Annotated in this window: 57 protein-coding genes and 1 tRNA gene (2 of these 58 cut by a window edge); 22 read left to right on the forward strand and 36 right to left on the reverse strand. The window is 31.1% G+C overall.

Annotated elements, in window-relative coordinates; all coding sequences use genetic code 11:
* Together purU and HNV10_RS06945 are read left to right on the forward strand one after the other, a co-directional pair.
* Positions 1-664, forward strand: the 3' portion of a protein-coding gene (purU, locus tag HNV10_RS06940) for a formyltetrahydrofolate deformylase (RefSeq protein ID WP_173300615.1). The gene continues 191 nt to the left of window position 1, outside the view; only the last 664 of its 855 coding nucleotides appear in the window; its start codon lies off the left edge, out of view; the stop codon is at positions 662-664.
* Between the two features lie 244 nt (positions 665-908).
* Positions 909-2,009 carry an OmpA family protein gene (locus HNV10_RS06945; RefSeq protein ID WP_173300616.1) on the forward strand — a complete coding sequence of 367 codons (1,101 nt, stop codon included), beginning with the start codon at positions 909-911 and terminating at the stop codon, positions 2,007-2,009.
* Between the two features lie 379 nt (positions 2,010-2,388).
* Here the strand turns inward: HNV10_RS06945 and HNV10_RS06950 are convergent, their stop codons facing one another.
* On the reverse strand, positions 2,389-3,483 hold the full coding sequence (locus HNV10_RS06950) for a TlpA family protein disulfide reductase (RefSeq protein WP_173300617.1): 1,095 nt from the start codon (positions 3,481-3,483) through the stop codon (positions 2,389-2,391).
* 199 nt (positions 3,484-3,682) lie between these two features.
* Between HNV10_RS06950 and HNV10_RS06955 the strand changes: the two genes are divergently transcribed.
* Complete coding sequence (locus tag HNV10_RS06955) at positions 3,683-4,390, forward strand: DUF4197 domain-containing protein (protein ID WP_173300618.1); 708 nt, start codon at positions 3,683-3,685, stop codon at positions 4,388-4,390.
* A gap of 168 nt (positions 4,391-4,558) precedes the next feature.
* Here the strand turns inward: HNV10_RS06955 and HNV10_RS06960 are convergent, their stop codons facing one another.
* From HNV10_RS06960 to prfA, 3 genes are all read right to left on the reverse strand, one after another.
* Positions 4,559-5,338: an ABC transporter substrate-binding protein gene (locus HNV10_RS06960; RefSeq protein WP_173300619.1), complete on the reverse strand. Its 780-nt coding sequence runs from the start codon at positions 5,336-5,338 to the stop codon at positions 4,559-4,561.
* A gap of 86 nt (positions 5,339-5,424) precedes the next feature.
* The gene (gene pyrF, locus HNV10_RS06965) at positions 5,425-6,237 is read right to left on the reverse strand and encodes an orotidine-5'-phosphate decarboxylase (protein WP_173300620.1); all 813 of its coding nucleotides are present in this window, start codon (positions 6,235-6,237) and stop codon (positions 5,425-5,427) included.
* Positions 6,238-6,270: 33 nt separating this feature from the next.
* Positions 6,271-7,347 carry a peptide chain release factor 1 gene (gene prfA / locus HNV10_RS06970; RefSeq protein ID WP_173300621.1) on the reverse strand — a complete coding sequence of 359 codons (1,077 nt, stop codon included), beginning with the start codon at positions 7,345-7,347 and terminating at the stop codon, positions 6,271-6,273.
* A 118-nt stretch (positions 7,348-7,465) separates the two neighbouring features.
* Between prfA and HNV10_RS06975 the strand changes: the two genes are divergently transcribed.
* On the forward strand, positions 7,466-7,753 hold the full coding sequence (locus tag HNV10_RS06975; protein WP_173300622.1) for a hypothetical protein: 288 nt from the start codon (positions 7,466-7,468) through the stop codon (positions 7,751-7,753).
* Between the two features lie 12 nt (positions 7,754-7,765).
* Positions 7,766-8,425 (forward strand): ATP-binding cassette domain-containing protein, encoded by a 660-nt coding sequence (locus tag HNV10_RS06980; RefSeq protein WP_173300623.1) that lies wholly within the window; start codon positions 7,766-7,768, stop codon positions 8,423-8,425.
* Here HNV10_RS06980 and HNV10_RS06985 read toward each other — a convergent pair whose 3' ends face one another.
* The 5 genes from HNV10_RS06985 to HNV10_RS07005 form a co-directional block, all read right to left on the reverse strand.
* Positions 8,426-9,430 (reverse strand): DUF3078 domain-containing protein, encoded by a 1,005-nt coding sequence (locus HNV10_RS06985; protein WP_173300624.1) that lies wholly within the window; start codon positions 9,428-9,430, stop codon positions 8,426-8,428.
* Between the two features lie 11 nt (positions 9,431-9,441).
* Positions 9,442-10,620, reverse strand: a complete 1,179-nt coding sequence (locus HNV10_RS06990; RefSeq protein ID WP_173300625.1) for an AIR synthase related protein — start codon at positions 10,618-10,620, stop codon at positions 9,442-9,444.
* A gap of 44 nt (positions 10,621-10,664) precedes the next feature.
* Positions 10,665-11,336 carry a Curli production assembly/transport component CsgG gene (locus HNV10_RS06995; protein ID WP_241695470.1) on the reverse strand — a complete coding sequence of 224 codons (672 nt, stop codon included), beginning with the start codon at positions 11,334-11,336 and terminating at the stop codon, positions 10,665-10,667.
* A 143-nt stretch (positions 11,337-11,479) separates the two neighbouring features.
* Entirely contained in the window at positions 11,480-11,617 is a 138-nt protein-coding gene (locus HNV10_RS07000; protein WP_173300626.1) for a hypothetical protein, read from the reverse strand.
* A gap of 216 nt (positions 11,618-11,833) precedes the next feature.
* A complete protein-coding gene (locus HNV10_RS07005; RefSeq protein WP_173300627.1) occupies positions 11,834-14,020 on the reverse strand; it encodes a glutamine synthetase III family protein in 2,187 nt (728 codons plus the stop codon).
* 179 nt (positions 14,021-14,199) lie between these two features.
* Between HNV10_RS07005 and HNV10_RS07010 the strand changes: the two genes are divergently transcribed.
* Positions 14,200-15,225 carry a glutamine synthetase beta-grasp domain-containing protein gene (locus HNV10_RS07010; RefSeq protein WP_173300628.1) on the forward strand — a complete coding sequence of 342 codons (1,026 nt, stop codon included), beginning with the start codon at positions 14,200-14,202 and terminating at the stop codon, positions 15,223-15,225.
* A 64-nt stretch (positions 15,226-15,289) separates the two neighbouring features.
* Here the strand turns inward: HNV10_RS07010 and HNV10_RS07015 are convergent, their stop codons facing one another.
* Both HNV10_RS07015 and HNV10_RS07020 read right to left on the reverse strand, forming a co-directional pair.
* Positions 15,290-16,246 carry a calcium/sodium antiporter gene (locus HNV10_RS07015; RefSeq protein ID WP_241695471.1) on the reverse strand — a complete coding sequence of 319 codons (957 nt, stop codon included), beginning with the start codon at positions 16,244-16,246 and terminating at the stop codon, positions 15,290-15,292.
* A 196-nt stretch (positions 16,247-16,442) separates the two neighbouring features.
* On the reverse strand, positions 16,443-18,401 hold the full coding sequence (locus HNV10_RS07020; protein ID WP_173300629.1) for an endonuclease: 1,959 nt from the start codon (positions 18,399-18,401) through the stop codon (positions 16,443-16,445).
* 591 nt (positions 18,402-18,992) lie between these two features.
* On the opposite strand from HNV10_RS07020, the gene HNV10_RS07025 reads away from it, so the two are divergent.
* Positions 18,993-19,145, forward strand: a complete 153-nt coding sequence (locus HNV10_RS07025; protein ID WP_173300630.1) for an SsrA-binding protein — start codon at positions 18,993-18,995, stop codon at positions 19,143-19,145.
* A gap of 205 nt (positions 19,146-19,350) precedes the next feature.
* On the opposite strand, the gene HNV10_RS07030 is transcribed toward HNV10_RS07025, so the two are convergent.
* Positions 19,351-19,424: transfer RNA gene (locus HNV10_RS07030), tRNA-Arg, on the reverse strand.
* A gap of 85 nt (positions 19,425-19,509) precedes the next feature.
* On the opposite strand from HNV10_RS07030, the gene HNV10_RS07035 reads away from it, so the two are divergent.
* The 6 genes from HNV10_RS07035 to HNV10_RS07060 all read left to right on the forward strand — a co-directional run bounded on the left by HNV10_RS07035 (position 19,510) and on the right by HNV10_RS07060 (position 23,799).
* Positions 19,510-20,145, forward strand: a complete 636-nt coding sequence (locus HNV10_RS07035; protein WP_173300631.1) for a Crp/Fnr family transcriptional regulator — start codon at positions 19,510-19,512, stop codon at positions 20,143-20,145.
* Between the two features lie 58 nt (positions 20,146-20,203).
* On the forward strand, positions 20,204-20,761 hold the full coding sequence (locus tag HNV10_RS07040; RefSeq protein WP_173300632.1) for a YeeE/YedE family protein: 558 nt from the start codon (positions 20,204-20,206) through the stop codon (positions 20,759-20,761).
* 2 nt (positions 20,762-20,763) lie between these two features.
* Positions 20,764-21,180 (forward strand): DUF6691 family protein, encoded by a 417-nt coding sequence (locus HNV10_RS07045; RefSeq protein ID WP_173300633.1) that lies wholly within the window; start codon positions 20,764-20,766, stop codon positions 21,178-21,180.
* Positions 21,181-21,984 carry a sulfite exporter TauE/SafE family protein gene (locus tag HNV10_RS07050; RefSeq protein ID WP_173300634.1) on the forward strand — a complete coding sequence of 268 codons (804 nt, stop codon included), beginning with the start codon at positions 21,181-21,183 and terminating at the stop codon, positions 21,982-21,984.
* Positions 21,985-22,055: 71 nt separating this feature from the next.
* Entirely contained in the window at positions 22,056-23,462 is a 1,407-nt protein-coding gene (locus HNV10_RS07055) for an MBL fold metallo-hydrolase (protein ID WP_173300635.1), read from the forward strand.
* A 67-nt stretch (positions 23,463-23,529) separates the two neighbouring features.
* Positions 23,530-23,799, forward strand: coding sequence for a heavy-metal-associated domain-containing protein (locus HNV10_RS07060; RefSeq protein WP_173300636.1), 270 nt, complete (start codon positions 23,530-23,532; stop codon positions 23,797-23,799).
* 60 nt (positions 23,800-23,859) lie between these two features.
* Here the strand turns inward: HNV10_RS07060 and HNV10_RS07065 are convergent, their stop codons facing one another.
* From HNV10_RS07065 to HNV10_RS07090, 6 genes are all read right to left on the reverse strand, one after another.
* A complete protein-coding gene (locus HNV10_RS07065) occupies positions 23,860-24,135 on the reverse strand; it encodes an ATP-dependent Clp protease adaptor ClpS (RefSeq protein ID WP_173301000.1) in 276 nt (91 codons plus the stop codon).
* 75 nt (positions 24,136-24,210) lie between these two features.
* Positions 24,211-25,047, reverse strand: a complete 837-nt coding sequence (gene prmA / locus HNV10_RS07070) for a 50S ribosomal protein L11 methyltransferase (RefSeq protein ID WP_173300637.1) — start codon at positions 25,045-25,047, stop codon at positions 24,211-24,213.
* Between the two features lie 171 nt (positions 25,048-25,218).
* On the reverse strand, positions 25,219-25,977 hold the full coding sequence (tpiA, locus tag HNV10_RS07075) for a triose-phosphate isomerase (protein WP_173300638.1): 759 nt from the start codon (positions 25,975-25,977) through the stop codon (positions 25,219-25,221).
* Between the two features lie 187 nt (positions 25,978-26,164).
* A complete protein-coding gene (locus tag HNV10_RS07080) occupies positions 26,165-27,241 on the reverse strand; it encodes an ABC transporter permease (RefSeq protein WP_173300639.1) in 1,077 nt (358 codons plus the stop codon).
* 1 nt (position 27,242) lies between these two features.
* Positions 27,243-28,337, reverse strand: coding sequence for a BT_3928 family protein (locus tag HNV10_RS07085; RefSeq protein ID WP_173300640.1), 1,095 nt, complete (start codon positions 28,335-28,337; stop codon positions 27,243-27,245).
* 60 nt (positions 28,338-28,397) lie between these two features.
* On the reverse strand, positions 28,398-28,937 hold the full coding sequence (locus tag HNV10_RS07090; RefSeq protein WP_173300641.1) for a DUF1599 domain-containing protein: 540 nt from the start codon (positions 28,935-28,937) through the stop codon (positions 28,398-28,400).
* 185 nt (positions 28,938-29,122) lie between these two features.
* Between HNV10_RS07090 and folP the strand changes: the two genes are divergently transcribed.
* The 4 genes from folP (at position 29,123) to HNV10_RS07110 (ending at position 32,329) form a co-directional block, all read left to right on the forward strand.
* On the forward strand, positions 29,123-29,950 hold the full coding sequence (gene folP, locus HNV10_RS07095; RefSeq protein WP_173300642.1) for a dihydropteroate synthase: 828 nt from the start codon (positions 29,123-29,125) through the stop codon (positions 29,948-29,950).
* A 69-nt stretch (positions 29,951-30,019) separates the two neighbouring features.
* Complete coding sequence (locus HNV10_RS07100; protein ID WP_173300643.1) at positions 30,020-30,670, forward strand: hypothetical protein; 651 nt, start codon at positions 30,020-30,022, stop codon at positions 30,668-30,670.
* 97 nt (positions 30,671-30,767) lie between these two features.
* Entirely contained in the window at positions 30,768-31,550 is a 783-nt protein-coding gene (gene cdaA / locus HNV10_RS07105) for a diadenylate cyclase CdaA (protein WP_173300644.1), read from the forward strand.
* On the forward strand, positions 31,550-32,329 hold the full coding sequence (locus HNV10_RS07110) for a DUF3667 domain-containing protein (protein ID WP_173300645.1): 780 nt from the start codon (positions 31,550-31,552) through the stop codon (positions 32,327-32,329). The genes cdaA and HNV10_RS07110 overlap by 1 nt, the downstream gene beginning before the upstream one ends.
* 81 nt (positions 32,330-32,410) lie before the next feature.
* On the opposite strand, the gene HNV10_RS07115 is transcribed toward HNV10_RS07110, so the two are convergent.
* Entirely contained in the window at positions 32,411-34,180 is a 1,770-nt protein-coding gene (locus HNV10_RS07115; RefSeq protein WP_173300646.1) for an ABC transporter ATP-binding protein, read from the reverse strand.
* Between the two features lie 55 nt (positions 34,181-34,235).
* Complete coding sequence (gene truA / locus HNV10_RS07120; protein ID WP_173300647.1) at positions 34,236-34,985, reverse strand: tRNA pseudouridine(38-40) synthase TruA; 750 nt, start codon at positions 34,983-34,985, stop codon at positions 34,236-34,238.
* 100 nt (positions 34,986-35,085) lie between these two features.
* On the opposite strand from truA, the gene HNV10_RS07125 reads away from it, so the two are divergent.
* Positions 35,086-35,580, forward strand: coding sequence for a metallophosphoesterase family protein (locus tag HNV10_RS07125; protein ID WP_173300648.1), 495 nt, complete (start codon positions 35,086-35,088; stop codon positions 35,578-35,580).
* Positions 35,581-35,638: 58 nt separating this feature from the next.
* On the opposite strand, the gene HNV10_RS07130 is transcribed toward HNV10_RS07125, so the two are convergent.
* The gene (locus HNV10_RS07130; RefSeq protein WP_173300649.1) at positions 35,639-36,049 is read right to left on the reverse strand and encodes a DUF4293 domain-containing protein; all 411 of its coding nucleotides are present in this window, start codon (positions 36,047-36,049) and stop codon (positions 35,639-35,641) included.
* Between the two features lie 215 nt (positions 36,050-36,264).
* Here HNV10_RS07130 and rho point away from each other — a divergent pair, with 215 nt between their 5' ends.
* Entirely contained in the window at positions 36,265-37,947 is a 1,683-nt protein-coding gene (gene rho / locus HNV10_RS07135; protein ID WP_173300650.1) for a transcription termination factor Rho, read from the forward strand.
* Between the two features lie 93 nt (positions 37,948-38,040).
* On the opposite strand, the gene HNV10_RS07140 is transcribed toward rho, so the two are convergent.
* The 12 genes from HNV10_RS07140 to HNV10_RS07195 form a co-directional block, all read right to left on the reverse strand.
* Positions 38,041-38,499, reverse strand: a complete 459-nt coding sequence (locus HNV10_RS07140) for an RNA methyltransferase (protein WP_173300651.1) — start codon at positions 38,497-38,499, stop codon at positions 38,041-38,043.
* Between the two features lie 58 nt (positions 38,500-38,557).
* A complete protein-coding gene (locus HNV10_RS07145; protein ID WP_173300652.1) occupies positions 38,558-39,340 on the reverse strand; it encodes a hydroxypyruvate isomerase family protein in 783 nt (260 codons plus the stop codon).
* 179 nt (positions 39,341-39,519) lie between these two features.
* Positions 39,520-40,182 (reverse strand): LbetaH domain-containing protein, encoded by a 663-nt coding sequence (locus HNV10_RS07150; RefSeq protein ID WP_173300653.1) that lies wholly within the window; start codon positions 40,180-40,182, stop codon positions 39,520-39,522.
* 79 nt (positions 40,183-40,261) lie between these two features.
* Positions 40,262-40,477, reverse strand: a complete 216-nt coding sequence (locus HNV10_RS07155) for an acyl carrier protein (RefSeq protein ID WP_173300654.1) — start codon at positions 40,475-40,477, stop codon at positions 40,262-40,264.
* A gap of 1 nt (position 40,478) precedes the next feature.
* Complete coding sequence (locus tag HNV10_RS07160; RefSeq protein ID WP_173300655.1) at positions 40,479-41,549, reverse strand: 3-oxoacyl-ACP synthase III family protein; 1,071 nt, start codon at positions 41,547-41,549, stop codon at positions 40,479-40,481.
* 133 nt (positions 41,550-41,682) lie between these two features.
* Complete coding sequence (locus HNV10_RS07165; RefSeq protein WP_173300656.1) at positions 41,683-44,166, reverse strand: LuxE/PaaK family acyltransferase; 2,484 nt, start codon at positions 44,164-44,166, stop codon at positions 41,683-41,685.
* Positions 44,163-45,281 (reverse strand): iron-containing alcohol dehydrogenase, encoded by a 1,119-nt coding sequence (locus HNV10_RS07170; RefSeq protein WP_173300657.1) that lies wholly within the window; start codon positions 45,279-45,281, stop codon positions 44,163-44,165. Before HNV10_RS07170 ends, HNV10_RS07165 begins: the two co-directional genes overlap by 4 nt.
* A gap of 21 nt (positions 45,282-45,302) precedes the next feature.
* Complete coding sequence (locus tag HNV10_RS07175; RefSeq protein WP_173300658.1) at positions 45,303-46,754, reverse strand: class I adenylate-forming enzyme family protein; 1,452 nt, start codon at positions 46,752-46,754, stop codon at positions 45,303-45,305.
* Between the two features lie 8 nt (positions 46,755-46,762).
* A complete protein-coding gene (locus HNV10_RS07180) occupies positions 46,763-46,999 on the reverse strand; it encodes an acyl carrier protein (protein ID WP_173300659.1) in 237 nt (78 codons plus the stop codon).
* A 295-nt stretch (positions 47,000-47,294) separates the two neighbouring features.
* Positions 47,295-48,302 (reverse strand): endonuclease/exonuclease/phosphatase family protein, encoded by a 1,008-nt coding sequence (locus HNV10_RS07185; protein ID WP_173300660.1) that lies wholly within the window; start codon positions 48,300-48,302, stop codon positions 47,295-47,297.
* A 126-nt stretch (positions 48,303-48,428) separates the two neighbouring features.
* Entirely contained in the window at positions 48,429-49,409 is a 981-nt protein-coding gene (locus HNV10_RS07190) for a type I phosphomannose isomerase catalytic subunit (RefSeq protein WP_173300661.1), read from the reverse strand.
* A 132-nt stretch (positions 49,410-49,541) separates the two neighbouring features.
* The gene (locus HNV10_RS07195) at positions 49,542-51,356 is read right to left on the reverse strand and encodes a sodium:solute symporter family protein (protein ID WP_173300662.1); all 1,815 of its coding nucleotides are present in this window, start codon (positions 51,354-51,356) and stop codon (positions 49,542-49,544) included.
* Positions 51,357-51,760: 404 nt separating this feature from the next.
* Between HNV10_RS07195 and HNV10_RS07200 the strand changes: the two genes are divergently transcribed.
* Genes HNV10_RS07200 through HNV10_RS07210 form a run of 3 tightly spaced genes read left to right on the forward strand, consistent with a single transcriptional unit; the run spans position 51,761 to position 54,439 of the window.
* A complete protein-coding gene (locus tag HNV10_RS07200) occupies positions 51,761-52,504 on the forward strand; it encodes a (Fe-S)-binding protein (RefSeq protein ID WP_173300663.1) in 744 nt (247 codons plus the stop codon).
* Positions 52,501-53,868, forward strand: coding sequence for a LutB/LldF family L-lactate oxidation iron-sulfur protein (locus HNV10_RS07205; protein ID WP_173300664.1), 1,368 nt, complete (start codon positions 52,501-52,503; stop codon positions 53,866-53,868). The genes HNV10_RS07200 and HNV10_RS07205 overlap by 4 nt, the downstream gene beginning before the upstream one ends.
* Complete coding sequence (locus tag HNV10_RS07210; RefSeq protein WP_173300665.1) at positions 53,822-54,439, forward strand: LutC/YkgG family protein; 618 nt, start codon at positions 53,822-53,824, stop codon at positions 54,437-54,439. Before HNV10_RS07205 ends, HNV10_RS07210 begins: the two co-directional genes overlap by 47 nt.
* A 64-nt stretch (positions 54,440-54,503) precedes the next feature.
* On the opposite strand, the gene aldA is transcribed toward HNV10_RS07210, so the two are convergent.
* From aldA to HNV10_RS07225, 3 genes are all read right to left on the reverse strand, one after another.
* Positions 54,504-55,943 carry an aldehyde dehydrogenase gene (gene aldA, locus HNV10_RS07215; RefSeq protein ID WP_173300666.1) on the reverse strand — a complete coding sequence of 480 codons (1,440 nt, stop codon included), beginning with the start codon at positions 55,941-55,943 and terminating at the stop codon, positions 54,504-54,506.
* Between the two features lie 45 nt (positions 55,944-55,988).
* The gene (locus HNV10_RS07220) at positions 55,989-57,278 is read right to left on the reverse strand and encodes a class II aldolase/adducin family protein (RefSeq protein ID WP_173300667.1); all 1,290 of its coding nucleotides are present in this window, start codon (positions 57,276-57,278) and stop codon (positions 55,989-55,991) included.
* A gap of 66 nt (positions 57,279-57,344) precedes the next feature.
* Positions 57,345-57,671 carry the 3' end of an FGGY-family carbohydrate kinase gene (locus HNV10_RS07225; protein WP_173300668.1) on the reverse strand. 1,050 nt of this gene lie beyond the right edge of the window, so 327 of the gene's 1,377 nt are visible here — the last part of the coding sequence; its start codon lies beyond the right edge, outside the window — the gene reads right to left on this strand; its stop codon occupies positions 57,345-57,347.

Genomic DNA, 57,671 nt, shown 5'->3' on the forward strand with positions numbered 1-57,671 from the left:
AACCTTATTTAATTCTACATTAGCAGAACAATTTAAACTTGATTGGAAGATTTTTTCGGCTGAAAGAAAGCCTAAAATGGCATTATTTATTTCTAAATATGATCATTGTTTGTATGATATATTAGGACGATATAATTCTGGAGAATTACACCTTGAAATTCCTTTTATATTAAGTAATCATCTCGATTTAAAACCTATAGCTGATAGTTTTAATATTCCTTTTTATCATGTTCCTGTCACAAAAACAACAAAACAAGAGGCCGAACAAGAACAATTAAAGTTACTAGAATCTCATAATATAGATTTTATTGTTTTAGCACGATACATGCAGATTGTATCTGAAACGTTAATTGATAAATATCCAAATAAGATTATTAATATTCATCACTCATTCTTACCTGCCTTTGTTGGAGCAAAACCTTATCACTCTGCCTATAAGCGTGGTGTAAAAATTATTGGTGCTACTAGTCATTATATTACTGAAGAATTAGATGCTGGACCAATAATTGAGCAAGATGTTGCACATGTATCGCATACCCACTCTATTAAAGACTTAATTGCTAAAGGACGTGACTTAGAAAAAATAGTATTATCTAATGCTATAAAGTTACATGCAGATAGAAAAGTTATGGTATTTAACAATAAGACTGTTATTTTCTCTTAATAATTTATTTTTAAATAATTACAAAAAATTTAGTTAAAATTATCTATATTTTTCATAAATTACATCCCCTTTTATTGTTATCAATAACAAATCTTCCAAATATTTAGTTTTATTCGATAAAATTATAGCCTAACTAAAAATTAATGTGACCAATATTATTTTTATGCTTCTAATAAGGTGTAGGAGATTAAATTTTCTTATTTAAACAAAAATATAAACTATTAACTATTTAATTATTTTAACCATGAAACAAAAACTATTATTATTGGTTTGCTTTATTGCTGGAATTGGATTTTCACAAGCACAAGGCTTACCAACAAACCCGGAACCAGGAAAGTGCTACGTAAAATGTATCACTAAAGATTCTTTTAAAGAAGTAGAAGAAACAATTCAAACATATCCTGCTTACACAACTTTAAAAGTGATTCCTGCAACTTACAAAACTGTAGAAGAGCGTGTATTAGTAAAAGAAGCTTCTAAGAAGTTTGTTTACGTACCTGCTACATATGAAACTGTTGAAGTACCTTACGTTAACCAAGAAGGACGTACAGATTTAAAAGTTATACCAGCGAGTTTTGGTAATGACTCAAGAACGTTTGAAGTTTACCCTCAAACTTCAGGATGGGAATATAAAGTATTAGAAGATTGTCCGTCTGTAAACAAGGATGACTGTGTTGCTGCATGTTACGTACAGTATCCTGCTCAATCTAGAGACGTAAGCTTTACTACTTTATCTACAGATGCAAGTACAAACGCTGTACCTGTGCCAGAAACAACTACAACTTACAAAAAGCGTGTAGTTAAAACTCCAGCTAGAATGGATGAAATTGAAATTCCTGCTGAATACAAAACTATTAAAAGAAGAGTTATTGAAACTCCTGCTTCTACTACTACAAATACAATTGCTGCTCAGTACCAAACTGTAACTAGAACTGTATTAGATAAAAAAGGTGGAATTACTACTTGGGAAGAAGTTGATTGTGAATTATTAGATCCTAATGTATTACCAGTATTTTATGAATTAGGTAGCGCAAGATTAACTCCTGCTTCTAAAAAGACTATTGATAGTACTTTATTACCAATCTTAACAGATTCTAATGTAAGTATAGAAATTATGTCACATACAGATTCTAGAGGTAATGATGATTTTAACCAATCTTTATCTCAACAAAGAGCTAACTCTGTAGTAAATTATTTAGTATCTAAAGGTATCTCAAGAAGCAGATTATCTGCAAAAGGATATGGTGAAACTAGATTAACAAACAGATGTTCTAATGGTTCTGATTGTTCAGAAGCACAACACCAAAGAAACAGACGTACTGAATTTAGAGTTTTAAGTAACTAAGATTTAGACATTAGTCTCAACAATAAGAAAGCTCCTTTTTAAAGGAGCTTTTTTTATGCCTTTACATCTTAAAGAAGCACTGTGCTTTGCGTTAATTCTAATTAAATTCTATTGCATCTAAGGTTAGCTCAAAATTTAATTTATTCAACTTTATTTTCAGTTTAAAACTTAAACTTACAACTGTTCTATTAGTTATCTCTACCTAATATTAAATATTAAGAAAGAATTATATAAATAATTTGTTATCTATTTAAGAAGTTAAATTCTAGTTACAAAAAAAGACCTCTTAATAAAGAGGCCTTTTTTTTATAACAAATTATAATATTTACGACTCAATAATTAAACAACTAAGATTTAAATTACAACTATTGAAACAATTTTATTTCGATGATTTTTTTTCAATATGATATACTGGATAAGACACTATTTTCTTTTCTATTGTTATTCCATAATTATCTTCTAAATCAGACTGCATAAGCTGAAAGAACTTGTAATGAAAATCCCAATCATGCAAAGACAAACTAATGTCATTATCATCTGGCACTATAATAGGCATATCTAAAACATAAGCTAATTGATATGCTACATCTCTTAAAGACACATTATCTGCCTTAATCTGAGAATCACCTACTAAAAATTTTGCATTATTATTTCCCCAATCAATCTGCTTTGTATCCCAAAATTTAGATGCATCGGTAACAAAACTAATTCCTTCGCCTTCAGCATATTTTCTTACCACACCAAGTTTCATTTCTGTTATTAATTTTACTGCAAGATTTTCGGTTAAATTCAATGGTTTTTTAAAATACACTTCATAATTTGAATCTAAACTTTGATCTAATACAATTTGGTTTTTATATATTTTAGCCAAATAACCAACGACCTGCTTTAGAGAGCCTTTTAGTCTTAAATAATCTTTAGCATCTGCAACCTCTAATTCCTCTACATTATAAGTTAAGGGTTTTATTTCTAAACTTTTTGTTGGTATGTAATCAATAATTTCATCTTCCTTATAAGATTCTACTTTAAAAAAAGAATTTAAAGATGATTTATTAGACTGTTGTCTTAAAAACTTAGCAATAACCTCCTTTTTTAAATCTGGCGCACCACCTCGCCATAACACTTTTCCTTGACTATTAAAAAGCACACCATCTGGTAAAACAGCGACTTTAAAATCCTTAAAAGTTTCTTTATTATAATCAATTGCAATTGCTAAATCTGCTGGTTTTCTTTCTAAAAAGCGCTCTACAATTAAAGGATTTTCTGAGGTGAGAGACACTATATATAAATCGTCTGGAAACTGTTTTTGTAAAACTCCCAAATGTTCTTTTGCAGTAATACATGGACCACACCATGTTGCCCAAAAATCTACAAAATAAAGTTTGTTGTTTTCTGCAGACGCTATTTTAGACTCTTGAAGAAATTCTGAAACCTTAATCTGATTTTGCGCTAAACAACCAATTGATGCAAGCATAAAAAAAACAAGTATTTTAACTCTGTATAATTCCATTAACGTTTAAAATTTTATTTAATATCAATCAAATATGATGCTAAAGTAATAATTTGACAATTAATTTTCATTTTTAAAAAACAACTATTAACAATTAATTGGCTTATAATTATAACACTATGGCTATAGTTTTATTTTATATTTGCCAAAAATATATAAAATTATGAAACGATTTATTATCGCATTTTTATGTCTAACGCTTTTTTTCTCTTGTGATGAGTTAAAAGAAGTTGTAAATCAATTACCTCAAACAGGAGGCGTACTTAGTAATACCGATATTGCAGCTGGTTTAAGAGAAGCTTTAGATTTAGGTATAGACAAGCAGGTTACAAAATTGACACAAGAAGACGGTTTTTTTAAAAACGAACTAGTTAAAATAGTATTACCGGAAGAGTTACAGAAAGTAGATACGGCTTTACGAAAAATAGGATTAAGTAGTTTAGCTGATGAAGGCTTAAAAGTTTTAAATAGAGCTGCAGAAGATGCTGTGAAAGAGGCAACTCCTATTTTTGTTAGCGCAGTGAGTGAAATAACTTTTGATGATGCTAAAAATATTTTATTAGGTGAAGATAACGCTGCAACTTCATATTTAACAACAAAAACTGAGACTGCCCTTTACGACAAGTTTAAACCAGTTATTGAAAACTCATTTAGCAAAGTAGGTGCAGACCAGATTTGGACAAATCTTATAACTAAATACAACAACATACCTTTAACAAACAATGTTAATCCTGATTTAACGGATTATGTAACTGGAGAAGCATTGAAAGGCGTTTATACTATGATTGCTGTTGAAGAAAAAGAAATTAGAACTAAAGTTTCTTCTAGAGGAACAGAATTATTACAAAAAGTTTTTGCATTGCAAGATTAAAAATAATAATTACACTTTTTTAATCATCTGCTAATATTTAGTTAACCTATAACTCATAGATTATAAACATCTTTGTAGAGCAAAAGACATTATTAGTTAGTTTTAAGAAAGAATTGCAACAAGTTAGTTAAAAGTCGGTATTTAATGGAGTATCGACTTTTTTTCTGTTTATACATGAAGTGTTTTAAAGTACTCATAAGATTTTAACAAACGACTTCCATACCAAGAAAACAATTCGCCATCCACTATTTTCACAGTCTTCTCTGGGAATTTTTCTTTTAAATCTAGAACATGCTCTTCTTTAAACGGAAACGGTTCACTAGATAAAAATATCAAATCTGTTTCTTGTAATATAGAATGATTTAAATCAATTTCAGGGTACCGTTTCTCACTCGCAAAAACGTTAAGAAAACCCGCTTCATTAATCATAACATTTATAAAGTTATCTGAAGCGACAACCATCCATGGCTTCTTCCAAATGAAGTATGCCACCTTTAATGGTCTACTTTTATTTTGTCCTTGAAAAACTTCGCGTTCTATTTTAATATTAGAGATTAAAGTTGATGTCGTCCTTTTAATATTAAAAATTTCACCATACATATTAATTAACTCAAAACAATCTTCAAGATTATTAATATCACTAATATGTAAAGGAGTTATTTCTTCTAATTCAGAAATTATTTCCTTTGTATTTTCTTCTTTGTTACAAAGTATAATGTCTGGCTGAAGCGCCTTTATTTTATCAATATTTATTTGTTTTGTACCACCAACTACAGCTTTAGAAATTCTTAGATGCTTAGGGTGGACACAGAATTTAGTCACTCCTACAATTAAAGACTCTAAGCCAAAATCTACAAGTAGTTCGGTTTGAGAAGGTACCAAAGAAATAATTCTCTTCGGTTGCTTACTTAATTCAACAGTTCTATTGAGTTGATCCGTATACATCATTCTGAAGAAAATTTATGTCTTGGAGCAATCTCCACTTCTTAAAAAGCTAGACTTTACATCCTTGAGATTAGAAATAATGAAATAACTTAGCTTAATTCTAAAGCCATTTGCAATTGCAACTCCTTAGCTTTTTTAGCAGCCGCTTCTGCGAAGTCTTCTTCTGTTGAAGCATAAATAATACCTCTAGAAGAATTAATTAACAAACCAACAGTATCATTCATTCCATATTTACAAACGTCTTGAAGGTTTCCGCCTTGTGCGCCAACACCAGGAACTAACAAAAAGCTATCTGGTATAATTTTTCTGATATCGCCTAAAAATTCAGCTTTTGTTGCACCTACAACGTACATTAAGTTTTCTGAATTTTTCCAAGATTTAGAAGTCTCCAAAACTTGTTTATACAGTTCTAGACCATCAATAGTTTTAGTTTGAAAATCAAAAGCACCTTGGTTAGAGGTTAGTGCTAAAAGTATTGTGTGCTTATCTTTAAATGCTAAAAAAGGTTCTACAGAATCTTTTCCCATATATGGTGCAACCGTAACACTATCAAAACCTAGGTCTTCTAAAAACGCTTTAGCATACATGGTACTTGTATTACCTATATCACCTCGTTTTGCATCTGCAATGGTGTAAATTTCTGGGTAATTTTTGTTAAGATAATTGATGGTTTTTTCTAATGCTTGCCAACCTTTAATTCCGTAAGCTTCGTAAAAAGCAGTATTAGGTTTATATGCTACACATAACTGGTGTGTCGCATCTATTATAGCTTTATTAAAAGCAAAAATAGGGTCATCCTCTTGTAGTAAATGGTTTGGAATTTTATTTAAATCTACATCTAAACCTATGCAAAGAAAGGATTTCTTTTTTTTTATTTGGGTAATAAGTTCGGTTGTTGTCATAGTATAAAAAAAGCCTCAACAAGAGGCTTAAATTTAGATTACATCATCGCTAGCCTTCAATAACTCAGTATTTTCGGCCAACATTAATTCGTCTATTATTTTTTGAATATCACCATTAATGATATTAGTTAAATCGTAAAGCGTTAAACCAATTCTATGATCGGTTACTCGTCCTTGTGGATAGTTATATGTTCTAATCTTAGCAGATCTATCACCAGAACTCACCATACTTTTACGTTTTTCAGAATCTGCAGCTTGTTGTTTAGCTAATTCTAAATCGTATAAACGCGAACGTAATACTTTTAAAGCTTTCTCTAAGTTTTTATGAGATGACTTTTGATCTTGGCAACTTACTATCATTCCTGTTGGCTCATGATGTAACTTAATGGCTGAATAGGTTGTATTTACCGACTGACCTCCAGGACCTGTAGAAGTTGTACGCTCAATACGAATTTCCGTCATATCCAATTCATAATCAAACTCTTCAGCTTCTGGCAATACCATAACTGTTGCTGCACTTGTATGCACACGACCTTGAGTTTCTGTTTGCGGTACACGTTGTACACGATGAACACCAGCTTCAAATTTTAAAGTTCCATATACATCTTCACCAGAAACTTCAAAAATAATTTCTTTAAAACCACCAGATGTTCCGTCACTCTGACTTACTACATCAACTCTCCAGCCTTTATCACTGCAGTATTTAGAATACATTCTGTATAAATCTCCTGCAAAAATACTTGCTTCATCACCACCTGTACCAGCTCTTACTTCAACAACTACATTTTTGGCATCATCTGGATCTTTAGGAATTAACATAAAGCGAATTTCTTCCTCTAGCTTTCCTATGGTTTCTTTTGCTTCTTCTAATTGCATTTTTGCCATATCTACCATTTCATCATCAGAACCATCAGCAATGATTTCTTCAGCTTCAGTAACATTATCTATAGCCTCTTTATAAATTACACCCTTATCTACAATTAATTTAAGATCCTTATATTCTTTCATCAGCTTTGTATAGCGTTGCTGATCCGATATAATATCTGGCTGTATGATAAGATCATTAACCTCATCAAAGCGTTGTTTTATAATTTGTATTTTCTCTAACATCTCTCTTCAAAAATTGGATTCCAAAAATACGATATTTTATGAATTTTGATGCTTGCATCGTTAGGACATTTTAATAATGAAAAAATAAAATGTATAAAACCAACGTTTAATAATTAATATGTATCGTTTCCTAGCTATACTTTCTTTTTACAAACCGTTTGTAGTTTGGTCGTTTATTGCAACTGTTATTGTCGCTTTTTTTAATGCACATATAGCTCCAGCTTTAGCAACCAAATTATTTCTTACGGTTTTTGCATGGTATTATGTAAGTGAAACACCCAATAAGCGTAAATTAACTTTTTATAAAAATTTAGGAATTTCTCCGTTAAAACTTTTTTTTACCATGTTTATCGTAGATTGTATTTTAACCATTATTTTCCTTACCCTTTTTAAAGAATTTACTTAAAAACAACTTGTATTGATATTTGAATTAGACAATGTAGAACTTTACTTTAAAAATAAGCGTATTTTAAATGGTATTTACCTAAAGGCAGAAACAGGAAAAGTGACGGCTATTTTGGGTAGAAATGGCTGTGGAAAAAGCAGTTTACTTAGTATTGCTTTTGGTACTTTACAACCCAAATACAAATTGGTAAGATTAAATAGCAAACCGCTATTAAAACCATTGTATAAAACAGAAATAGCTAAATATCTTCCTCAATATAATTTTCTTCCTAATGATTTAAAACTTTCATTTATTTTTAAATTATTTCAATTAGACTGGTCGCTTTTTATTCAAAAATTCAAAGTGTTTTCAAGCTTTAAACATTATAAAATCAAAACATTATCTGGTGGAGAAAGACGAATTATTGAAACTTACATAATTTTAAAAACTAAAAGTAGCATCATTTTTTTAGATGAGCCATTTTCTCATTTATCACCTTTACATATTGAATTAGTAAAACAATTAATTGCCGAAGAAAAAAAAGATAAAATCATTATTATTTCGGATCATATGTACCAACACATTATTGAAGTTTCTGATACTATTTACTTATTAAAAAATGGGACAACTAAAAAAATTGAACAACTTACAGAGCTAGAAGATTATAAATACTTAAGTGAAGGCAGTCTGTAATTACGGATTAGCTGAAGGTTTTATAACTTTATCTAAATCCACAACCACACCAACTCCCAAGATTTGTTTCCATTGTAATTTTGGTCCATCGATAACAATTTCTTCATTAGTCATCTCATTGGTTTCAACTTCAACTTTAATATCATTATCATACCTTAGATGCGAGCCTAGGTTGGCTTTCACAAATTTATTTACCTTCATTCCAATATTTAGCTCCCACTCTAAATCTATATTCCCAAAACTGTTAATATAATCTGTATATAGCCGCAATAGACTGGTTACTTTTATATTTTCTAATACTTCTTGCTCATATTGGTTGGTTAGCAAAATACCTAATTCTTGCTTTACCTTTCTGCCATCTCTCACAATATTCCCTTCTAAATCATAAATAGCAGGATCAACACCAAAAGCACCTTTATTGGCTAAATCCTCATCTAAAACAAAGGTTGTTTTTAATGTGAATGGAGACCCATAAAAAGACAAACGCTCAATAAATCTACCATATTCCATTCCTAATCCAAAAAACATATAACCAGGTGCTAATAATCTCGAAATAGGTTCATCTCTATTAGGGTAATTATAACCATTAGCTAACTGTGTATTAAAACTAAATTTTGAAGAGTAAAACCAATTACTTTTTGCGTCTTTTTCTAAACCTACGTTAGATATAATCTCAATAACGTCATCGGTTTTCCTAATATCTTTGTCTGCTTGTTTATTTAAACCGTATCTAATATTGAAGTTAGAATTCCAAAACCATTTCTTTTGTTTGTATTTAGCTTCTGCTTTACCAGTAATAATTCCAGATATGGAATTTGTTCCTCCAGAGTTCCAATTGGTAAAAGATACTTGGTTAAGTAATAACCCAATTTCTTTTTTTGTTCTCCAACCTAGTTGAATATTTTCGTTTTTTTTCTTTTTAAAAAACAAAGAATCAGGTTGCGCAAAAAGCACACTTGAACATAAAACAAACACACTAAAAATTAACCAAGAATAGGATTTCATACCTTTAAATTTTAATATTTAAATGTACCATATTCACTTTTTATGGTCAGTTTCTTTTGATCAGAAGCTTCTACCCTACCAACAATTTTAGCCTCTACATTAAAAGATTTTGAAATTTCAATTATAGCATCGGCAACTTCTGGTTTAACGTATAGTTCCATTCTATGACCACAGTTAAATACTTGATACATTTCTTTCCAATCTGTTTTAGATTGTTCTTGAATGAGTTTGAATAACGGAGGAATTTCAAACATATTATCTTTTATAATATGAAGATTATCTACAAAATGTAGAATTTTTGTTTGTGCTCCACCACTACAATGAACCATTCCGTGCACATCATCGCTATTAAATTTATTTAAAATAGCTTTAATAATTGGCGCATAAGTTCTAGTTGGTGACAAAACCAATTTACCCGCATCTATTGGCGAATTCTCAACAGCATCTGTTAGTTTTGTTTGCCCTGAATACACTAAATCTTCTGGTACTGCAGCGTCAAAACTTTCAGGATATTTTTGGGCTAAATATTTAGAAAAAACATCGTGCCGAGCAGACGTTAATCCATTACTTCCCATGCCTCCATTATATTCCGTTTCGTATGTTGCTTGCCCAAAGGACTCTAAGCCAACAATAACATCACCTTCTTGTATATTAGCATTATCAATAACATCACTACGTTTTATACGCGCAGTTACTGTAGAATCTACAATAATAGTTCTTACTAAATCACCAACATCTGCAGTTTCTCCACCTGTAGAATGTATGGTAACGCCAAAAGATTTTAAATCTTCTATTAACTCCTCAGTTCCATTTATGATTGCGGAAATGACTTCGCCAGGAATTAAGTTTTTATTTCTCCCAATAGTTGAAGAGAGCATAATATTATCGGTTGCTCCCACACAAAGAAGATCATCAATATTCATAATTAAAGCATCTTGCGCTATACCCTTCCAAACAGAAACATCTCCCGTTTCTTTCCAATACATATAGGCTAAAGATGACTTTGTACCTGCACCATCAGCATGCATTATTAAACAATAATCATCGTCATTAGTTAAATAATCTGGTACTATTTTGCAAAATGCTTTTGGAAACAAACCTTTGTCTATATTCTTAATAGCATTATGCACATCTTCTTTTGAAGCCGAAACACCTCTTTGTGCATATCTTTTACTCACCGAATTACTCATAGTAGTTTTTATTTGGAATGGTGGTACAAAAGTAAGAATTGCGTTTAATTATAAGGAATGATTTGATTGGAATTAATTACTGTTTTTAATTTTTTCTGATACATTTCTTTTTTCTTTTTACCTCCAAAATAAAAATTAAACCCTATACCCACTCTAATTAAAGCATCATCTGTATCACCTTCAATAAGGCCATCTAATTCATCACTTAATAAATAATTATATTCTCCAAAAAGCTTAAAACCTACATGGTTTGACATAATTAATTCAAACCCAAAACCTGCTTGAGCTTTGGTGGCCGTGGATTCAAAATAATTAGCTGCATTATAACCACCTCCTGCAAATATAAATGGACTAAATTTAGTAAATGGAGAAAAGAGATATTCTAAATTTATATCAAAAGACATAAACCCTTCATTAGACACATCTTTAATTAAAATATTATACTTATTAAAACTAATATTTGTATTAAGATGACTAGTCAGTTGACGTTTGTAACCTATTCTAAAATAAACATCGTACTCAGATTCTTGATCTCCCTGTAAGGATAAAGATCCTATTGCAACATCAATTGCATTGGTTCCTCTATAATTTAAAAAAGTATACTTACGAGTATTAAATCTTTCACTTTTAGATATAGAATCTTGCGAAAAAACTAAATTAAAACAACCAATAAACAGTATAATGCATAATAACTTTGCATTCAATTTTATAATCATAAACTATTTGTTAGGAAATAAGTCTACGTTCTTATGGAAATTTGGGTGCAAATAAATATTTACTAATAAAAAAAGGATAACTTCGAAAAACGAACTCATCCTCTATGTCAATGTCAATAAACTTTTGACAAAATCTTAGATAATTAAGATTCTGCTTGTAGTGTAGATTGAACGTTTACAACGTTGTCTTCAGTCACCGAATTTAAATCATTAGATTTATCCTGTGACAGTATTAATGTTGCTCCAACTAGAATTGCTACACTAAGTAGTAATTTTTTCATTTTTATAAATATTGATTAATAGCACGTCAAAAATACGAATTAAACGTATTGCTAAATCAACTAATTCCAATTATTTAACACTCTAACATCACCTTTTCGACAACTAGTTTGAAGTCATCGACAAACGACATGTTTTTTAAAAAACGCATACGTATAATTACGTATACATGCATAATAAATCAATTGAAAAACAACCTTTTAGAGGGCTTAATCATTCTATTTTGTAAATAAAAGCTCCCTATATTTAGTTAATGGCCAAAGTTCATCATCAATCATTAACTCAAGTTTATCGCAGTGATATCTTATTTCTTCAAAGAACGGTTTTACTTTATTACAATAGCCTTTGGCTTTCTTTTCTATATCTATTTGTTTATTATATAATTTTCTTGCTTCAGTCATTTTAGTTACTAAAGAATTTATGGCTTCAATATGATGTGAAATTTGCTCAATCAGTGATAATTGTTCTTTTGCAAAAGCAGTAAACTTATCTCCATAAATAGTTTTGAGACCTGTTACATTTTCTATAAGAATATTTTGATACCTAACCGCTGTTGGTACAACATGGTTTCTGGCGATATCTCCAATGACACGGCTTTCTATTTGAATATGAAGAATGTATTCTTCCATTTCAATTTCGTAACGAGCCTCGGACTCTATTTTATTCATTACACCTAAGCTTTCAAAAAGATCAATTGTTGATTTTGCTATTTTTACTTTTAATGCTTCTGGTGTAGTTTTGTTATTACTTAATCCTCGTTTTTTTGCTTCTTTTTCCCAAGCAGTACTATAACCATTACCTTCAAACAAGATTGCTTTTGAGGTTTTGATATATTCCCTTAAAACATTAAAAATAGCATCATCCTTTTTCATTTCTTTTTTATCGATTAGTTGATCAACTTCAACTTTAAAATCAATTAATTGTTTTGCTACAATAGTATTTAAAACTGTCATAGGATTTGCACAATTTGCCGTAGAACCAACGGCTCTAAATTCAAATTTATTTCCTGTAAAAGCAAAAGGTGATGTTCTATTTCTATCTGTATTGTCTAATAAAATTTCAGGAATTTTTCCAACAACATTTAGTTTTAAATCGGTTTTTTCTTGAGGAGACAACTTTCCTTTAGTAACTGTTTCTAGTTCGTCTAAAACTTTGGTTAATTGCTCTCCAATAAATATAGAGATTATAGCAGGTGGTGCTTCATTTGCTCCCAAACGATGATCGTTACTAGCAGATGCAATTGCAGCTCTCAACAACTCTTCATGTGTTAGGACTGCCTTTATAGTATTAATAAAAAAGGTTAAAAACTGAAGGTTACTCATTGGTGTTTTTCCAGGCGATAATAAGTTAATGCCAGTATCAGTACTTAAACTCCAGTTATTATGTTTACCAGATCCGTTAACACCTGAAAATGGTTTTTCGTGCATGAGCACAGTAAAATTATGGCGTTTTGCAATCTTTTGCATTATATCCATTAATAATGAGTTATGATCTACAGCTAGATTTGCCTCTTCAAATATAGGTGCTAATTCAAACTGATTTGGTGCTACCTCATTATGCCTCGTTTTTACCGGAATACCCAACAACATACATTCGTTTTCTAAGTCGCGCATGTAAGACATTGCTCTATTTGGTATAGTGCCAAAATAATGATCATCTAGCTGCTGGCCTTTGGCTGGCGAGTGTCCTAAAAGTGTTCTACCTGTTAATACAATGTCTGGTCTAGATGCGGCTAAATCACTATCTATTAAAAAATATTCTTGCTCCCAACCCAAAGAAGCATTTACTTTTTTTACATTTTTATCAAAATACTTACATACAGCTACTGCGGCATTATCTACAGCATTCAATGCTCGCAAAAGTGGTGTTTTATAATCTAAAGCCTCACCAGTGTAAGACACAAATACTGTTGGAATACATAAAGTAGTTCCGTAAATAAATGCAGGTGATGTAGGATCCCAAGCCGTATATCCTCTTGCTTCAAACGTATTTCTAATTCCTCCATTTGGAAAACTTGAAGCATCAGGTTCTTGTTGTACTAACTGATTTCCTTCAAATTTTTCAATGGCTAAACCATTTCCTATTGTTTCAAAAAAGGCATCATGCTTTTCAGCGGTTGCTCCTGTTAATGGTTGAAACCAATGTGTATAATGTGTGGCTCCTTTTGAAATTGCCCATTCTTTCATTCCTGTAGAAATATGATCAGCTACCAAACGATTTATTTTAGTACCTTTTTCAATAGCCTCAATAATACTACTAAGTGCTGTTTTTGTTAAATATTGGCGCATTGCAGTTTCATTAAACACGTTTTTACCAAAAATTTCTGAACGTCTATTATTCTCTTTAATGTTAAGTGGCTTTCGCTTTAATGATGCTTTTACAGCATGAAATCTAAGTGTTGACATATTATTAATATTTGACCTCAAAAATACGAAATATTTAAAATTTATATGGTCACCCATACAAAATTAGGGTGGTTAATAATAATTAACTACTTTTCACCTAAATCACCCTGTTTTTTTTTGACTGAAAGAAAAAAAAAGCAATATTTGTAACAATTATTTTAGATAAACAAAATTTCATTATGGCAAAAATTAAATTAGAATACATTTGGCTAGATGGTTACTTCCCAACACAAAATATGAGGAGTAAAACCAAAGTAGAAGAGCACGAAAACTTTAAAGGCACCCTAGAAGAATTAGGTATGTGGTCTTTTGACGGATCATCAACTAGACAAGCTGAAGGTGGGTCTTCTGACTGTTTATTAAAACCTGTAGCTATATATCCTGATCCTGATAGAATCAATGGATACTTAGTAATGACTGAGGTTTTAAATGCAGACGGAACACCACACGTTTCTAATGGTAGAGCAACCATTGAAGATGAAGATAACGATTTCTGGTTTGGTTTTGAGCAAGAGTATTTTATTATGGATACCAAAACACAATTACCATTAGGTTTCCCTATTGGAGGATATCCTGCGCCACAAGGAATGTACTATTGTTCTGTTGGTGGAAAAAACACTCATGGTAGAGGTTTAGTTGAAGAGCACGCTAACCTTTGTATAGATGCTGGTTTAAATTTTGAAGGTATTAACCAAGAAGTTGCTTCAGGACAATGGGAATTTCAATTGTTTGCAAAAGGCGCTAAAAAAGCTGGTGATGAAATCTGGATTGCAAGATATTTACTGGACCGTTTAACTGAAAAGTATGGTTACTATATAGATTACCACCCAAAACCATTAGGTAAAGACATGGACTGGAATGGTTCTGGTATGCACGCAAACTTCTCTAACTCAGTTTTAAGAACTTGTGGATCTAAAGAAACTTACGAAAAAATATGTGAGGCATTTAGACCTGTTGTTAAAGAACATATTGAAGTGTATGGTGAATTTAACGACCAACGTCTTACAGGTTTACACGAAACTGCATCTATTAACGATTTCAGCTACGGTGTTTCTGATAGAGGTGCTTCTATTCGTATTCCAATTATTACAGTTGAAAAAGGCTGGAAAGGTTGGTTAGAAGATAGAAGACCAGCTTCTAATGGTGACCCATATAAAATTGCAGGTAGAATTATTAAGACTGTAAAAAGTGCTAATATCTCTTAATCAGCAATTATAAATATTTCAAATAAAAAAAGCTCAGATTAATTTCTGAGCTTTTTTTATATAGTTATATAAGTGATATATAAATAAAAACAATATAAAACCCAAACAAGATAAACCCTTTTAAGCGGCCAATTTCAAATCGTTTTGGTATGAGCATCAACGGAATTAAAATGGCAGCAAACCCAATCATCCAAAATATATTTGTAGACAGAATTTGTGGCGTTTGGGGATTTACAACTATTGGTTTTACAATTGCTGTTAATCCTAATACAGAAGCTATATTAAAAATATTAGAACCAATTAAGTTCCCTAAAGAAATTGCCTTTTCTTTCTTTAAAGCTGCAATAACAGAAGCTGCTAGTTCTGGCACACTAGTACCAATTGCTATTACAGTAACAGAGATAGCGTAATCGCTAATACCAACTGCTGCCGCTAATTTTTTTGCTCCTTCTACCAACCAATCGGAACCGAAGTATAATCCTGCTGCACCAATTAATAACCAAACTATTATTTTAAAATTAGAAACCACAGCTAAAGACTCATCTACTTCTTCCATGTTTGCTTTTGTAGATTTTCTAGAATTTCTAATTAGCACAATTAAGAATACAATTAAAGCAACAAATAAAATGGCACCTTCAAATGCTGTGAGTACTAAATCATTTTTTAAAAAATAATATAGCACAAAAGAGAGTAGCATCATCATTGGCCAATTTAATTTATAAAAATCTTTATCGACTGCTAAAGGCGAAATAATTGCCGTAATCCCTAAAACCAAGCCAATGTTGGCAATATTAGATCCTATAACATTTCCTAAAGCAATATCAGAAACACCATCTAGTGCTGCCTGAAGACTTACTAATAATTCTGGCGCAGAAGTTGCAAAAGATACAACCGTCATACCAATAACCAACTTAGAAAGTTTAAGTTTAAAAGACAAACCAACAGATGCTCTAACCAAAAAATCACCACCTACTACTAACAGCCCTAAACCCGCAATTACTAGAAATACACTATACATCATCTATTTTATTAAATACTATTTTTATTAAAGCCGCGAAGATAACATTTCATTCTTAGAGATACTATAAACTATATTTTTCATTAAATTGAGATTAAACAAAATTATAATTTAAAATAGTACAAATGCTAAAGAAGTGGAATAAAAAAAGCCAAACTATATTATTTATAGCTTGGCTTTTTAAATCTAAAATAGGTTACTAATTCACTATTATTTTTTTAATAGCTGTTTGGTTTCCAATATTTAATTTTAAAAGATATAACCCTGAAGCTAATTCTAAATCAATATAATCATTAACGTCATTAAAACGTTTTAATAGCTTTCCGTCAATAGAAAACACTTCAACTTTGGCACTCATATTTAACTGAGAAACAAAAAGTCTTCCGTTTGTTGGGTTAGGAAAAACCTGTACATTATCTACTTCTTTTTCGGTTATGCTTAAAGATTGCATCCAAGTATCTCCAACATTTGTTCCCCAAATATATTCTACCAACAATGGTTGATCTATAAAAGGATTCCTATTTTTTTGCCAATTATAGACTATATTATTTCTATTCATTTCAAAATCATCTGGTGGATCATTTCTATGCCAATTTAATAATGTTTCTAAATCACCTAATTGTCCTGTAATATCTGGAAAACCATTTACCACTGACAAACCATTGTACCTGATTTCCATATACAATACACTTCGTGCAACATCACCTTTAAAGCTTCCCATCGTTCCACTTGGACCATTATATTCTCCATAATGTTGATTGTTACGTGTACTATTCTCTGCTGCATCTGCTGCTCTTAAAGCATGTGCATCAGAATTTCCATGTCGCAAAGAATCTGCTTTAGTTGTCCAATATACATCTATACCATCCGCAATTTCGTCTTCTTCTATATCAAAAAAGCCTCCCAAAGATCTAGGGAAGGTATGCTCCCTATTCCATTTATTAGTATTGTCAGAACCAGTTTGAACATCTAATTTTGCTCTTCCTTCTTCTGTATATAAAAGCCATACTTGGTTACTATTTGCTGGGTTTTGATCTGCTTCATTTAAAATAGTTAATACATCTGCATATGTCTGCGCTCTTACTATTGTTGGATCTGCAATTATATCTTGTAACGCTTGTCTTAGAGCTATATCTGCTAAACCATCTAAACTATCATAATAACCATCTGGTTGTGTACTTTGCACAATTCCGGTTGTTGGATTTAGAGGTGTCCCAAAAGGTGCTATAGTAAAATCATTATCTACAATTCTAACTTCAACAAAATTGTTTGAAGCTACAACTGGCTCTACTAAATCTAAAAATTTAATTTTAGCAACCTCATCTCCTTCGTCGTTAGCATCATCAATTAGTGTAATAGTTGTTGTAACTGAATTTTGACCATTGGGTATAGTTAAAGAAGTATCACCTGTAAAATCAGCACTATTAAACCCATAGTTGTCTAAACTAATATTAAAACTTAAATCTGAAGTAGTACTTGTTTCTGAAGTAAACGTAATATCAAACACAGCATCCTCGTTATATTGTGTTTGTGCAACGGAAATACTTATTGGATTTATATTAATACCAGAACCATCATTTTCTCGTCTTGGAGTGGGTGTTGCAGACGCAAATGTCACATTATCCATATCATCAACATACCTTTGTATAGATTTAGGATTTGTATTAGTTCCATTATCATTATACTGCATAGTTTGCCCAAGTAAAGCCATTAAGCCAGTATCATCAGAATCGTTTGTATCATAAACCATGGCATCAATTAAATTAGTTTGAGTTGCCAATGTACCTTCTGGAAAATCACCAACGCTAGCCTGATAAATACCAACAGCATCAGCGCCATTCTGAATTACATTTTGAGAAATTATTAATTGAGGAAATGGAGCAACTCCCTCACTACCTACAACTAATAATCCATTTATGTCCGTTGAATACCCATTTAAATCTATAACCATATAACTTTTATCTCCACCACTACTAGAGCCATTAAAAAAAACTAGAATATAACCATCAGTTGAAAAATTGGGTGTTTGAGATTTTAATTCTATAAACTCAGCAGTATCTGTACTTGGAGAATCTGGATCTAACTCGTTAATCAATAAAACCTGAGACCAGCTTAAACTAGATATTAACAATAAGACAATAAAAGTAATTTTTTTCATTTCATGATTTTTCACAAAGATAACGGATTAATACATCTTAATGTTAAGTCTAAATTAAATACCAAAATCCTAATAATCTAAAACATGATATTTATCATAAAAGTAAATTCTAAAAAAGATGAAACATTAAATAAATGCCCAATTCAACACCAAAAGCCTCTACGTTTCTAAAAAGAGGCTAATAATCGCCCTACAATTGTAATAATATGTAACTAAAAATTGATTTTTAGTTACATATTATTACTTACATAAAGGAAAGTCACAAATTATTATAACAATTATAATTTATATAGTTACATATTAGAATTCAAATTCGTCGATTTCTTCAAAAAGGTTTGGTAAACAATGCTCTGAGTTTATATATTGAAAACTCAATCAAACAAACAAAGTATATTATTAATTTTTAAAACCAACTAACTATGATGACACTTGTAAAATTAATTATTGAAATTATCATCTCAATATTCTAAATTAGGAAATAACCAATCAAAAAAAAATGTAGAACTTAGTTCTAGAATAAGTTTTACTATTTTTGTCACTTATTGACAAAAGGCAAAAGCACTAATCATCCTTTAGCCACAACCAAAAATCATGAAGACCTCTTTTTTTAAGCTTATTGCAAAAGCCAATAAAGCAATTCTTCCAAGTTATTCTAAAAAACAATTAGACCTCAGCAAAGCTACCAGACTTCAGCTTGCTATAATAGGCTGGCGCGTTTATGTTACAAAAAATGCATTAGGCTAATATTTTTTTAATTATAAAGAAATCTAAATTCTGGAATATTTCAATTATTACATTAATCATTGTTAATAATAGAATTTCAATAACAAACTATTTTATGGAGTAATTAATATAGACAATGCTAATTGTAAAATTTATTTCTACAAAAATATCTTAAAAACAAGAAACCAACACTTTCAAAATTGCTTGAAAGCATTGGTTTTAGTAGTGACCTCGACAGGATTCAAACCTGTAACCTCTTGAGCCGTAATCAAGTGCGCTATTCAGTTGCGCCACGAGGCCTTTTTAAGTGGGTGCAAATATAATACTTTTATTAAAACTCCGCCAAACTATTTATTTCAAATTTTTAAATTAGTATTTTTGAAGTATGATAACGAAAGATTTACTTCAACCCTTTAACTATTTATTCGATACTGAAATAATCGATAATATTGCTAACGTTGCATTTCTAAAAACTTTTAAAAAAGCAGATATCATTATAGATATTGGTCAAGATTTAAATTACATACCATTATTAATTTCAGGTACTATTAAAGTCTTAAGAGAAGATCACAATGGAGATGAACTGCTTCTATATGTTTTAGAAACTGGCGATACTTGCGCGATGTCTCTAACCTGTTGTATGGTGAAGTCTGTAAGCAAAATACGTGCAATTGCAGATGAAGAAGCAACCGTAATAATGATACCAATAGACAATATGAAACTTTGGTTCAATTCTAATGAAACTTGGAGAAACTTTATTTTACATAGTTACCAAGTGCGTTTTGACGAGATGTTAGAGACCATAGACACGCTTGCATTTATGAAAATGGATGAACGCCTATTTAAATATCTTACTGATCAAGTAAAATTATCTGCTTCTACCAATTTAGAAATTACACACCAAGAAATTGCAGAAGACTTGCACACATCTCGTGTTGTTGTGTCTAGACTCTTAAAACAATTAGAGAAAGAGGGCAAAATAGAACTTGGCAGAAATAAAATTTCAGTATTAGATTTTTAGTCACTTTTGTAACACTACTTTTTTTTTAGTAACCTAATTTTGCATTTAAATTTCACCTATGGAATACATTTTACAACCTTGGCCTTGGTATATTTCTGGACCATTGATTGCTATAGTAATGTTTCTACTACTATATTTTGGAAAAACTTTTGGTATGTCCTCTAACTTAAGAACCTTATGTGCCATTGGCGGAGCAGGTAAAAGGGTAGAATTCTTTAACTACGAATGGAAAAACCATCGTTGGAATTTAGTAGTTGTCCTTGGAGCCATTTTTGGTGGTTTTATAGCGCATTATTTTTTATCGAACCCTATTAACATTAATCTTAGTGAACAAACTATAAAAGATTTAAATGCATTAGGCTTTAATAATGTTGGTAAAAGTTTATTACCTGCAGAATTATTTAGTTGGAATGCTGTACTTAGCCTTAAGGGAATTTTAATTCTTGTTATTGGAGGTTTTTTAGTTGGCTTCGGTACACGTTATGCAGGCGGTTGTACTTCTGGCCATGCGATTACTGGCTTAAGCAGTTTACAGCTTCCATCGTTAGTTGCCGTTATTGGTTTCTTTTTAGGTGGTTTAATTATGATTCATCTTATTTATCCAATATTATTTTAATTATGGGAAAGTTTTTAAAATTTTTTGCCGTTGGTCTTTTCTTCGGAATTGTTTTAGTAAAATCAGAAGCAGTTTCGTGGTTTCGTATTTTCGAAATGTTTAAGTTCCAATCATTTCATATGTATGGTATTATTGGTACTGCAGTTGGTACAGGTATAATACTACTATTGATTTCTAAAAAAATAAAATTAAAAAATACAACAGGCTCTTTTTTAAGAGTTCCTATAAAAGAGCGCGGTTTTAGGCGTTATATTATAGGAGGTACAATTTTTGGATTAGGTTGGGCTCTATGTGGCGCATGCCCTGGACCAATGTACATTTTAATTGGTACAGGTGCATTTTCAATATTAATTGTAATTGCAGCTGCATTATTAGGCACATTTGTATACGGATTGTTAAATGATAAATTACCACATTAAATGGATTTAGTTCAAATATTAGGATATTTGGGTGCTTTAATTGTTGGACTTGTACTAGGCCTCATAGGTGGAGGTGGTTCAATATTAACAGTCCCTATTTTAGTTTATTTTTTAGGCTTTAGCCCAATATTAGCTACGAGTTACTCACTTTTTGTAGTTGGCAGTACTGCATTAATAGGCACATTAAGAAATATTAAAAATAATACAATAGATTTTAAGACTGCAATTATATTTGCTATACCTTCAATTCTCACAGTATTTATGGTGAGAAGTTTGGTAATTCCTAACTTACCAGAAGTGTTTTTTTCTATAGGCAGTTTTAATCTTACAAACTCGCTATTTATAATGTTATTATTTGCAACAATTATGCTTTTAGCTGGTTGGACAATGATAAAATCTAAAGATATTATTGCAGATAATGAAATAAAAGAATACGACAACAATCATTATTTAGCTATTGGAACCCAAGCCATTGGTATAGGTGCGTTGGCTGGTTTAGTAGGTGCTGGTGGAGGATTTTTAATTGTGCCTGCATTAGTTCTATTAGTAAAACTACCTATTAAAAAAGCTATTAGTACTTCGTTGTTTATAATAGCGATTCAATCATTAATTGGATTTTTAGGCGATTTAAATACGTTAACTATAGATTGGAAATTCTTAATCACTTTTACCCTCATTTCTATTGTGGGAATTTTTATAGGATTAGCACTTGCTAAAAAAATTAGTCCAAAAGGTTTAAAAAGAGGATTTGGTTATTTTACTATTATTATGGCAATATATATTGTCTACAAAGAACTTTTTTAACACTCTTTGTGATAAATATCACATTTCAAAATAACAAGTTTAGTAAATTTGTAAAACGTTAAATTTTAAATATGAAAATCGAACAATTATATACGGGTTGTCTAGCGCAAGGTGCATATTATATTGAATCTGAAGGTGAAGTTGCTATTATAGATCCACTAAGAGAAGTTCAGCAATATATAGACAAGGCTACGGCCAATAATTCAAAGATTAAGTATATTTTAGAAACTCACTTCCATGCCGACTTTGTATCTGGCCATGTAGATTTAGCAAAAAAGACTGGTGCAACTATTGTTTTTGGACCTGGTGCTACTACTGAGTATAATATCCATACTGCAACAGATGGAGAAGAACTAAAACTTGGAAAAGTAACAATTAAAGTTTTACACACACCTGGACACACTTTAGAATCAGCCACCTATTTACTTATTGATGAAAACAGAAAAGAGCACGCTATATTTTCTGGTGATACATTGTTTTTAGGAGATGTTGGCAGACCAGATTTAGCTATAAAATCTAATTTAACAAAAGAAGATTTAGCTGGTATGTTATTCGATTCGCTAAGACATAAAATTATGCCTTTAGCAGATGATGTTATTGTATATCCTGCTCATGGCGCAGGTTCTGCTTGTGGCAAAAACCTAAGTAAAGAAACTGTAGGTGTTTTAGGTGAACAGAAAAGAACAAATTATGCTTTACGTGCTGATATGACAAAAGAAGAATTTGTAAAAGAAGTATTAGAAGGCATACCTCCTCCTCCTCAGTATTTTGCTAAAAATGCTATGATGAACAAAATGGGCTATGATACTTTTGAAACAGTTTTAAAAACCGGAAATGTAGCTCTTAACCCTGAAGATTTTGAAGCTCTGGCTAACCATGAATCTGCTTTAGTACTAGATGTAAGAACTGAATCTGAATTTCTTAAAGGCCACATTCCTAATTCAATTTTTATTGGTTTGAATGGTGGATTTGCACCATGGGTTGGTGCTTTAATTAAAGACATTAAACAACCTCTTATTTTGGTTGTTCCTGAAGGAAAATCAGAAGAAGCAGTTACAAGATTATCTAGAGTTGGATACGACAATACTTTGGGTTATCTAGAAGGTGGATTAGAAGCTTGGAAAAACGCAGGTAAAGATATAGAAACCATAGACTCAATTTCTGCAGAAGAATTTGCAGCTAAAGCAAAAGAAGGTAAGCTAAACATATTAGATGTAAGAAAAGATGGTGAATACTTATCATCTCATATTATAGATGCTCAGCATATACCCTTAGATTTTATTAATGATAAAATGAATGAAGTTGAAAAAGACAAAACATACTATGTACATTGCGCAGGTGGTTATCGATCTGTAATTGCTGAGTCTATACTTAAAGCAAGAGGATTTAACAAACTGGTTGATGTGTTAGGTGGATTTGGCGCTATCAAAGACACGGATTTACCTGTTACGGATTATGTTTGTCCTACAACGTTATAAAACACTAAATTTAAAAATCTTGACCTTTCTGGTTTTATAATCTCTATTGGTCAAAAAATAAAAACCCATGAAAAATACACTAAACATACAAAACTTAAAATGTGGTGGTTGTGCAAATACAATTGTTACACAACTATCTAAATTAGATGGTATAACTGAAGTTGAAGTAAATAATGATACTGATGAAGTTAGTTTCATTGCTATTTCTGAAAAAGAAATTGAAACTGTAAAGAATAGGTTATCAGATTTGGGTTATCCAATTGTTGGTGATGCTAATACTTTACCTAAAAAAGCAAAATCTTTTGTTAGCTGTGCTGTTGGTAGAATGACAAAATAGAGAACTATAATACTCTAAATTATAATGCATAAAAAATCCCACTCAAAGTGGGATTTTTTATTATACTATTTCTGCACTAAGACCTGCTTGTAAGAGTTTAGAACATCTTGGCTCCAAATCCTCATAAGAACCTGTTTTTACAGTACACTTGCCTTTATAATGCACCAATAAAGCACATTGCTCTGCTTGCTCTGGCATATGATCACAAGCATAAATAAGTGTATCAATGACATGATCAAAGGTATTAACCTCATCATTAAACAATACAATCTCGTTTTCCTTTAAGACCTCTTCTTCTACAAGAAGCTCTTCTGAGTATTTTTCTTTAGTCATAATTTTAAGCAATCTTATTTTACATTAAAACCGCACTTAAACAAGCTTATTACTTTAAAAATGCTCAATTAAGTTGTACTAATTTATAAATTTTAACGAAACCCAAAGCCCTTTTTGTATAGTTTTCTCTAATTTTAACATCTGTTTATTACATTCTTCCTCAATAATAGGAATATCTTCTTGATAAAAACCACTTAAAAATAAGCTACCATTTACATTTAAACATTTAGCATAACTCTTAATATCTGCTAAGAGAATATTTCTATTAATATTAGCGATAATGCTATCGTACTTTTTTCCTTCTAGTAACTTTACGTCACCTTCGTAAACAGAAATATTATGACAATCGTTACGTTCTACATTTTCTAAACTATTGAGATAACACCAATTGTCTATATCAATTGCATCTAGTTTTGCAGCTCCTACTTTTTCTGCTAAAATAGCCAAAACACCTGTTCCACATCCCATATCTAAAACCGATTTCCCTTTAAAATCATTATTTAAAATATGCTGAATCATCATGTGAGTTGTTTCGTGATGTCCTGTTCCGAAACTCATTTTTGGCTCAATGATTAAATCGTATTTGGTATCTGGTTTTTCATGAAAAGGTGCACGTACAGAAACTAAATTATCTACAATGATTGGGTTAAAATTTTTCTCCCACTCCTCATTCCAATTGGTTTGTTCTATTTCGCTGAATTCTGAGGTTATTTCAAATTCATCTGAACTTAGAATATAAATATCATCTAAAATAGTTTCATTCCATTCGTCTTTCTGAATATAAGCCGTAACGCCTTCTTCTGTTTCTACAAAACTCTCAAAACCTGCATAACCGAGTTCTGCTATTAAAATTTCGGTTGCTGGTTGTAATGGCTTTACTTTAAAATTGTAACCTATATATATTGTATTGGACATGTTGCTCTAAGATTGTTGTATAACGGACGGTAATTTGAATAAGGTAAGTTAGTTTGATGCGTTAGCGGTAGAAACGGCATCCTTTTTATTTGGTGGCTCTAAAAAAGCCACCGAATAAAAAGATATAGTGAATGACGCGACCCTTGTGGTAACGCCCAAATTATTAAAAATTTAAAAAGCTGTAATTATAGCGTGAAAATCTTCAGCGTTTAAGGCTGCTCCACCAATTAATCCACCATCTACATCTGGCTTACCAAAAATCTCTTTAGCATTGGCTGGTTTTACGCTTCCACCATAAAGGATAGATACGTTATTTGCAACGTCGTCTCCATACTTATCTGCTAAAGTTTTTCTTATAAATGCATGCATGTCTTGTGCTTGCTCTGGACTCGCAGTTTCACCTGTACCAATTGCCCAAACTGGCTCATAAGCTAATACGATATTTTTAAAGTCGTCACCTTTTAAGTGAAATAAAGCATTTTTAATTTGACCTCCAACAACAGCTTCTTCGTTACCTGCTTTTCTGTCTGCTAACTCTTCTCCGAAACAGAAAATAACTTCCATTTTATTTGCTAATGCTGCATTTACTTTTTCTGCTAAAAGTGCATCCGTTTCTCCAAAATAAGCACGTCTTTCTGAGTGACCTAAAATTACAGTCTTAACACCAATACTTTTTAACATATCTGCAGAAATCTCACCTGTAAAAGCACCATTGGTTGCTTGATGCATGTTTTGTGCAGCAACTTCTACTTTAGATTTTTTAGCACGTTTTACGGCTGCGGTAAGATTTACAAATGTTGGAGCAACAATGACTCTAGTATTTTTTAAATCATCTTTCTTGATTGACTTTTTGACTTGTTTAACCAACTTTTTAGTGGCTTTTAAATCATTGTTCATTTTCCAATTTCCGGCTACGATGTTTTTTCTCATAATGTTATATTTATACTTCTTAAAATAAGTAGTTATTGACTTGTTTTTTTACAATACAAAAATAAGATAAAAAGACGACACAAATCTTGTCTTAAGACAGTAATAATCAGCGAAAACGTTATAGAAACAATGATTTTCTTTTAATCTATACGATTGTTATAATAGCATGTTTATTTATGCCTTTTATTTAAGATAATTTTACTCTAGGATCGAGCCATGCGTAGATAATATCTACAAAAATATTTATAGTAATAAATATTATAGCTATTACTAATACAGCTCCCATTATTACTGGTAAATCTAAGGTGTTTAGTGCGTTTACTATTTCTTTCCCTAAACCATTCCAACCAAATATGTATTCTACAAAAACGGCTCCTGCCAGCATTGATGCAAACCATCCAGAAATTGCCGTAACCACTGGATTTAAAGCATTTTTTATAGCATGTTTTTTAATAACCTGATACTCACTTAAGCCTTTGGCTCTTGCTGTTCTTATGTAATCTTGATTCAGCACCTCTAGCAATGAATTTCGCATTAACTGAATAACAACTGCTAATGGACGAATGCCTAAAACAATGGCTGGAAGTATTAAATTTTTCCATTTTATAATCATTTTTTCTCCAAAGTCATCGAGCTCGTATAAACTACCTGTCATTTCTAAGTTGGTGTATTTATGTAACACATAACCAAATAACCACGCAAATAAAATGGCACTAAAAAAAGAAGGAACACTCATGCCAAATGTGCTTAACACTTGAATGGTTTTATCTATCCAAGTGTCTTTGTATAGTGCAGATATAGTACCGAAAACAATACCTAATAGTATGGCTATTACAATTGCAGAAACTGCTAAAACAAAAGTGTTTGGGATAGTTTCTCCTATAACTTGCGTTACTTTTTTACCTTGTTTGGTAAAGGATTCTCGTAAATATGGTGTTTTTAATACCATTGTTGTATTACCTATTTCAAAAAGTTCTGTTGCTGAATATTTATTAGTACTTAAATATGTATAATCCTTTGGTGAACTTGAGTGAAATGAAATGGGTGACAAATCATTGAGATAATACAAAAACTGGGTTCCTATTGGCTTATCAAATCCATATTTTTGTTTTACAGAAGCAACTTGTTCTGCCGTTTGGTTTTGACCAAGCATCATTTTTGCTGGATCACCAGGCAGAATATTGAATAAAAAGAAAATGACAGTAACAACACCTAATAAGGTGAGAAATGCGTAAAAAATTTTATTTATAAAATACCTAATCAAATTATAGCTCTATATCTTCAAAATCATTCCAATGTGCTTTATCCGTAACAGTACCCTTATTAAAAAGTATCACTCCAGGATTTGAGCGTACAATAGTTTTAACTACTTTTTCATCGGAAGAATAAAATTCAAAATTTAGATTATAATCTTGTTTTAATTGTTCTATATCGTCTGGTCCAGAAGCTGTTATTCCTATTACAGTATAACCCTTTGTGATAGCCAAATCTGTAAAAGATTTTAATTTACTTAAGCCTTGTTCTTCAGCCTTTGGAATTGCATATACTGTAACAATTAATAATTTATCTTCATTTAAAAAAAAGTCTAAATGATTTTCTCCATCAGATTCTATAGTAAAATCTTGAATTGGTGGCACATAACCTTCTTCTATAACTTTAGTTTCTACACCAATAAATTCACCGTCTACTTTTGGGTAACTTCCGTTTGTAACAAACTCTTGATTTTCGCCATTTACATTAAATGTCCATGTGTATTCTGAAACTGGTTTTGCAGCATCTTCAGGTATTGCAATTTGATCTTGTATATTTTTACCTATTGCATAGGCTCTAAAGTCTATTACTGGTAGATGCATTAAAACATGATACCCAAACCATAGTGAAACCACAAAGCTCAATAATGCAATTATAGTTGTTGGTAAATTTTTAAAAATAGGTTTAATATATTTTATACCAACAAACAAAATTAAAATAAGCACTAATAGTATTACATCTTTAGTAAAAGTTCCCCAAGGTGTTAACTTTACAGCATCACCAAAACACCCACAATCTTTAACTTTATCGAAATAAGCAGAATAGAATGTTAGGAATGTAAAAAACAGAATCATTAACAAAAGACTCCAAATAGTAAATTTTGGTTTGTACCCTATTAATAAAAATACGCCTAAAATTAATTCGTAAACTACAACTATGACAGAGATACCTAGTGCATAAGGCATTAAAAATTCTAAATTTAGCACGTCTGCACCAAAATACTCTTCTAGTTTGTATGAAAACCCTAATGGATCATCTAGTTTAATGAATCCTGAAATGATAAATAGTACTCCAACTAAAACTCTGCTAATCTGTACAATATACTTCATTTTTTATATTTTAATTCTCTTTATTTTAAAGTCATTAACCAAAAAAAATTGATTTCTGTATTAATTTGCTTCTAAATGAATCAATGCAAAAACTGCATAATTAATCATGTCTTGATAATTAGCATCAATACCTTCACTAACTATAGTTTTACCAGCATTATCCTCAATTTGCTTAACACGTAATAATTTTTGCAAAATTAAATCGGTTAACGAGCTCACACGCATATCTCTCCAAGCTTCACCATAATCATGGTTTTTGTCTAGCATTAACTGCTTTGTAATTGCTATTTTTTCATCGTAAAGTTCTGTGGCTTCTTCAGTGTTTAAATCGGGTTGCTCTACCACACCCTTATCTAACTGCACCAATGCCATAGCACAATAATTAATAATACCAATAAACTCACTAACTTCTCCTTCGTCTACTTTTCTAACATCATTTTGCTGCAAGCCTCTAATACGTTGTGCTTTTATAAAAATCTGATCAGTTAAAGATGGTAATCTTAGTATGCGCCATGCACTGCCATAATCTCTCATTTTATTTATAAAAAGTGCCCTACATTTTGCTATAACCGCATCGTATTGTTTTGAAGTATCTTGCATTTATAAAAAGTTAAATTCTAGTTTTAAGTTATTTATTTTTTTGTCTAAAAATAATTAGAACAACGACTAACCAGAAATATGTAATTCTCGATTATCGAGTAAAATTTCCGTAAATTTCGCATAAATAAATTAGAAGTTCAAAGTTTGAGGTTTAAAGTTTTCTTAACGCCTTTTTTAGATGAAACATGAAAATAAATTGTAAAGGAAAATTAATAGATTTATCGGCTCCTAAAGTAATGGGAATCCTTAATGTTACACCAGATTCGTTTTTTGATGGTGGAAAATACAAGGATGAAACTGAAATTTTAAATCAGGTGGAAACCATGCTTAAACACAAAGCTACATTTATAGATATTGGTGGTTACAGCTCTAGACCAAATGCAGATGATGTTAGTGAAACCGAAGAACTTAACCGTGTTTTACCTGTTATTGAGTTAATATTGAAGCATTTCCCTGAAACATTAATTTCTATTGATACTTTTAGAAGTGAGGTTGCCAAACAATGTATTGAAGCTGGTGCTGCTTTAGTCAACGATATTTCTGCTGGTCAACTCGACTCTAATATGCTTGCAACCGTCGGAAAACTAAGTGTTCCATACATTATGATGCACATGAAAGGCACTCCTAAAACCATGCAACAACAAACTCAATATAAAGATTTAGCTAAAGAAGTAATTTCTTATTTTGCGGAACGTATTAAAGCTGCACACCAAGAAAAAATTAATGATATCATTATAGATCCTGGATTTGGTTTTGCAAAAACAACTGAACAAAATTTTAAATTGTTGAACGAACTAGAATTACTACAAATGCTAGACAAACCAATCCTTGCTGGTATTTCTAGAAAATCTATGATTTATAAAACCTTAAACTCAACTTCAAAAGAAGCACTAAACGGAACAACAGCTTTACATATGGTGGCTCTACAAAAAGGAGCTAAACTTTTACGTGCGCACGATGTAAAAGAAGCCATGGAATGTATCATCCTTTATAATCAATTGAAATCTAATTAACTTATGCGTTTTACTTATTTACTTTTAATTTTAAGTTGCTTTTGCTTTAGCTGTAACTTTGAACGAGTTTTGATATTACCAGAAATTGAAAATGCCGAAATCACAGAGGTGTTAGACGTTTCTCCAGGATATGTTTTTTACGATGAAACACAGCCTGATTCAACTTTATTAAATCGAAAAAATCTAATTGTTAGCACCAATTGGCTAATAAATGTTGATAAGCGCTTAACGCTTAAACAAGCCATTCCGCACATTAAATTCTTACAAGACAAAAAACGAAATGCAGAAATGCATAAAAATGAAGATGCTAAAAATTATTTTTCTTGTAATGACATAAGTAAAAAAAGTTTAGGCTTTTTAGAATTTACGGATGTACATTTTGAAATAATTAATACGCATAAAGACTCCATTCCTTTTTATGCATCAAAATCCAAGCTTGTTGAAGACGAAGTAAACTCAGAATTTTCCATTTCAGAAACATACCTTATTATTAATTCTAAGAACAAAAATGAAGTTGAAAATTTAATAAAACCCGTTTTAGAACAAAAAAAACAAATCGTACTTGCTTTGCCAGATGAAAACATGAAAATTAAAGGGTTTTCTATAGATATGTATTTTGATAAAAACTTAAGTTTTCAAGATTATATTACTATAAAATATAAGTTAGATGAATTGAACGTTGATAAATTCAAAATTATAACTAATGAGTTTATCTACTAATAAAAAATCTTCTATATTTTTAATTTCAAAAATTATAGATTATAATTTTCAACTTCAAATAAACATAAATACTTAAATTAGCAAAAACACTAACCGTTTGGAAAACTTACAACTTTGGGATTTTAGATTTATAGACTTTGTGGATGTCTTCCTTGTGGCTATACTTCTTTATTACATCTATAAACTTGTAAAAGGAACGGTTGCTATCAATATTTTTATAGGAATCCTTGTTATTTATTTTGCTTGGCGATTAACTGATTTCCTTAATATGCGTATGCTTTATAGCATTTTTGACGGTTTTATGAAGGTAGGAATTATTGCCTTAATCGTTGTCTTTCAGCCTGAAATTAGAAAATTTTTATTACTCGTAGGCTCTACAAATATTGGAGGTAAAAAGGGCATTTTTAAAAACTTTAAATTCTTAAAAAACGAAGATCAAACCTCTACAGATGTTGACGCTATTATTAATGCTTGCAATAAAATGGGAGCAACAAACACAGGTGCCTTGATAGTAATAGAACGCAATAACAATTTAGATTTCTTAACTGATACTGGTGACGAGATGAATATTTTAGTCTCGCAACCCATTATAGAAAGCATATTTTTTAAAAATAGTCCATTGCATGATGGCGCTATAATTATAGATAAAAATATTGTAAAAGCAACACGTGTTATTCTCCCTGTGAATAATGAAAAAAATATTCCAGAGCGTTTTGGTTTACGCCATAGAGCTGCTATTGGTATTACTGAAAAAACAGATGCCTTAGCACTTTGTGTAAGTGAAGAAACTGGACAAATTTCTTATATAAAAAATGGCGATTTTGTAATATTTAAGGATACAGCGGAGCTTACTCAAAAAATTAAAGAAGATTTACGCTAGTGAACTGTAAAAATTGCAATAATAAGCTTAAAGCCACGCAAAAATATTGTGATGAATGTGGTGCAAAAATTATTCAAAACAGGTTAAAACCACAAGTATTAGTTGCTCAAGTTAATGAGCAATTCCTTTGTGTAGACAATAAATTTCTCCGCACTTTTATTCACCTTTTCACTAAACCAGAAATGGTAATTGTTAGTTATATAGATGGTACCAGAAAAAAATATATCGACGTCTTACAATATTTTGCTATTGCCTTGACCTTAGCTGGTATTCAATTATTTATAATGAGTACGTTTTTTAAAGAGTCTTTAGATTTTCAGAGTGGTTTTGTGGACGGCCTTAATTCTTCTACAGCACAAAAAGATAATCCTTTCAAAGGTATCGACACTGAAAGTTTTAGCAAATTCCAGAGTGTAATTTACATTTTAATTGTTCCTTTTTATGCATTAGGGACGTGGTTCACCTATTATCTTTTAAATGAAAGAGTTTATAATTTCACAGAACATATTGTTATAAACTTATATTATAATGCTCAAGTTATTATACTTACGGCTGTATTTGGTACTCTATTCGCTATAATTGGAGTTGAATATTATATAGTATCTCTGATATTATTTGTTCCGACATTTCTTTATTTATTCTATATTTTGAAACGTGTATTTAAAGATACTTTTTGGGCTGCATTTTTGCGATTCTTAATTGCAAGTTTCATCGCAATGACGTCCATGTTTATTATTGGTATTGTTATTACATTAATCTTTATAATATTCTCTATTTAAAACATTATGCAGACTTTAAGTCCATTTGCATAATCTCTTATAAGCATTGATAAATACCTCAACCCTATTTACAGTAAAAAATTAAACAACTTCAGCCTTTAAAAACTGAACTTCGTAAAGATTTTTGTAGTATCCAGACGCTTTTTCTAAAAGTGATTTGTGTGTGCCAATCTCAACAATTTCGCCCGCATCCATTACAATAATTTTATCCGCTTGCTGTATAGTGGCCAATCTATGTGCAATAACAATTGAAGTTCTGCCTTCTGTTATTTTATCTGTTGCATCTTGTATTAATTGTTCTGAATACGAATCTACAGAAGAGGTAGCTTCATCTAAAATTAAGATACTTGGATTAGTAACATAAGCCCTTAAAAATGAAATAAGTTGACGCTGACCAGAAGATAACATAACACCTCGTTCCTTAACATTATAATGATAACCGTTAGGAAGACTAGAAATAAACTCATGTATACCAATGGCTTTGGCAGCGTTTATAACATCTACCTCTGAAATATCTTCATTATTTAAAGTAATATTATTTAATATAGTATCTGCAAATAAAAATACATCTTGCAAGACTACCGCAATCTGACTTCTAAGCGAGCTTAAAGTCATATCCTTGATATCTGTATCGTCAACTTTTATTATTCCTGAATTAATCTCATAGAAACGGTTTAATAAATTGATAATAGTAGATTTTCCGGCTCCTGTTGCTCCTACAATGGCAACAGTTTCTCCTGAATTAACATTAAATGATATACCTTTAAGAACCTCTTCATCTTTTACGTAGGAAAATCTAACATCTTTAAATGAAATATTACCTTTAAAATGTTTGGCTTCAATTGTACCAGAATCATCAATATTAGATGTGGTATCTAACACTTTAAAGACACGGTCTGCAGCAACCATTCCCATTTGTAAAGTGTTGAATTTATTTGCAATTTGGTTTAAAGGTCTAAACAACATAGGAATAAACATCGTAAACGAAACTAAATCACCCAAGGTTGTTCCAGGTATCTCAGATACAGCATTAAATCCACCAACTAAAATCACCATTCCTAAGGTTAAAGACCCTAAAAAATCAGCAATAGGAAAGAAAATAGAATTGTACCAAACCGTTTTTAACCAGCCATTTTTATGACGCTCATTAATGGCTTTAAATTTTTTGTATTCAGTAGCTTCTCTTGTAAATAACTGAAGAATTTTCATACCTGTTACGCGTTCTTGTACAAAAGAGTTTAGGTTAGAAACTTCCGTCCTTACATCTTCAAAAGCAGCTTTCATATACTTTTGAAATATTTTAGTTGCAAAAATTACTATTGGCATCGTTACAAAAACAATAAGGCTCAATTTTAAATTTATAAATGCCATAAAGCCAGCAACCACCAACATCTTTAAGATATCACTAAAAATCATAAACAGACCTTGCCCAAAAATATCAGCAATACGTTCCATGTCCGTTACTGCTCTTGTAATTAAAACACCTACCGATGATTTATCGAAATAAGTCATTTTAAACTTAAGCATGTGCTTAAATAGTTTAACACGTATATCTTTTACAACAGACTGCCCTAACCAACTTGCATAATAAATAAAAAGTAATTGCGAAACCACTTCTAATACTAACAATACAAGCATAACAAGCATATAAACAACAAAACCGTTGTACTCCTTATTTGCAATTTTTACATCTATCGCTTCTTTTAGAATGTAAGGTCTAAAAGCACCAAATACAGCTAAACCTACTACACATAACAAGGAAATCACAAAAACTGTACGATAAGGCTTTATGTACTGTAATAACCGTGTAAACAACGATACATCAAATATTTTTTTCCTTTTTTCTGCCATCTTCTGCCGAAATCAATTCGGTATCTATTTTCCTTAAATTGAAATATTTTTAAATTTAATTTGCTAATTTTATGGTTTCAGGATATGCTATTTCTACTAAATACAATCCATGAGCAGGAACTGAAAATCCAGCTTCACTCCTATTTTTTGAACTAATAATTTGATGCAAATCTTCTGGTTTTAATTTACCCAAACCAATATTTACCATAGTACCAACAATAGCTCTTACCATATTTCGTAAAAAACGGTCGGCTTTAATTGTAAATACCAATTGGTTATCTGTTTCTGTCCAAAACGCTTCCATTATATTACAATTATACGTTTTTACATCTGTATTTGTTTTTGAAAAGCATTGAAAATCTTTATACTGAAATAAGATTTTACAAGCGTCATTCATCGCTGCTACATTTAACGGTAAATGCACTAGATAAGCGTAATCGTATTCAAATACATTTTTTGATGTAGAAATTTTATAATGATACATTCTACTTAAAGCATGAAACCTCGCATGCACATCTGCTTTCACCTCAAAAATAGAAGTTACTGCAATATCCATTGGTAAAAAGGAATTGAGTTTGTAAACTAAATCCTTCGACTCAAAATCACCATCAAAATCAAAATGTGCAAACATTTGTGAAGCGTGAACACCTGCATCCGTTCTGCCTGCTCCCATTATTGAAATTTCAGTTTTCAATATAGTAGACATCGCTTTCTCTAATACTTCTTGTACAGAAATAGCATTGGGCTGATTTTGCCAACCGTGATATGTTTTACCATTGTATGAAAGTTCAATGAAAAATCGCAATAGAAATCTTACTTTTGTTAAAGTGCAAAGTTACAGTTTTAGATGCTAAAGAAATCCTAAAATATGAAGTTATAGTTAATGGATGTCTTCAAGATTAAATATGAAAAAAATACTCCTTTTATCAGACACGCATAGTTACATTGATGATGCGATTTTAAAACACGTAAAACAAGTAGACGAAGTATGGCATGCTGGTGATATTGGTAGCCTAGAAGTTACGGATAGTATAAAAAAACTAAAACCTCTAAAAGCCGTATACGGAAATATAGATGACACTAAAGCCCGAACAGAATTTCCTCTAAACAATAGATTTATGTGCGAAGATGTTGATGTTTGGATAACGCATATTGGAGGTTATCCACCAAAATACAATAATAAAGTCAAGGCAGCTTTGGTAGCTAATCCTCCAGATATATTTATTACTGGTCATTCTCACATCTTAAAAGTTATGCCTGATAAGAAATTAGATTTATTACACATGAATCCTGGAGCAGTTGGTAAACATGGATTTCATAAAGTAAGAACTATGCTAAGATTTAAAATTGATGGAAAACAAATTACAGACTTAGAAGTTATAGAATTTGAAACTAGATAAAAAAAACCCAAACGGCAGCGTTTGGGTTTTTCACACTAATACTACTAAGATTTTAGGTCTATCGTAAACGATCTACAGATTTTACGAGATCTTCATCCTTTTTAATAGCCTTGTTAGCCAAGACTAAACACACAATAGAAAAAACAGGAAGAATAATCCCAATACCTTTCTCCGAAAAATTAATTTCTCCAGGTACTTTTGAAGATTCATAAACTAAGATTCCTAGTAAAATAAAGTTTAATATTATATTAAGACGTCCCAAAACAAATTGAGACTTTCTATCTTTAAATCTAAAAATTGAAATCAAAGATAATAAAGCTGAACCAAGAAATAAACCTAAACACAGATAATTATCTAAGGCATAAATTTTTTCGCCATTATCATCTATCCACAAATGAAACACAAATATTAAGCCTGCAGAAATAACTGCGGCTAAAAATAAATACAAGGTTTGAATGCGTTGAATCATATCTTTTATTAAAAAAGTTCTGCAAAATTAGGAGTTTATTTTTTAAAAAGATAGAAAATGTTTTAAAATAAAATTGTATTATTGCAATAGAAAGAAGTAATATACTGAATTGCATCCTTCTAATCTTCCAAATTAATCTCACTTTTTTTCTTTTTATTTCATTTAGAAAACATTGAATTAATAATATCAAATTATAATACATATACAACATACGAATGTTTGAAATTTCTCAGTTAAAAGCTAAAAAACTGCCTGAATTACAGGAGATAGCTAAACAACTAAATGTACCTAAATACCGTACTCAAAAAAAATTAGACTTGGTGTATCAAATCTTAGATTACCAAGCAGCTAATCCTGGTGCTGTTAAAGCTAAAGTAGAAACTGAAGCTAAATCAGAACCTAAGCCAGCAGCAAAAAAAGCACCTCAAAAACGTGCTAGAATTCCGCAAAAACCTAAAGAAAACAAAGAACAAAAATCGCTTGAGTTTTCAGATAAAGTAGAAATCAAAGAAGAACAATCGGCTAAGCCTCAAGAGCAAAAGAAACCAAATCCTCGTAAAGCTCAAGAGCGTAAACCTCAAGACAACAAATCGAATGCAGATAAACCTGCTAACGACAAATCTAATAACAAGCCGCAAGAACAAAAGCGACCTAATCCTCGTAAAGACGACAAAAGACGACCTCAAAACGACAATAGGCAACAACGTTCTAAAGATGGCAATACTCATAAAAATAATGGCAACAAAGATAGCAGAAATCGCTATCGCGAACCAGATTTTGAATTTGATGCCATCATTGAAAGCGAAGGTGTTTTAGACATTATGCAAGATGGCTATGGATTTTTAAGATCATCTGATTACAACTACTTATCTTCTCCTGATGATATTTATGTATCACAATCGCAAATTCGTTTATTTGGACTAAAAGTTGGTGATACCGTTTTAGGACATGTACGACCTCCAAAAGAAGGCGAAAAATATTTCCCTTTAATTAAGGTTAGTAAGATTAATGGTCAGATGCCAAACGTTGTAAGAGACAGAGTTGCTTTTGAGCACTTAACACCATTGTTTCCACAAGAGAAATTTAATATTGCAGAAAAGCAAGCAACTATCTCTACAAGAATAATGGATTTGTTTGCTCCGATTGGTAAAGGACAACGTGGTATGATTGTATCTCAACCAAAAACGGGTAAAACAATGCTATTAAAGGATGTAGCCAATGCAATCGCTGCTAACCATCCTGAAGTTTATCAAATGATTTTATTAATTGATGAACGTCCTGAAGAGGTAACAGACATGCAACGAAATGTACGTGGCGAAGTTATCGCTTCTACCTTTGATAAAGAAGCTCACGAGCATGTGAAAATTGCAAATATCGTATTAGAAAAAGCAAAACGCTTGGTTGAGTGCGGACATGATGTTGTCATTCTACTCGATTCTATTACGCGTTTAGCAAGAGCCTATAACTCGGTTCAACCTGCATCTGGTAAAATTCTTTCTGGTGGTGTTGACGCTAATGCTTTACACAAACCAAAACGTTTCTTTGGTGCAGCTCGTAATATTGAAAATGGCGGTTCTTTAACTATTATTGCTACCGCATTAACTGAAACTGGTTCTAAAATGGACGAAGTTATTTTTGAAGAATTTAAAGGAACAGGTAATATGGAGCTTCAGTTAGATCGTAAGATTTCTAACCGTAGAATTTTCCCGGCTATTGATTTAACTTCATCTAGTACAAGACGTGATGACATTTTATTAGATGCTACAACGATTCAAAGAATGTGGGTAATGCGTAAGTATCTTGCAGATATGAATCCGGTTGAAGCGATGGAATTTATCAATGACCGTTTTAAACAAACAAGAAATAACGAAGAGTTTTTGATATCTATGAATGGATAAAACGCTTTTAAATACTATATTAAAAAACCTTGAACACTTAAATTCAAGGTTTTTTTATGTTTAAATTTAAATGATTTTTAATAAAACAAGAAACTAAACACGTGGTTTAGAAATACCTCTATCATACATCACAATACTTCCAGCGACTGAAACATTTAGACTTAATTGCGATTGAAATTTAACTAAAAAATGACTTTTTTCTATTGCCTGATTAGACAAACCATGGTCTTCTGCACCAAGTAAATAAACACAGCGTCTTGGGTGATTAAAAGTTTCTAAGGGCACAGCTTTGTCCGTTAATTCTACACCAACCAATCTTGCTCCTTTTGGAATATTGTTAAAAAAATCCTCAAAAGTTTCATAATGAAAGTACGGCATCGATTTTACCGCATTGTGTGTATCACAAGCTTGTTTTGCATAACGATTACCAATAGTAAATATAAAACTTGCTCCTAAATTTTGAGCTGATCGCCAAAGAACACCAAGGTTTTCAGGTGTTTTTCCGTTCTGAATTCCAATACCAAAAAATTCATTTGTAAAATTATCGTTCATAGTAAAAAAACAACCTTTTTAAAAAATTGAAAAGAATTAAAGATGAGGATTATTTAAATTAAACATCACAAATTTCAACACCCCTTTTTAATGCTTCAATTTTATTTTTTCCTTTAGGCATAAACTCATGACCAACATAACCTTTAAATCCAGTTTTTACAATCGCTCGCATTATAGCGGGATAATTTAATTCTTGTGTGTCATCTAATTGACCTCTTCCTGGACTGCCTGCTGTATGATAATGACCAATATATTGGTGATTTGTCTTTATCGTTTTTATAATATTACCCTCCATCATTTGCATATGGTAAATATCATATAAAAGTTTAAAATTATCAGAATTTAATCGTTTACATAATTCCACTCCAAATTTAGTATGATCACACATATAATCTTCGTGTGGATAGGTTGCACTATTTAATAATTCCATTTGCAAAACAACACCATGCTCTTTTGCTAATGGTAAAATTTTCTCTAATCCTTCCGCACAATTATTCAACCCCTCTTCGTCGCTTAGGTGATGTCTATCGCCACTAAAACAAATAAGATTAGAATATCCTGCTTCAGAAATTAGAGGAATCATTTCAGAATAGTTCCTTATTAAAATCTCATGATTTTTGGGATTACTCCAACCTTCTGAAAAATTAATTTCAGCTCCATGACACATAGCACAATGAATATTATACTTTTTTAATAAAGGAAAGTCTTTTACGTCAATTAACTCTACTGCAGGAATGCCGATTTCATTTAAGGACTTTAAAAAATCATCCATTGACATTCTACTATAAGGCCAACGAACTACACTTTGTTTGATATTATTATTTAGCTTTAATACGGACATAATATATTAATTTAATAGCCAATTAAACCAATATCAACTTGTAATCTTAGGTAATTTGATTAAAAGTATTATTTAAAAAACAGTAAGAATGTATTAACAAAATAAATTCAATAGATTACCAATATCTATACAAGAAGACAATGTAATTTTGTTATATAAATTTAGTAAAAAATAATCAATTAAACTTTAGGAATAGCCATAATTTTCTCTTTAAATCTATAAAAAATTGTAGTATCGTCCTTAACATTTTTATCAACAACCATTCCTGCTTGAACCACATTATTATTCCCTACTTCTACTCCAGGAATTACGAGTGATCTAAGTCCAAAATAATTATTATTACCAACCTTGGTATTTCCGGCTAAACCTGTGAAAGAAAGGAAATTATTATCGCCTACAACACAATCGTGAGCAATAAAACTATATGATGTGAGTAAATTATAACTCCCAATTGTTGCATGTTTTTCAAGAATACAAAATGGAGCAACTATATTACCTTCTCCAATATCTAAGTTTTGAGGCATAACTACAGTATGATGAATAAAACTACCTATTTTAGCTTTCTTTTCTAACAAGGCTTTTATCATTTTCTCGCGGAATTTAATATTCATTACAGCAATCAATACTTCTTCGTCTGCTTTTGGCACATATGAATCTATATCACATAAAACCGGTGCATCATAATTATATTTATCATAATTATCCTTTAAGTGATCCGCATAATCAATATAACCTAAAATATTAATTCTCTTATCCTCAGGCAGTTTTGAATTATTGTCTTCTATAAAAAATGTGACCTCAGAAGCACATCCTCCTGTTCCTAATATTATTACGTTCCTCATATCATTATATTTTAATAGTTCAATTGTTTGAACTTATTTATTTTTAATAGCTAGAATAAAATTTAAAACTAAGATAGTCTTACATTTTACTTTCAACAAGATTTTTTAAACCTTGAATTGTTTCTGAGTCATCAATTTCCTCTGCAGATAATTGAACATTATATTCAGAATCAAAAAAAGCGATCATTGACAAAACTGTTAATGAATCCCAAGCTTCAAATGAATCTAATGCATCTGTGAGTTCCACTGTTTCTTCTTCTAATAGCTCTGATATTGATGGTATAAAATCCTCCATTTTAATTATTATAGTTTATAATTTCACAAAAATCTAAATTCCCTACTTCTATTAGTACTGATGACCAACTTAATCCTGCACCAAAACCAGCTAAACATAAGAAATAAGTGTTCTCTAATAGTTTTTCTCCTAAATTAAAGCAAATATTAACAGGAATTGTAGCACTATTAGAATTACCAAAATTCTCTACAATATTATTAGGCATTTTATCATAAGACACTCCCATTTTATCAGCTAATTTCTTCAACATAAATTTATTAGGCTGATGAAACATAAAATAATCTACATCATCTTTAGAAATATTTGCTCTATCTAAAAGTTTATCAATCATTGGAGGAACTTCTCTCTGAACAAAATTAAAAACATCATCACCTTTCATTACTAAATGATCTAAAGACCTCGTATTACCCTTACTATCTTGAACCATTTCTGAAGTTTCAGGACTTGATGGCGTTCTAAAACCACCTGCTGGAATTATAAGTGCTTCAGCTCCTGAACCATCTGTATTAATCGCTCCATAAATAATATTGTCTGTTAAACTTTTTTCAACTATAGTAATTGATACGGCATCTCCTGTAATTGGTCTACTTCCTCTATCTTGTATAGAAACTTTTTGGCTATAAGTATCTCCAGCTAAAACAACAACTTTATTAATTTCTTCTTGGTCCAATAACATGAATGCTTGGGTTAGACCAATAGAATATCCTGAGCAAGCTTGACTAATATCTAAACAGACCATATCTGTTTTTAGTCCTAATTTTCCTTGAATTACATGACTCGTTGAAGGAATAAAATAATCTGGTGATTGTGATACTAATACTATTGCATCTATATCATTTTTATCTAATTTATTTGTGTCGAAAAGGTGTTGTAATCCATGAACACACATATCCGAAACCGTTGTACCTTCTTTTACAACTCTTCGTTTATTGTAGCCCATTATAAGCTTAAGCTTCATCGATTGACTTTTGGAAAATGCATAATTTTCCATTTCATCATCAAATTTTATCTCGTTCTCAGGTATTACAGAGAGTATACCTGTTATTTTTTTATTTTTAAATTTTAAATTCATCCTGTCCCTTTTTTATGTAAATAAATTCTCACCAAAAACTTAATACAATTAATTGCTTTATAAGTTTTTAAGTATAATAGCTAATATACTTACCCATTTAATTGATTGCTACTAAAGTAGCATTTATTTTTTATTATATCAATGGACCACCAAAAGTACTCCATCGCACCATTCTTTCCATTAAAAATATGCCATCCCAAGGTGATTCAAAATTCAACATTCTACCCATTTCTGGACATCGCATTACTCCTCTATCTACTGCTTTCTCCGCAAAATCAAGTGCTTTTTCACCGCTAGACGCTAAACCTATTGTTTGTATATTATCATCAATATGTTCTAGAGTTTCTTCAATATGGTCAACTGGATGTACCATTATTACTCTTGAGTATACTGGAGCTCTTAAATTTTTATCTTCTGAATATACAACAGTCCAAGTTGTATCTTCACTTGCCCAGACCTCTCCTTTAAAATCATATAAACCTCGTACTGAGTGTACAGCAGATATTTGTTCTATAGAAGTCTCCCCTTTAGGAATCTGCACTGAAGTCTTTTCCATTCCTAACGCTAATAATCTACAAAATTCTCTTGGAGATATTGTTCCACCTCGCTCAATATAAAGATTATGTGGAGAAGCACAACCAGTTTGATCGAAGACACTAGAATCTACTGCAACTTTTCTAGCTATCTTTTTAGCTTTTCTTTCGGTACTTAAAACTTCTTGTGAAATCACCGAAAACGAAATTTTTGGACCAAATATAATATCTTCTGTATCATACATAGATGGGTAATTAGCCACGGTTTCTACCGCTTCTCTTCCTCCCCAAGCAATACGCACATTTGCCGACTTAGACATTAATTCTCCTATTTCCCTATCTCTATGAGAAAAATAAACGACAGCGATAGTTTCTAAAAGATCATCTCCTTTAATAGTATATCCTCCTTTTGTTGTAAAACTTATACCTTCAAAAGTTTTTAATAAACCTGCAAAAACACCTCCATCTTTTGATGAGATTTTAAGCAAGTTTACATTCTTTGTCATTATGGCTTGTAATAATGCAAACATTCCTAAAACCTGAACATTTCCTGCCAACCAGTGACATACTAAACCTTTTTGATTGGCTTTTAAAAATTGCTTTCGTGAGCCGTTTAATGGTATAAAACCATCTATATGTTGTCTATTATTTCTTAGTCCAATGGTAGCAATTCTATTAAGGTGAATCGGTTTAGCCCAATTAGCCAAAAACGATAATCCTTTTTCTTTCATGGTACTTAAATCGCCATCAGCATTCATCCAAACTTTAGATGCTTCACCAATTAAACCTATTAAGGCATCAATTGGTTGACTTCTTAACCATTCTTTTTTAGAGTTTAGTTTTGTTATAATCTCTCTTAATTGTAATTCTGCTGTTTGAGTTGTATCAATTTTTTCACCTTTCCAATAGTGAATTTCTAAATCTGATTTAATAGATTCTTTTTTTCCTTCCGCGTCACCAGAAAATTTTAATTTACTTCCTAAAATATCTCCACAACCTCTAACTTCGGCTTTTTTTAATCTGCCTAAAATTTTAAAACGTGTACCATTTCTACCAACGGTACATGGTTCTGGATTAACAACACCTACATCATCCGTTAAAACTACATTTCCAGGATAAGAATGTGGAATTGGTGATAAAAACTCTAAAACACCTTCTTCTCCATTTGGTTTAACCTCTCTAGTTGCAGGATCTCTTACTATTACTTCTGAATACAAAGGTGCATGCTTCCAACCACATTCGCAATCTGGATAATTTAATCCCATCTGTTCAGTAAATCCGTAAATATCTATAACATGTTCTTCTTTTACTGAAAACAGTTGAGACATGGCTTTGTTAAATTGTTCCTTACCAATCTTCTCACTTTCTAACTTTTTCCAGCCACCAATATGAATAATTTTCGAACCTTCTGGTAAGTCAAAATTAATACCTTTATCTAATAAAGGCTTTACAACCTGCGCGTATAACATATAGGTAAATCCGAATACAACAACAGGTGTTTTTTTATCTAATGAAGCAATAAACGCTTTGGTTTTTTCTACATTAAAAGCCACACTATCATCCGACTCAGTATCTAGCGCATAATTTACATCACTTGCAAAGTTTAAATATCCGCCAATTGCAGCATATCTAGCTCCTAAAAACTTAATGTTTTCTGGCTTAGGACTAACATCAACAATGATAAAAGGTTTTCTTTCAGCACCTATAAAATCTTTGACAACCTTAACCATTACTTTACCTTGACGCTTGGCTGTAATTTTATCTAATACAACAGTACTAGGAATACCAGATGTTGCAGATGACTGCAATGACAATTTAACTTCACTATCTGGTACGGATTTTAAATCTTTTCCTAAGTCCTTAAACACACTAACTGCTATTGGAGGAATTTGATCTAAACTTCCATTGAAAGTATATGGATTAAAGTTTTTATTTTTACAAAAGTGCTTGTATTGGTCATTATTATCATAATGGAACTTAATTTCATCCAATAACGCTTCCGTAAAAAGTTCTTTTTTTTCTCCCTTATCTAAATCATAAGGGCTATTATTAATAAGATTATCTGTAATTGTTAAATTTTTCATAGAGAAGCTTCGTTAAAAATATCCATTAAAAATTCTTGGTTCATAGGAATAGGATTTCCTTGTCCTCCTTTATCATTTAGTGCTTGCTCAAAGAAAACATCATCAGCAAGAATTTGCCCTTTGTTACTTCTTACTATATCTAGTTCTTTTGAAAGATCAAAACCTTTAATGAATTCATCAACAAAGGCTAATAAATCTTCTCCATTGTTAAAACCAGAGTGTTTTGCCAATTGCTCGAATCTAGAATTTACAATTGGGTCTTTAATATTTTTTCTAATTACTGAAGGTAAAAATATAGCTATCGCACTTGCATGTGATAATCCAAACGCAGACATTTGATGCGCTAATGCATGTGTTGCACCTACGATACAGTGGTTTTGAACCAAACCAGCAAACATAGATGCTAATTGTAATTTATTAATATATTGTTCATCAATACCTTCACTAATTACGTTGTGATATTGTGATATAATTTGAATTGCTTTTTCTGCATAACTATCTACCAACATATTATCTAAAGTAGACATATACCCTTCAATAGCATGAGACAAAGCGTCTACCATTGAAGATAATAATATTTTTTTTGGTGCATTTTTTATAAGGCTGGCTTCTAAAACAATAATTTCTGGTATAAACTGATGACTAACTACAAATTCTTTAGTTTTTTGAGCGTCATTGTACATTACAGAAGCAGAAGAGATTTCTGCACCACTACCAATGGTTGTAGGTACAGCAACAAGTGTTGTTTTCCAGTTTAGCATTGAAAAACTTGTTTCGTTTACATCAAAAAATGGAAACTCATAATATGTCCTTACCATTTTTGCACCATCAATGACACTTCCTCCTCCAATAGCAATAATTAAATCTGGTTGAAACTGTTCTACCTTTTCTATTGTTGGATTTAAAGTGGCTAAAGTTGGTTCTCCTTGCCAAGTTTTTTCAACAAAATTTACATCAAATGCAGACATTGCTTTTGAAACTTTTTGCTTATAGTCTTCACTTAAACTAGAACCATGTATAACAACAACTCTAGAACTTGCGTAGGTCTTAAGTCCCATTATTGCATTATCTCCAAAAAGAACAGTAGGTTGTTTTAGTAAAAATTTGGAATACATTCCTTGAGGTTCCCACATAATTTATAATAGTTTTTGGCGTTGTATTTTTCCTGATTTTGTTTTTGGTATTTCAATAACCCATTCATAATCAACTGGCACTTTATACGAATCTAATTTAGATTTAAGAAAATCATTAATAGCTTCAAAATTGTTTATTGAATTATTTTTAACAATAAATGCTTTAACGACTTCTCCTAAAATTCCATCTGGATCTTTAACACCAACACAAGCGGCTTCTAACTCAGCATCAAACTCATGAATTTTAGATTCTACTTCTATTGGTGATAATTTTTTACCACCAACGTTTATTATTTCTTTTAATCGTCCTTTTAAATGAATAAATCCATCAGTATCAATACTACCTATATCACCTGTTCTAAAATATTCATCAAAAAAAGCATCTTCATTTTCGTTGGCTAAATAACCAATTGTTACATGCTTTCCTTTTACACAGATTTCACCTTCATCTCCAGGTTTCATTATATTTCCTAAATCATCTTTAATACATATTTCTACATTTGGGCTTGCTTTTCCGATAGAATTCAAATAATTAATATCAGAATGAAATTCCATAAAAGTAGATCTTGATGCTTCAGTTAATCCGTAATGCATACAAATTCTTGTATTTGGAAATAGTTTTATCAATACTTGTTTTTCTTCAGGAGACATATATGCACTGCCTAATTCTATATAATTGAGATTATCTGCAAAATCTTTTAATCGATCACCACTCATTTTCTGAATGTATTGCCAACTTGCTGGCACCATACCAAAACCAGTAATCGCCTGTTCTTCAAAAGTTCTGAACATCCTTTTCATATTAACAATACTGCCCAACAAAACAATTGTTCCTCCAGTTGACAAAACACATTTAATTCTTCCTAATCCAAAAGAATGACTAATTGGGAGAGCTAATAACTCTACATCATTAGCAGTATTACCAATAAATGTATTTATATTATGAGCACTTGCTGCTAGATTACCGTGAGTTAAAATTACGCCTTTAGGATTTCCAGTTGTACCCGTTGTGAACAAAATATCTGCTTCTTGAAAATCTTTGGGAAATTCTATTTTATTTGGGAAATCGACTAATTCTAAATCCCTTATCACATCAAAATCAAAACTTTTAACGTTATAATTATTATCTAGACCAATAATTAATTTTGGCTTAGTTTTCTTAATTATATAGGCAAGTCTTTCTTCTTGAATTTGTTCGTCTAATGGTATTACTTTAGCACCAATTAAGTGAATTGCAAAATATGCAAAAACAAAATTGAGGTTTTTATTAGCGGCAACAATAACAGCATCACCTTTTTGCAACCCATATTCAGATTCTAAAAACAGCTTAGTTGACCAAATACTTTGATAAAGCTCTTTATAGGAAACTGCTTTTTTCTTATCAATTAATGCAATTTTATTAGGCGAATGAATAGAGAAATTAAAAATATTTTCTTCAAGTGAAACAAAGTTCATAGGCCATATTATTCCGAAACATGCTCTTCAACAGCTTCAATCATATCACCAACATCTTCTAAATCCATGATTACTTCAGGATCAAATTTAAAATCGAATTCCTTTTCTAGAGCCGATATAATAATTATTTGACCCATAGAATCCCATTTTGGAAAATCGCCTATAGCAGTATCTTCTTCTATCTTTGTTATTTCTACTTCTATAGAGTCCGCTATAATTCCCTTAACTTTATTAGCTATATCCATATTTTTAATAATTTTTTCCTTATTTAATTAATAGATCGGCAAGTTAAATAAATTTCATTTTCTTAACAGCCCTTTTGTTTTTTTTTAGTCCAATAATATAATTAAATCGACAATAAACATAAAACCAACTTAAAAACCGTTATTCACCTTATTTTTATGTGCTTACGCGAAAATATTCTGAATTATTTTTAAAGATTTTGGTTATTTATTCTCCTTAATAAGGTTTTTACCAAAAAATAATATGCTTAAGAATTAAAATTTCTTAAATTTTGAAATAAAAAAATGTTCCGTGAAATCAATTATGCAAATCGAATTTAGCCATTACAGGCTCATGATCAGATAGTTCTGCTTCAAAATTTTTATGTGAATTAATTTTAAAATCGGACAAAATAATATCAATTCTAAAGGACAATATCCTAAAATTAAAAGTATTCCCAAAACCAATACCTTCTTCTAAAAAGCTATCCTTCATGTCTCCTTTTAATATATTGTAAACATTTGAATACTGAGTACTATTAAAATCACCACAAATTAGTTTTTTATGTTTTGTGTTTAAACTATGTTTTTTTATCAATTTAGCTTGCTCTGTTTGCTTTTGAAAAGCCAAATCCATTCTGTTAAAAATGTTCGTTGGAACCTCTCTTTTTAAAGAACCAGGACGCACTTTAAAAGACTCTAAATGAACATTATAAACCCTTATTGTATCATTTTGTATTTTAATGTCTGCGTAAATTGCATTATTAATTGTTTCGTCAAAATTGAATGAACCACCAGAAATAATTGGATACTTAGATAGAATGGCTTGTAACGTAGACCCACTAGATTCTGGTGTTAAATATTTATATGGATAATCTGCGAACCTATTATTCATTTTAAAACTATACTCTTGAAAACATACTATATCTGGATTTTGACCAGCTATAAAATCAACAATATCTTCACTTACATTTGGCTTATCAAATTTATAAAAGCCAGCAAAGGTATGTGCATTAAAGGTTAATATACTTAATTCATGTTTTGTATAATTTTCAGAATTATTAAATTTAAAAAAAGTGTCATTTGCAAAATAACCATAAATAAGAACAGCCAACGAAATTATCAATTGACGCTTTCTTTTTAGCATCCAATACAACACAAATAATACATTAGCTAAAACTAGATATGGCACAAAAAAACCTAAAAATGAAAGAATAAAGTATCTATTAAAGCCAATATATTCTCTAAAACAAACAATTAACAGCAGTATTACAACTGATAAGTTTAATACTAAAATTAACTTCCTTTTTTTTACAAATCTTTTCACTCCCAATAATTTCTTCTATTAAAAATTTGACCAAAGTTAATTATACATTTCAACAAACAAAGACTACCAAAAATTTATTCTAAATTAAAATAGAATTAAATTAACTTTTATCTTAATCTTAAATTTCTAAAAGAAAATTTCAAGAATTTCCGAAGACTCGGAAAACAATTCCACCGTACTTATTTTGGCAGGCAACAAAATAGTTTCTCCAATATTTAAATGATAAGATTGCTTATTATGTAGAAGTTCTAAACTACCACTAACACACATATATATAACAAATGAGTCTAGATTTGAATAATCCTTTATCAAAGTACCAGATATATTAATAAAGTTGGTCTTAAAATATGGAGAATGGACTAAAACATTAGATGTATTAATTGCTTTTTCGTAATCTGATTTATAGTTATTGTAACGTTTAAAATCAATAGCATCTACAGCCAACTCGGTATGCAACTCACGCTCTTTGCCAGTAACTTTATCCTTTCTCTTGTAATCATAAATACGATAAGTTACATCTGATGTTTGCTGAATTTCTGCCAATAGAACACCTGCACCAATAGCATGTACTCTACCTGTAGGAATATAAAAAGCGTCTCCTTTACTTACTTTTTCATGATGTAAAACCTCTAAAATAGTGTTATCATTTAGATGTTTTTTATAATTGTCTTGGTTCATTTCAGAATTAAAACCAACAATAAGTTCAGCATCCTTATCAGCACCCATTACGTACCACATCTCATTTTTACCAAAAGAATTATGTCGTTCTTTAGCGAGTTCATTACTTGGATGTACTTGGATAGACAATGGTGCTTCAGCATCTATAAATTTTATGAGTATTGGAAAATCTGTCCCAAATTCTTCATAGACCTTTTTTCCAACAAAATCAACTTTGTATGTGGTAATAAGGTCTTTTAAGGTTTGTCCTTTTAAATTACCGTTAGATACTAAAGTTTCATCACCTTTTACATCTGAAATTTCCCAAGACTCTCCAATATTCTCTCCTAAATAATCTTTATTTAGATTGGTCTTTAATTTATTTCCTCCCCAAAGTCTGTATTTAAATATGGGATTGAATTTTATAGGATATAATTCCTCTTTATTCATTTATTTAACATGCTTTTAAAAATCACAAAGTGATTAAAATTACTTTTACCAATACTTAAATTGGTGCAAAAATTATATAAACTATCTAAAATATAGCTTTTTGGTAAATTATAAAAATGACCATTTAATATTTTATAAAATTGTTGATTTTATTCTTTTCCAAATAATTTTTAAGAAAAACCCAGACAATAACGCGGATATTGTTAGTCCTATTGCAAAATTATAGTTTCCATAAATCCAATAACCAGTAGCAAACATACAGCTATAAATAAACAAGCAACCTATAAGCATTGCTCCGATACCAGATGGTACGCTCCATTTTTCTTCTGTCGTTTTTAAGTTAACACCATCTGCATTAGCCTCTGAAATTATTTTTTCCCAACCTGGACCTCCTGGTTGTATTTTTCTGTAAAAATCTTGCAAGACTTCTTTGCTTTCAGGTTGTGTTACATAAGTAGCTATAAGCCAAATAATTGTTGTTACAAAAACTACAAAAGGATATTCAAAATAGTTTTCAAAAACACTATCTTCTGATTTAAATAAATAATCTCCAAGAGGTGTTAGTTTCAATAATATTGAAATAATACCAGATGCAAACATAGCTGTAATTTCACTCCAAGCATTAATCCGCCACCAAAACCAACGTAAAATAAAAATAAGTCCTGTACCTGCTCCAAAAACGAGTAGTAGCTCAAACAACTGTAACGCATTTTGCAACAAAAGAGCCAGTAACGCACTAATAATCATAAGCATAACTGTTGACAGTCGCCCTACTGCCACCAATCTTTTTTCTGAAGCCTTAGGGTTTATTTGTTGCTTATAGAAATCATAAACAATATAAGATGATCCCCAATTTAATTGTGTAGAAATGGTACTCATATATGCAGCTATTAGTGAAGCTAAAACTAATCCTAATAATCCACTTGGTAATTTAGTAAGCATTGCTGAATATGCTAAATCATGACCTAACTTATCATCTGTTATATTTGGAAAAGCTTCTTGAATACTTGCCAAATCAGGAAACACCACTAAAGATGCCAATGCAACTAAAATCCACGGCCACGGACGCAAAGCATAGTGCATTATATTGAAGAAAAAGGTGGCTCCTATAGCATGATTTTCATCTTTTGCCGCTAACATACGTTGCGCAATATAACCTCCTCCACCAGGTTCTGCTCCTGGATACCATGAGCTCCACCATTGTACTGCTAATGGTATAATGAAAAGTGTAATTAATGCATTTTTATCACTAAAATCTGGTAAAATAGACAACTTATCTATAACATTTTCATCAGTCATTATAGCTTCGATTCCACCTACTTCGGGTAAATTAACCAAATAGTAAGCAGCACCTATAGCGCCACCCATCGCAACAAAAAATAGAATAAAATCCGTATAAACAACACCTTTAAATCCACCCAAAGCACTAAAAACAACTGTAATTAGTCCTGCACTTACTACAGTTTGCCATGGTTCTAAACCCAACATAATCCCTCCAATCTTAATAGCTGCCAATGTTACTGCAGACATCGTGATTACATTAAAAATAACACCAAGATATATCGCCCTAAACTTTCTTAAAAATGTTGCGGGTTTACCGCCATATCTAAATTCATAAAATTCTAAATCGGTATTAACATTTGATTTTCTCCAAAGTTTAGCGTAAACAAATACGGTAAGTAATCCTGTAATTAAAAAAGCCCACCAAACCCAATTTCCAGAAACACCATTAGTCCTTACAATATCGGTAACCAAATTAGGTGTGTCCGTAGAAAAAGTTGTGGCAACCATGGAAACACCAAGTAACCACCAAGGCATAGTTTTACCAGATAGAAAAAATTCTGATGAATTCTTACCTGCTTTTTTTGATACAAATACACCAATAGATAAGGTTATTGCAAAAAATGCTATTATTAAGATATAATCAAGAGTGCTTAAAGATACCATAGATTTTCATTCTATTTATTTTTGTAAAAAAGGATACTTTTAAACTAGGTCGTCTAAATTTATAAGGTAAAACATAAATTAAATCTCAAAAGATACATCATTATATTTATTTATGGCCTTAACGTAAATTAAACTTATCCCTAAATTGGTTATAACACTTTTCTGTAATGGATAAATTACTGAAAAACAATTAAATATTTATATAATACACTTTTAACATAAAACTCATAAATTAATCTATTTCAATTAGTATATCAAACTAATTATAAATGATAATATGCAGTGTGTACTATATTATTTTACAATTATTTAAAAATAAACAGGAAAGAACAGGACACCTAAGAATTAATAATAGAGTAATTTCATATTTAGCTTGCAAAAAAGCAATAAATAACAACAAACGGATGAAAGTAGGTTTATTTATACCATGCTATATTAATCAATTGTATCCACAGGTTGGTATTGCAACACTCGAATTATTAGAAAAATTAGGAGTAGATGTATACTATCCAAAAAACCAAACGTGTTGTGGACAACCTCTAGGAAACTCTGGTTACGAAGAAGATTCTAAAGGGGCATGTAGATTATTTGTAGAAAATTTCAAATCATATGATTACATCGTAGGACCTTCTGGAAGCTGTATCTATCATGTAAAAAAACATTTTGATATTTTAGAGCAAACACAAGATGTTATTAACGTTAGAAACAATGCTTATGAGCTATGCGAATTCATTGTAAAAATATTAGGCAGAACAGATTTAGGAGCATCATTCCCTCACAAAGTTGGACTTCATAAAAGTTGTCATGGTTTACGAGGACTTAAATTAGGTTCTTGTTCTGAAGTTATGGGTGACCATTATTCTACAGAAGAAGATTTATTAAACAATGTAAAAGGACTTGAACTAATGTCTTTAAACAGAAAGGATGAATGTTGTGGATTTGGCGGTACATTCTCAGTATTTGAAGAAGCTATTTCTACAAAAATGGGTAAAGACCGTATTAACGATCATATAGATAGTAATGTTGAAGTAATTACAGGTGCTGATCATTCTTGTTTAATGCATTTAGAAGGCTTAATCAACAGAAATAAGCAACCACTTAAAGTTATGCATATTGCTGAAATATTAAATAGTCAAACACAGGTATGAATCACGCAAAAAAAGCAGAAATATTTAATAAAGATGAAGCCAAGGTAAACTGGCATGACAAGGCATTATGGTATGTTAGGGAAAAAAGAGATAATTCTGCACATAAAGTGCAAGGCTGGGAATATTTACGAGAGCTTGGTTCCGCTATAAAAGCTAATGTATTATCAAATTTAGATGAATACCTTATTCAGTTTGAAACTAACGCACAAAAAAATGGAATTAAGGTACATTGGGCTTCTAATGCAGAGGAACATAACAACATTATTAATTCAATACTAGAAAAACATAATGCAAAAAAAGTTGTAAAAAGCAAATCGATGCTTACTGAAGAGTGTCATCTAAATCCATTCCTTGAAAAAAAAGGTATTGAAGTTATAGATACTGATTTAGGCGAACGTATTGTACAATTAGCAAAAGAACCACCAAGTCACATTGTTCTTCCTGCAATTCATAAGAAAAAAGAAGAAGTAGATGTTTTATTTCAAGAGCATTTAGGCACTAAACCAAGTCAAGGAAATCCTGAATATTTGGTAAGTGAAGCCAGAAAACATTTAAGAAACAAATTCCTCAATGCTGATGTAGCAATTACAGGTGTTAATTTTGCACCAGCAGATACTGGAGGTGTCGTTGTTTGCACAAACGAAGGAAACGCTGATATGGGTGTTCACTTAGCTAAAGTACATATTGCATGCATGGGAATTGAAAAAATAATCCCTAAAGAAAAGCATCTAGGTGTTTTTTTACGATTATTAGCAAGAAGTGCAACAGGTCAGCCAATAACCACTTATTCATCGCATTTTAACAAACCAGATGAGGGTAAAGAAATGCACATTGTTATTGTTGATAATGGAAGAACCGAACAATTAGGAAGAGAAGATTTTAGAGCTTCTTTACACTGTATTCGTTGTGGAGCTTGTATGAACACATGCCCAATTTATAGAAGAAGTGGTGGTCATAGCTACGATTATGCTATACCTGGACCTATTGGATCTATTCTATCTCCTGGTAAGGATCTTAAAAAGCACAGTTCACTTCCATTTGCTTCTACCTTATGTGGCTCATGCTCTAATGTTTGCCCTGTTAAAATTAACATTCACGAACAGCTTTATAAATGGAGACAGGTTATAGTAAAAGAACAAAAACAGCCTATCGTTAAAAAATCTGTTTTAAAAATTGCTGGTGTGGTTTTATCTAAACCAAAACTATATGGATTTGCTGGTAAATCTGCAAGATTTGTCTTAAAACATGCTCCGAGGTTTATGATCTATAACAAATTAAATGCTTGGGGAAAAGCTAGGGATTTGCCAGAAGTGAAAAATGAAAACTTTGATGAATGGTACAAAAAAAGAAATAAAAATGGGTAGAGAAGCTATTTTACAATCTATTAAAAAGAATAAACCAGAAGCACTTCCGATGCCAATTATTGATGAAAGTGCTTTTTATGAAGATATAGATTTACTTAACGCTTTTAAGAGTAATATTGCCCTTGTGGGTGGAACAATTAAGGAGATTGATGTTGCTCAGATTGACAATGAACTAAAAACAATTTATCCTAAAGCAAATCATATAGTTTCAGCCACATCAAAATCAACTTTAGGGACTATTCCTTTTTCAAAAGAAACAGACCCTCACTTATTTAAAGACATCGACCTTGCCATAGTTGAAGGAGAAATAGGCGTTTCAGAGAATGGAGCTGTCTGGGTTTCTAACACCAATAGTTTGGTGCGTGCTCTTCCATTTATTACAAATGACTTGGTAATTATTCTTAACAAAAGCAAAATATGTATTCATATGCTACATGCCTATGACTTAATTAAAGACAGAGACAGAGATTTCGGAGTTTTTATATCAGGCCCTTCTAAAACTGCAGATATAGAGCAATGCCTTGTTGTAGGTGCTCATGGTGCCATGAGCTTAACGGTTTTATTGATATAATCTAAGTCTATAAAAAAAACAGCTAAATTTAGCTGTTTTTTTTTATTTTGAATGAAATGTATTTTTAGTAATACTTAGCATAAACGACACGTGTATGCAAATATTCTTCCATACCATGCTTGCCGTCTGCTCCACCAACTCCAGATTTTTTCCAACCAGCGTGGAATCCCTGTATAGCTTCAAAATGCTCCCTATTTACATAGGTTTCTCCAAAGTGCAAACCATTAGTCGCTCGCATTATATTGTTATAGTTTTCAGAAAACACTGATGATGTTAGTCCATATTGACAATCATTAGATAATGCAATTGCTTCATCTAATGTACTAAATTTCATAACAGGCAGCACAGGACCAAAAACTTCTTCTTGAATAATTTGACTATCTTGACTACAATTAGTTAAAACTGTTGGTTCATAAAAATACCCTCTATCAAATTGTTCAGGACGCTTACCTCCTACTAAAACTTCGGCACCTTCTTTTTTAGCAAACTCTACCATTTCAGAAATTTTATCAATCTGAGATTTAGAAACTAAACTACTCATATCTGCATTTACACCAGTCAGAGCATCTTCAATAGTTACCTCACTCATTTTTTTTGTTAGTTTTTCAACAAACTCATCATAGATACTATCTTCTACATAAACACGTTCTGCGCAATTGCAAACTTGTCCGCTAAATATAACTTTAGATGAAACAATTGAGTTTAGGGCCAATTCCATGTTTGCATCAGCGCAAACAATCGCAGGAGCCTTACCACCTAATTCTAAAGAAACTTTAGTGATATTTTCTGCTGCTGCACTAATAATTTGCTGCCCTGCAGATACACTACCTGTTAAGCTAATGATTCCTGTAATAGGACTTTTAGAAAGTGCATTACCAACAGTTCTCCCTGCTCCACACACAAAATTTAAAACACCATCGGCTAAGCCAATATTTTGAATTAATTCTGCAAATTCCATTATAGTATTTGGTGCTTCAGAACTCGGTTTAATTACACAAGTATTCCCTGTTATTAGAGAAGCTGCAACTTTACGAGCCATTACAAAAAACGGAAAATTCCATGGACATATACCTACAGCTACTCCAATCGGAACTTTGTGTAAATAAATATGTTCCTTTTCTCGATCACTTTGAATAATTTCTCCTTCAATTCTTCTTGCCCAACCTGCATTATAATCAAAATAATCTGCTGTAACATCAATCTCTACTTGAGCCAGACCTATCACTTTTGCCTGTTCTTTAGATAATGTCTCCGCTAAAAACACTCTGTTTTCTCTTATAACATCAGCCATTTTATGTAAAAACGCAGCTCTTTGAATAGCTGGTAAAGCCTCCCAAGCTGGCTGTGAATCTTTTGCGGCTTGCAAAGCATTATTAGCGTCTTCAATTGTACCGCTAGAAATTGTACTAATAACTTCTTCTGTACAAGGATTTAATATTTTAATTACAGATGTAGCTTTAGAGTCTACAAATTGTCCGTTAATATATTGCTTATAATGCTTCATTTTTTATAATAATTTAATAAGGTTATTCTAATCTTTGCTAATGTTTTAAGCTAAAAACTTTTCTCTTAATTCTTCAACTTGATCATCATTTATAGGAACCATCTCACCTAAAGAATTTCCTAATACTATTGATTTTGCGCTAAATTCCGCAACTTCTAAATAATCAAATGTTTGAAGCAACTTATCTCCTGTTATAATTACAGAATCGTTTTCAATAATTAGCGCTGTAGCACAATTATCAACTATTTCAGAATTGTTACTTTGTCTAAAATGATTTCCATATTCAATAGCTTTTATGTCTTGTAAAAATATCCAGCTTTCTGGTATTGTTCTAACATTTAAATAGTTTCCTGTAACTCCAAAAGCCATTAAATATGGTGATTGCGTCATAATAATGGAATTCACTTCTGGGTTACGTTTGTATATCTCTTGATGTATCCACGTCGCCCTACTAGGTGTTTTTCCTTTTTCTCTTTTACCGTCTTTTATTTGAACAATGTCATTTAAATCCATATCCCAACGATTAACATCTGTTGGTGTAATTAAGAAATCATCATCTTTCCATCTCATAGAAACTGTTCCGTAAGAGCTTATCATTAAACCTTGTTGGCAAGATCTATGAACTATGTCACAGATTTCCAATCGTTTTTCTACTTCATCAGAGGAATATTCGATATTTTCATTTTCTGGAATACTTGCAGGTACTTGTGCTTCAAATGCTTCAATCTGAGCATCCGATAAATATTTTGGTTTGCCAATTTGCGAACCATATAAAATTGTACGTGCACAAAACTCCAAAGCTTCAAATCTCTCAAAAGCATCTATTAAATCACTACCACCCAATACAGTTCCGTGATTCTCCATTACTATTGCTTTAAACCCTTTTTTAAATTCTTCAGCAATAACTTCTCCTAATTCTTCACTTCCTGGTAATTTATACTCGGCATAACCAATTGGTCCGCAAACGTGTTTAGCTTGCGAAATAATATTTGTATTAGGTATTTGACGCACAATACTGAATGACACCAATGCAGGTGGATGTGCATGAATTACAGACTTAATATCTGGTCTGGCTTCGTAAATTGCCTTATGAAATGGAAATTCTGAAGATGGCTTATGTTTTCCTATAATAGTTCCGTCTTTCTTAACACAAATTATATCTGATGCCATTAAAGAACCTTTATCTATTGCCGATGGTGTTACCCATATATCTCCATTATCGTCTATGATAGAAATGTTTCCACCTGAAGTAGTGGTCATTCCTCTCTTGTAAATTCTACTAATGATTTCTGTAATCTGATTTCTTGGATGTATTAATTTTATATTTTTTGACATTTTTTTATTGATTTGGATAAAGAATTAATTATTATCTTTTGAATTACTGTTTTATTATTACGGAATTTATCCGCCAATTATAAATGGCACATGCTTTTTAAGAGCATAATTTTTTTTCAAGAATTTTGAATTTAATTTGGTATCAGAAATAGAAATCGCTGCACCCAATGCCGAACCTAATGAAGCATTTGTTGTACTTAATTTTTTATCCCTAAAGTAATGTGAAACCAGTTTAATAAACACATCATTATCGCTAAACCCACCATCTACATATAACCTAGAAATGGTATCATTTCCAACAGCTTTTTCAACACATTTATTTTGAAGCAAAACCAATTCGGTCATAAGTTGATGATATGCTCCTTCATAACTTTTGTGAATTATTTGAGTTTC

The organism is Winogradskyella litoriviva, from assembly GCF_013249065.1.
Classification (GTDB): domain Bacteria; phylum Bacteroidota; class Bacteroidia; order Flavobacteriales; family Flavobacteriaceae; genus Winogradskyella; species Winogradskyella litoriviva.

Excerpts from the sequence above, each read along its gene's own strand:
- HNV10_RS07175 (WP_173300658.1), bottom strand. The coding sequence starts at position 46,754 with ATGAACTTTGTTTCACTTGAAGAAAATATTTTTAATTTCTCTATTCAT.
- HNV10_RS07145 (WP_173300652.1), bottom strand. The coding sequence starts at position 39,340 with ATGTCCGTATTAAAGCTAAATAATAATATCAAACAAAGTGTAGTTCGT.
- HNV10_RS07115 (WP_173300646.1), bottom strand. The coding sequence starts at position 34,180 with ATGGCAGAAAAAAGGAAAAAAATATTTGATGTATCGTTGTTTACACGG.
- prfA (WP_173300621.1), bottom strand. The coding sequence starts at position 7,347 with ATGTTAGAGAAAATACAAATTATAAAACAACGCTTTGATGAGGTTAAT.
- HNV10_RS07020 (WP_173300629.1), bottom strand. The coding sequence starts at position 18,401 with ATGAAAAAAATTACTTTTATTGTCTTATTGTTAATATCTAGTTTAAGC.
- HNV10_RS06945 (WP_173300616.1), top strand. The coding sequence starts at position 909 with ATGAAACAAAAACTATTATTATTGGTTTGCTTTATTGCTGGAATTGGA.
- HNV10_RS07010 (WP_173300628.1), top strand. The coding sequence starts at position 14,200 with ATGGCAAAAATTAAATTAGAATACATTTGGCTAGATGGTTACTTCCCA.
- HNV10_RS07160 (WP_173300655.1), bottom strand. The coding sequence starts at position 41,549 with ATGAATTTAAAATTTAAAAATAAAAAAATAACAGGTATACTCTCTGTA.
- prmA (WP_173300637.1), bottom strand. The coding sequence starts at position 25,047 with ATGTCCAATACAATATATATAGGTTACAATTTTAAAGTAAAGCCATTA.
- HNV10_RS07150 (WP_173300653.1), bottom strand. The coding sequence starts at position 40,182 with ATGAGGAACGTAATAATATTAGGAACAGGAGGATGTGCTTCTGAGGTC.
- HNV10_RS07200 (WP_173300663.1), top strand. The coding sequence starts at position 51,761 with ATGAAAGTAGGTTTATTTATACCATGCTATATTAATCAATTGTATCCA.
- HNV10_RS07205 (WP_173300664.1), top strand. The coding sequence starts at position 52,501 with ATGAATCACGCAAAAAAAGCAGAAATATTTAATAAAGATGAAGCCAAG.
- HNV10_RS07140 (WP_173300651.1), bottom strand. The coding sequence starts at position 38,499 with ATGAACGATAATTTTACAAATGAATTTTTTGGTATTGGAATTCAGAAC.
- HNV10_RS07180 (WP_173300659.1), bottom strand. The coding sequence starts at position 46,999 with ATGGATATAGCTAATAAAGTTAAGGGAATTATAGCGGACTCTATAGAA.
- HNV10_RS07210 (WP_173300665.1), top strand. The coding sequence starts at position 53,822 with ATGAAAACTTTGATGAATGGTACAAAAAAAGAAATAAAAATGGGTAGA.
- HNV10_RS06955 (WP_173300618.1), top strand. The coding sequence starts at position 3,683 with ATGAAACGATTTATTATCGCATTTTTATGTCTAACGCTTTTTTTCTCT.
- pyrF (WP_173300620.1), bottom strand. The coding sequence starts at position 6,237 with ATGACAACAACCGAACTTATTACCCAAATAAAAAAAAAGAAATCCTTT.
- HNV10_RS07055 (WP_173300635.1), top strand. The coding sequence starts at position 22,056 with ATGAAAATCGAACAATTATATACGGGTTGTCTAGCGCAAGGTGCATAT.
- folP (WP_173300642.1), top strand. The coding sequence starts at position 29,123 with ATGAAAATAAATTGTAAAGGAAAATTAATAGATTTATCGGCTCCTAAA.
- tpiA (WP_173300638.1), bottom strand. The coding sequence starts at position 25,977 with ATGAGAAAAAACATCGTAGCCGGAAATTGGAAAATGAACAATGATTTA.
- HNV10_RS07170 (WP_173300657.1), bottom strand. The coding sequence starts at position 45,281 with ATGTATTCCAAATTTTTACTAAAACAACCTACTGTTCTTTTTGGAGAT.
- HNV10_RS07190 (WP_173300661.1), bottom strand. The coding sequence starts at position 49,409 with ATGAATAAAGAGGAATTATATCCTATAAAATTCAATCCCATATTTAAA.
- HNV10_RS07195 (WP_173300662.1), bottom strand. The coding sequence starts at position 51,356 with ATGGTATCTTTAAGCACTCTTGATTATATCTTAATAATAGCATTTTTT.
- HNV10_RS07130 (WP_173300649.1), bottom strand. The coding sequence starts at position 36,049 with ATGATTCAACGCATTCAAACCTTGTATTTATTTTTAGCCGCAGTTATT.
- HNV10_RS07155 (WP_173300654.1), bottom strand. The coding sequence starts at position 40,477 with ATGGAGGATTTTATACCATCAATATCAGAGCTATTAGAAGAAGAAACA.
- HNV10_RS07035 (WP_173300631.1), top strand. The coding sequence starts at position 19,510 with ATGATAACGAAAGATTTACTTCAACCCTTTAACTATTTATTCGATACT.
- HNV10_RS07060 (WP_173300636.1), top strand. The coding sequence starts at position 23,530 with ATGAAAAATACACTAAACATACAAAACTTAAAATGTGGTGGTTGTGCA.
- rho (WP_173300650.1), top strand. The coding sequence starts at position 36,265 with ATGTTTGAAATTTCTCAGTTAAAAGCTAAAAAACTGCCTGAATTACAG.
- HNV10_RS07050 (WP_173300634.1), top strand. The coding sequence starts at position 21,181 with ATGGATTTAGTTCAAATATTAGGATATTTGGGTGCTTTAATTGTTGGA.
- HNV10_RS07090 (WP_173300641.1), bottom strand. The coding sequence starts at position 28,937 with ATGCAAGATACTTCAAAACAATACGATGCGGTTATAGCAAAATGTAGG.
- HNV10_RS07000 (WP_173300626.1), bottom strand. The coding sequence starts at position 11,617 with ATGAAAAAATTACTACTTAGTGTAGCAATTCTAGTTGGAGCAACATTA.
- HNV10_RS07045 (WP_173300633.1), top strand. The coding sequence starts at position 20,764 with ATGGGAAAGTTTTTAAAATTTTTTGCCGTTGGTCTTTTCTTCGGAATT.
- HNV10_RS06960 (WP_173300619.1), bottom strand. The coding sequence starts at position 5,338 with ATGATGTATACGGATCAACTCAATAGAACTGTTGAATTAAGTAAGCAA.
- HNV10_RS07125 (WP_173300648.1), top strand. The coding sequence starts at position 35,086 with ATGAAAAAAATACTCCTTTTATCAGACACGCATAGTTACATTGATGAT.
- HNV10_RS07165 (WP_173300656.1), bottom strand. The coding sequence starts at position 44,166 with ATGAAAAATTTAACAATTACAGATAATCTTATTAATAATAGCCCTTAT.
- HNV10_RS07040 (WP_173300632.1), top strand. The coding sequence starts at position 20,204 with ATGGAATACATTTTACAACCTTGGCCTTGGTATATTTCTGGACCATTG.
- aldA (WP_173300666.1), bottom strand. The coding sequence starts at position 55,943 with ATGAAGCATTATAAGCAATATATTAACGGACAATTTGTAGACTCTAAA.
- HNV10_RS06985 (WP_173300624.1), bottom strand. The coding sequence starts at position 9,430 with ATGAAATCCTATTCTTGGTTAATTTTTAGTGTGTTTGTTTTATGTTCA.
- HNV10_RS07220 (WP_173300667.1), bottom strand. The coding sequence starts at position 57,278 with ATGTCAAAAAATATAAAATTAATACATCCAAGAAATCAGATTACAGAA.
- HNV10_RS06995 (WP_241695470.1), bottom strand. The coding sequence starts at position 11,336 with ATGATTATAAAATTGAATGCAAAGTTATTATGCATTATACTGTTTATT.
- HNV10_RS06950 (WP_173300617.1), bottom strand. The coding sequence starts at position 3,483 with ATGCTTGCATCAATTGGTTGTTTAGCGCAAAATCAGATTAAGGTTTCA.
- HNV10_RS06990 (WP_173300625.1), bottom strand. The coding sequence starts at position 10,620 with ATGAGTAATTCGGTGAGTAAAAGATATGCACAAAGAGGTGTTTCGGCT.
- HNV10_RS07085 (WP_173300640.1), bottom strand. The coding sequence starts at position 28,337 with ATGAAGTATATTGTACAGATTAGCAGAGTTTTAGTTGGAGTACTATTT.
- HNV10_RS07005 (WP_173300627.1), bottom strand. The coding sequence starts at position 14,020 with ATGTCAACACTTAGATTTCATGCTGTAAAAGCATCATTAAAGCGAAAG.
- HNV10_RS07015 (WP_241695471.1), bottom strand. The coding sequence starts at position 16,246 with ATGATGTATAGTGTATTTCTAGTAATTGCGGGTTTAGGGCTGTTAGTA.
- HNV10_RS06975 (WP_173300622.1), top strand. The coding sequence starts at position 7,466 with ATGTATCGTTTCCTAGCTATACTTTCTTTTTACAAACCGTTTGTAGTT.
- HNV10_RS07025 (WP_173300630.1), top strand. The coding sequence starts at position 18,993 with ATGAAGACCTCTTTTTTTAAGCTTATTGCAAAAGCCAATAAAGCAATT.